The following is a 56916-nucleotide window of genomic DNA, read 5'->3' as shown; positions in this document are numbered from 1 at the left end:
CGATCTCCCCGATCTCCCCAATCTCCCCAATCTCCCCAATCTCCCCTATCTCCCCTATCTCCCCAATCTCCCCAATCTCCCCAATCTCCCCAATCTCCCCAATCTCCCCAATCTCCCCTATCTCCCCTATCTCCCCTATCCCCCCAATCTCCCGCTGTTAGGATTTTAAAACGCGGATAAATTCCAACGGGAGTCCATCCGTATCGGCAATGAAGGCGACTTCGTAGAGGCGATCGCCGATTTGTTGTTGAGTCGGTTCCAGCAAAACTTTCAAGGGGGATAACTCGGGATTGGTTTCCGTTGCTTCCAAAACCTGCTGTTGCAACTGTTCTAACCAACTGGGTAGATCTGGGGTGGAGTTGGTCAGGTCAAAGGATAGATGATAATAGCCAGTGTAATGCTCATCTCCAAAGGCATCGGCAGCGGGACGGGGTTCGGGAATTTGAATCAGTTCAATGCGTCCATTTAAACCTTCCATCCAACAGGCGAGGGTAATGCCTGCCGTAAATCGTTCGCAAACTGTAAATCCGAGGAGGGAATAAAAGGCGATCGCCCGATGAATATTAGCAGTCCGGATCGAAACGTGATGCATCTTCCCTGCCTTAGATGGAGTTACTCAAACAATCGGAAATAAGGATAGCGGATGGGAACCCCGGGTTCTTTTTCCAGCTCAAAATTAATCACTTCCCAACAGGGTTCCACCGCCGCCTCGGGACTGAATTCCACAGGTAACCCATAGAGTCGCAGTTTGGCTGAATCCGGCTGACCCCGCCAAGGAGAACTGCGTTCGAGGTAGGAACCGATTAGGTTCTGATAGCGTTGGGCAATAATCACTTGCGTTGCCCGATAACCTTGGGTATAGAGGCGATCGAGGGCTTCATGGATTTCAAAGCGAATCCCATCGGGATGGGTATGTTGCCGATACCACTCCTTATTCCACTGACGCCAATGCCGTCCAGACTGGAGGTGAATCAGTTCTCCGGTAGTGGGGTTGGCCTCAAATGCACCATGACGCTGACACAAATAAGTATCCGTCAGAGTCAGTGCGGGAATTGTCTGACGACAGTGGGGACACTGAATCTCTGGGCCGAAGATAGGATACTGCGAAGCTAAATTGATCATGCTATTGGGGGCCAACTTGCTTGGGATAGGTGCGCCAGGGATTTTGGCTTTATTATAGCGAGGGAGACCTGGGTATTGCTTACAATTTATGGCGATTCCTTAAATAAGGCAAGCTCAATTGTGACAAATTTCAATCAACCTCTCGGGGTTTCCTCGAATTATTGGCCGGTGCCGGATCTGTCTGCTGCGGCTTTTGTTGCTCCGAATGCGACGGTGATGGGCTGGGTGGAGGTGGGTCCCGGGGCGAGTATCTGGTATGGGGCGGTGGTGCGCGCTGATGTGGAAAAAATTATCATAGGTGCGAGTAGCAATATTCAAGATGGGGCGGTTTTACATGGCGACCCCGGAAAGCTGACGGTTTTAGAAGAGTTTGTGACGGTGGGCCATCGAGCGGTAGTACATGGGGCCTATATTGAACGCGGCTGTTTGGTCGGGATTGGTGCGGTGGTGATGGATGGGGTGCGAGTGGGAACCGGGAGTACAATCGGGGCTGGGGCAGTCGTGACGAAGGATGTTCCGCCTTATACCCTGGTGGTGGGCATTCCGGCTAAACCCTTGCGTACGGTTTCGGAAGCGGAAGCGGCTGAATTGATTGAACACGCAAGGCGCTATGAGAAGTTGGCGCTGGTTCATGGGGGTAAGGGGACGGACCTAGGCTTTAGCTAGGAGGCTGGTACAGTTAAGGACCAGAAACCGGGTTTCTGACGGAATGGGTGGCTATTTATCAGCATTTTGGGAAAGAAACCCGGTTTCTAACCTCTGCTGTCCCCAGAGGACCCGAAACCGGGTTTCTGACGGAATGGGTGGCTATTTATCAGCATTGTGGTAAAGAAAGCGGGTTTCTAACCTCTATGGACCCGAGCCCATCCCGGAGTTTTAAGGGGTCTGAGGGTTTCCTGGGCTAATTTGAGCAGAATCGGGGAAAAGGGCTGTTCAAGTGAGCCAATTGATTGCAAAATATCAGTAGAACTCGGAAAATAAGTTAAGAATTTAAAGAAAAGGGGAATTCACTATGGATTTTGACTGGCGCATACTTGTTGTTCTGTTCCCAATCATTGCTGCTGGAAGTTGGGCGCTGTTCAATGTTGCTAAAGTGGCGATCGCCCAGATCCAAAACTTTTTGAACAAACAAGCCTAATCCGTTGCACCTGGGGACCAGCGGTGGATTCTTCCCTCTTGCGGAGTCGTTTTTTCGCTTGAGCTTGCAGGAGTCCTTCTGGAACTTGAAGAGGGGTTCAGGGGTCATTTCGACCCAGCAGCTTGGACTGCCAATCACGCAAACGCAAACACAAAACTAATCTAAAAGCACCTGAACCCAGGCCACTGAGCTAAGGTTTGGGGGCTTTTTTCTTGGGGCGATCGCCTTAGTCATCCGTCTGAGGGGTAGGCTCGGGTAGCTGGATGGTAAATGAAAATGTACTCCCTTGACCCAGGGTACTTTCGGCCCAAATCCGCCCGCCATGCTGTTGAACAATTTTTTCACAAATGGCTAGACCTAAGCCGGTCCCTCCATGAGCGCGGGAGTCGGAACTATCAACTTGTTGAAAGCGCTCGAAAATCTTTTCTAACCGTTCCGGGGGAATGCCGCGTCCACAATCTTTGACTTGGAAGAGGATATGGGTGGATTGCCTGGATGCCGTCACCCAGACGCGGGACCCTGGAGTGGAAAATTTGATGGCATTGCTCAGGAGATTGGTAAATACCTGGATTAGGCGATCGGCATCGGCCCATAAAATGACCTCTGCTGGCTCAACTACAATGGAAACCGATGCCTCTTCAGCTAGGGCCTGTATGGAATCTGTCCCGCGTTGCATGAGCTCTCCGGCATGACAAGGCTGTTTGACGATCGCTACTTTTCCCGAAGCCATGCGTTCCATATCCAGAATGTCGTTAAGCAGACGCAAGAGGCGATCGGAGTTCTCTAAGGCAATGGTGAGCATTCGTTGGGATTTTTCGGGTTGATTCACCAGAACTCCACTGGCTAAAAGTCCCAGGGAACCCCGAATTGAGGTGAGTGGGGTGCGAAGTTCATGGCTGACGATGGAGATAAATTCATCTTTCATCCGTTCGATTTCAATCCGCTCGGTGATGTCTTTGAAGGTTAAGACAACCCCGACAATTTCCCCTTTTTGCCGCAGGGGGGCGCTGATATATTCTACGGGAAAACAGGTGCCGTCTTTCCGCCAAAAGACACCATCAGTAATAAATTTGACGCTACCTTGTTTGAGGGTCTCATCAATGGGAAATTCCCCTTCGAGATTGGAGGGGTTAGGAGTATGGGTCATTCTGAGCAGGATTTGGACCGAATTACCGATCGCCTCTGCGGGTCCATAACCCAACATTCTCTCGGCAGCGGGATTTAAGAAGGTGAGCTTCATCTGCTCATCTAATCCACAAATTCCTTCTCCGGCAGAGTTTAAGATTAATTCGTTCTGATGGCGCAACCAGGCTAGGGCTTGATCCGGGGGGGGGTAATCCGCTGGTTGGGTGCCAATAGTGGAGGCATACAAATCTGCTCTGAGTGCCATGTGCTCAAGGCGATCGCGAATGGTTTGGAGTTCGTTCCGATTGCTCACGGGCGATCGCGGTGCGGGAATGTCCTGATTCGGCCAGTTCGGCAGGTCGTTACAAGGACAGGACATGGGGGGCATTCCTCTCGTTCTTAGGGGGTGGGGCATGGAACATCGAGGGCAATCCACAATTTCCCATTCGGAACTCATGAGCTCGGCGACGGTTTCCTCAGTTCCGGCTAGATAACAATGCCCGGACTCTGGCGCTTGCACCTCGAACCATAATTGTTCAAACTCCGGACTGTAGGACTCGCCTGCAATGGTTTGTTTCGGCTTGCGGTCTAGCCCTCCGTTTCTCATCAAGACAGTTTTGCCTAATTGCAGCCAATGAGCCAGATATGCTTTTACTTTAGATGGGGACGCCATAATTCCCTATAACCTTCTATTGTGGAGCTAGATCCTCTTCAAGGCTGCTTTTTTAATCAAATCTTAAGATTGGCAGCCTTCCGCCTATCCCCAGTTTAAGAAATTTTATGAAATTAAGGAGCGATTCCTCTAGGGACTTTTGAGAGGGCCAGAACTTAGGGAATCTCTACCGTCGAACCCTAAATTTAGAAGCATCAAAAGCGAATCGCTTTTGGGTTTAGGGTGAGCTTCTTAAAAGCTGTGTAAGTCCTGCTGGGGATAACAAAACTGGGGAATTCCAGGTTCACATGGGGTAGCAAGTCTGCGGAGTTGATTCCCCAATCGGGGCTAAATTTTCCGGTTTGCTTCCCCCTCACTCTTGATGCTGGGCGCGCACTTTGTCACGGAGGCGTTGGGCGATCGCCTGAATGTAACTCATCCCTTCCTCATCGGGTTCCATATTACACCGCCGCCAGCGATTTCTAGCTATCAATAAGGCGGTGCGAAGTTCCTGGAATGATTCCGGCAGAATTTGCTTTCTTTGGTAATCTTTTGCACAGCGCTGCCCTATTTCCACACATTTTTCCACGGACTCCCAGGATTGATATCCATTGAAGGTTAAAGCAAAATGATTAAATAATTCCCACCGGGCATGGGTGGAGGGAATATCCGATGCACTGATTTGGGTATGGTCCAGCGGTTTTAACAGTAACCTAACCAGGGGCAACCATGCTTTTTCAATCCATTTTAAATCCGGGGAAGCTGTGACCCGTTCAAAAATCCAATGGGTGTCTATTAATTCCATTTCCATCCCTATTTCTGCTTCTTTATTCGAGGTATGAAAAATCAACGGACATAAGGGCGGTTGTGTGGCCAAATAATCAACTACTTCTCGCCCATTTCCGGGTTCAAAAGTGGCTTCTTGCCGGGTCCAGGCCGGACCTAAATTATAGTCTAAGCTGATTAATAAGCATTTATGTAAATGAACTTTTAGCCAAGATAGAAGCTCAGGAGCATTATCAAAAAATAACACATATTCATCGGGAAACATCTGTTCCAGGTGATGGCGCATTAGGTCAATGCGCTTTTTATTATTATCTAATATCACAATACTTTTTGCTCGACTCAGGCGGTTAAATTGGTGGGTATTGCGCGACACCCAGGCCATTAATTCTAAAGAGTTTTTGAAAAACCCGCAGGACCAACCCGGAAAGACTTCACCGAGGCGATCGCTGATTAAAGTTTGGGCTTCTGGAGTATCATCTAAGACAATAATCATCCGCGATGAAGGAACGGTTTGCGGGTCGCGTTGCTGAGGCTTCTCTTTGAGGCGGTCTTCACTACAATTGGAGCTATTTTTAGCCCTGTATTGGATTAACCGTTTCAGCGTATCGGCCCAACCTGAATCAATCCAGTCCCAAGAATCAACTGCATCTAGGGAGTGATAAGGGATGACCCTTTCACAGTGCCAATTTGCACCCTTCAACGCCATTTCCATGCCAATTTCAGCATCACTATTCGAGGTATGGAGAATCACTGGAAATTGGGGCAATTGGGTGATGAGGTAATCCACTACATCGCGACCAATTCCTGGATCAAATAGTTGGCCATTGCGTTCCCAACTCGGACCCAAATCATGGTCCAGACTCAGCAAAAGGCACTCATGCAGGTGTTTTTTTAACCAGGCAATAATATCCGGGGCATTATTAAAAAAAATGGCCGAATAGTTAGGAAATGACTCTTTTAGACGCTTTTCCATTGCCTGAATGCGCCCGGGGTCATCTTCTAAAATTGCAATAATTTCATCCATCCCAACCCTCCCCTTAATTGATTTTCCATTATAGGGAGTATTCCCCCCTAGGGGGTGGAACCTATCAGGGGCCTCACCCTCTGTTGACCAGGGCCTCTCCACTCAGACGACAGATGCGCCAGTCGGGGAGAATTTCGGCCCCTAGGCGACGATAGAAGGCGATCGCTGGTTCATTCCAATCCAATACTGACCATTCCATCCGTCCACAACCCCGATCAACGGCAAATTTTGCTAGTTCCTCAATTAGGGATTTGCCAATCCCTCTGCCGCGATAGTCGGGTAATACAAACAGATCTTCTAAATATAGCCCGGGCTTGGTTAGAAATGTAGAATAATTATAGAAAAAGAGGGCAAATCCAACAACTGTCCCAGAATATTCTGCAATCAATGCTTCAGCGTAGGGGCGATCGCCAAATAAATGGTCCTGAAGTGCTTGGGGACTGCCGGTGACGGCATCGGATAGCTTCTCATAAGCAGCGAGGGCGCAAATTAACTCAAAGAGTACCGCCACATCATCCACAGTGGCAGAACGAATTCGGATTTCAGAACAGTTTTCGGACATAATCCCGGGAGAGTATTGTGGGATTATTATATCCCCCAGGGAAACGGACTCAAAAATCCAACCCTTGACAGTCATCCAAGCGAGATGCCAAATTTGCCGCCCATCCCACTCCTAAGCCCTCCCCGGTGTAAAATGGTTTGGCTGGTAAATGTCCCGTAGGTGCGCTTAAATCAAAGATGAGTTCACCATAACTGCGCCATTCTATCCCCCCTGAGACTGCCCATCCCACAGTTTGGGCAAAGTGCGCATAATCCTGCTGTTGCTGCCAAATCTGGGACTGAATGGTGAATCCAAAGTGACCCTCGCTAGAGTCCATCCAGAGGCGATCGATTAGGCAAAGGTCGGCACAGGGAATGCTCAAACTATCGTCTTCTGTGAGATAATCCAAACGGGTTAGCCATTGAGTATCTGCTTTGGAGAGTCCCGCTACAACTCGGGAGGTTTGGGCAATTTCTAACAGAATGCGTCCGGTTTCGCGATCGCCACGTTGCCATTCCCCCGCGTTTAAAAATTCCCGCAGTTGCGTATAATTGACAGTCCCAATAATCAGAGAATCTGGCATTGTTATTCGGCAACCGGGAGATGAAACTGATACCAAAGCATCAGGCGATCGCAGGTTACAAGGATGGGTTCATTCATGATTTAAAATACAACAAAGCACAGTTCAGCGGGGGAAGGAATGGGATTTGGCAATAAACCTCGGGGTGTTTATTATCCTACAATGAAACGAAACGGCTGGGTTTCTGGATCAAGACCCGCTACAATTGGGTAGCCTAACTGGTGTGAGTCAATGATGCAATACGATATCCCCTGGGAAGATTTATCGCCGATCGCCCGCCTGGTTGCCGAACCCGGGGGCGGTTATGATGCGATCGGGGAGACACCAGGGACAAACCCGGAACTGCAAGGGCCTTGGATCGAGGTGTTGGTAGACTCTCCCGCTTCAGAGACGCCTCTGGATGAAGAACCCCTGAAATTATTTACTTATCGAGTCCCTCCGGAGTTAACGGTACAACCGGGGGATATTCTCAGTGTGCCCTTTGGATCGCAACAGTTAGGGGCGATCGCCATCCGGTTTACGGATCAATTAGCAGCACATTTATCCCTGGATCAGATTAAAGATATTGAAGATGTGGTGGTTTCTGGGTTTTTTGCCCGCAACTATTGGCAACTGCTGGAACGGGTGGCAGATTACTATTATACTCCCTTAGTGCGAGTAATTCGGGCCGCAATGCCTCCGGGATTATTTGCGCGATCGCAACACCGAATCCGCCTGAGTGAGCAAGTTCCAGCAGGGGGAAAAGAGTTTCTAAAAACCATTTCTGCCCAAAAAATCCTGGAACTGTTGCAATCTTCGGGAACTGGAGATTATACTTTGCAATATATTCGCAGTAAAGTTAAACCGGGAGCAAATTCGGGATTAAGGGAGTTAAAAAAACGGGGGTGGGTGGAAAGTTACTATGAGGCAGGCAGTCGCCCTGCGCCGAAACTGCAACAGGCGGTTACTCTGATTACCAGTTCTTTTCCCCCAGATTTGAGTAAGCGTCAGCGAGAAGTGCTACAAGTGCTAAGGCGACGGGGTGGGGAACTGTGGATGGCGGAGTTGCTGAAAATCTGTCAGACGAGTTCGGGAGTGGTGAAAAAGTTGGCGGAAAAAGGGTGCGTGGAAATCTACGATCGCGAAGCATTGCGATCGCCAGGGCAACCTACCCAAACTCCTGACTCACCTAAAGTTTTGAATTCGTATCAGCAACAGGCATTAGATGCGATTAATCAGATCGACGGATATGCCCGAGTGTTGCTGCATGGGGTGACAGGTTCGGGAAAAACTGAGGTTTATTTACAGGCGATCGCCCCGATATTAGCACAAGGGAAATCGGCGATTGTGCTGGTCCCGGAAATTGGACTGACGCCGCAACTGTGCGATCGCTTCCAAGCAAGATTTGGGGATAAAGTGGTGGTTTATCACAGTGCGCTATCCCAGGGTGAACGGTACGACACTTGGCGACAAATGCTCACAGACACCCCGCAAATTGCGATCGGAACGCGATCGGCCATTTTCGCCCCGTTACCCAATCTCGGCCTCATTATCCTCGATGAAGAATACGACGACAGTTACAAACAAGACCAACCTGCACCCACCTATCACGCCCGGACTGTCGCCCAATGGCGGGCGGAATTATCCAATTGTCCCCTAATTCTCGGTTCTGCCACCCCTTCTTTGGAAACTTGGGTAGAGATTGCGCTTAATCCCACCGAGGGCGATCGCACCCATTATCTACGCTTACCCGAACGCATCGAATCTCGACCCATGCCGCCGGTGGAAGTGGTGGATATGCGCCAGGAATTACGCAAAGGAAACCGTTCCCTGTTTAGCGAATCCCTGCAACAAGAGTTAAGTACCCTCCGAGAAACCGGACGACAAGGGATATTATTCATCCATCGCCGGGGACATAGTACCTTTGTTTCTTGTCGCAGTTGCGGGTATGTGATGGAATGTCCCCATTGCGATGTTTCTTTGTCTTATCATCAATTTCAAGAAGGCGGGACCGAATTTCTGCGCTGTCATTATTGCAGTTATACCAGTCGTCCCCCGGAACGCTGTCCTGACTGTGATTCTCCCTATTTTCGGCGCTTCGGCAGTGGCACTCAGCGGGTGATGCAGGAATTGGCGAGGGAGTTTCCTCAGTTGCGTGTGATTCGCTTTGATAGTGATACGACTCGCACGAAAGACGCACATCGGATATTATTGTCGCAGTTTGCCTCGGGGGAAGCAGATATTTTGCTGGGAACTCAAATGCTGACGAAAGGGTTGGATTTACCGCAAGTGACTTTAGTCGGGGTGGTGGCAGCGGATGGGTTATTAAATTTAGCGGATTTTAGAGCATCGGAACGCGCATTTCAAATGTTAACCCAAGTGGCGGGTCGGGCGGGTCGAGGGGATGAACCGGGACGGGCAATTTTACAAACCTATTCCCCAGAACATCCGGTGATACAGGCGGTGCGGAATCAGGAATATAACAGTTTTATCCAACAAGAGTTGGAACACCGAGAGGCGTTGAGTTATCCCCCTTATGGACGGTTGATTTTGTTAAGAATTTCCGGGAGGGATGATTGGACGGTGGAGGATACGGCAGTGGAGTTAGGGCAGGTACTGGGAGGACCGGATGCCTATCTTACCCGAGGATATGAGTTGTTAGGACCGGCACCGGCACCGATTTTACGGGTTGCCGATCGCTATCGTTGGCAAATTTTACTTAAATTTCTGCCTAATATACGGGTGGAGTTGCCGATGTTGGAGGAGTTGCGATCGCGCTGTCCCCGAGACATTAGTTTGGCGATCGATGTGGATCCCTTGAATTTGAATTAACGACTGAAGTCGTTTCCCGATGTTCGGAGTGACGACTTCAGTTGTCTGTTCTCTTCCCAGGATAAAGCGGTTATATCAAGTTCAGTTAATCGAAACTCTTGCACCTGTGGCAACACCGGGCGGGGGATTGATCCCCCCGGGTGTTGCTTATACCGAATTGGCAGTGCAGTTTAACGAGTGTGAACAGCGGGTCGGCGATTACGACGCCACGCATTTGCTAGACCCGCTAAACCGATGAGTCCAGGTAACCCGAAAAGTCCCCAATTCGTATCGCGCTCGCGGGTTTCGACCGTTTGAGTCGCCGAACGAGTTGTCGCTGGAGTCGTCGTTGTTTCTGTATCGGTACGCTCGATAATGGTGGTACTACCGGGTGTCGTCGTTGTATTCGGGGTGGTAGTACGTGGTGTCGTCGTTGTATTCGGTACAACCATCGTACCTCCGGGAGTTGTGCCAGGAGTTGTTGTACTCGGAGCGGTCATATTTGGACTGGTGGTAGTACCTGGAGTGGTGCTGGGACTGGTAGTATCCGGAGTTGTACCCGGAGACATCATCCCTGGACTGGTAGTACCCGGAGTTGTTGTACCTGGAGTCGTACCCGGGGTTGTCATACTCGGAGACATACCCGGAGTCGTACCCGGAGTTGTTGTCTCAGGAGTTGTACCTGGGGTTAGAGTGCTATCGGGTTGAATCGGAGCCGAGTCGAAAGTTCCGGGAGTTGGCGTGCTCTCCGGTTCGCTAGTATAAGGGTCTGTGGCATCAGGGGCAGTCGCATCCGGGGTGGTGGGAGCCGGGGCGGTCAGATTCGGGTCCGTGGTATAAGGGGCGGTGGAATCTGGGGTGGTGGAATCTGGGGAGTTCGTATCAAAATCCGTTGCTCCTTCTGGGTCCGTGGTTCCGGGGGGGGTGATTCCTTCCGGGTCCGTGGTATAACTAGGGTCGGTATAAGAAGGGTCGGTGTTCTCCAAATCGGTGGTTCCCTCGGGATCATCAGTCCCAGCCGGTGCAGTGGGGGAAGTTGTCCCCATGCCATCGGGTGAGGTTTGAGCAAAACCGGGGAGATTGAATAAAGGCACAGTGAGTACACTTAAGGTACAGGCACTTGCCAAAACTATTTTAGAGAGATTAACAGGTTGCATGATTATGTTTTGTTGAGATTGACTGATAACTTAGGGTTGCTTGTTAATTGGACTGAGAACCCGTTCTCATTCAGGGGGATGCACCACTGAAAACAAAAGTTAGAGACTCGGGAATCTAAGGGATGAAAACTGGGTTTGTCTTGTTTTAGAGTAAGAGATGAAATGAGGGGTTGCCAATCCTCTGTAGGCATAGTTTGCTCCAGGGGAGACTCGGGGGTGGAGGAATCAGAAGAGTCACCCGGTTTTGTTTGAGGAATCCCCCCCAGAATTCAGGTGCTAGGATTGCCGCGATCGCCTCAGCTTTCAAGTCAGTTTGGGCTAATTGGGTAAGGGGGACCGTTGACATCCTCCTGGAGATAGATTTAGCTTGAATCTTGGGGATGATAAGTGCAGTGGGGGGAATTTCACTGGGGCGATCGCCAGCGATTTAATCCCCTCCAACTCACTCCGGCGCACAGAATTCCCAGGAAAATACTCACCAACAATACTAACCCATAATTTAATCCAAGCTGAGTTGGGGTGAATTCATCTCGGGATGCCGGTGGCGATAGTTTGGAGAGCGCCTGAGTCAGAGAAATGGCCGATGCAGTGGTTGTCCCGACTCCCATTGCAGCAGCGGCGATCGCATTTTCCAAACGGCGATCGCGTTCTTTGATTTCAGCGCGCTTTAGCACTGCTGCTATTTCTTGTAAGGATTGTTCTCGCCTGAGCAATCCCATCTTAAATCCCCGCCATTGTTGTTCGAGTTCCCCTTGATATTGAGGGGCGATATAATCTCTAAATTCAACCCAAACTTTTAAGTCACTGGTGGCCATTTCTTCCTGGAGTTGCTCTTGAATCCGCTGCAATCGTTTCTCATAATCTCTTAAATGGCTACTTAAAGTATGGCGTTGGGTTTCTAAGGCTTCCAATCCTGCGCGATGTTGCGCTAAAGTTCCCAGATTTTGAGCCAATTGGGATTGGAGATTGGATAAATTTTGAAGGGAAATCGCCGGAGACGATCGCATCAGTTCGGGGAGTTCCGGTAAAATTGAGCAACTTCTGAAAATTCCTTGTTCTTCTAACGCCTTTTGGATGAGTTGGCTGGTGCGATAAGCTGACCAAATTTGATGGCGATCCAGAAATAACCACAGCCACTCAAAATATAAGTCGGCCACTCGTTTTAAAGCGGATTTCGAGGGACAAATACAAATGATGATCACTTCTAGTTCTTGGTCAGAATTCTGCCAATCTTGAGGAGATTCCCGGACCTCAAACAAGGAACAATTCAGTAATTTACTGGGATGAAAAGCGGGAACGGATTTTGATGGATAAAACCCTTGATAGGCGGCGTGAGCAGCTTGAAAATGAACGGCATCGGAGCGACTGTTGACATAGCCTAAAATTAGCCAAGTTTTGCCCAAATTGGCAGAAACATCCAGGGTATGACGAAAGCCAGATAAGAGGGTGATATCGCAGGTTTCGTCAGAATGAGGCATCAATGCAACCATCAGACTCTGGGTATCACCCACGCCATAGCGCAGGTAAAACCCTTGTCCGTCCGGGTTGCGAAACAGATAATCGCGATCGCCGGGTTGATTGGCCTCGGGATGAATTTGCAGGCGATCGCGCAAAGCATCCCAGTCCTTTCCATTTCCCCCTTCAGAACCGGGAACCTGTCGGTCATAAGCAAATAGAAATAGTTGAGGGTAAATTAAATAAGTTTGCACGATCACTCCTGTCTTGATCTCGATGAGTACCTCATGAGTCGAGTCCGTTTAGACTGAATTGGAAACCGGGGTTATTGACAAAATTTATGCTCATGAGTAAGTTTTTCTCGGGTCAGAAACCCGCTTTCTTCCCCTTGGGATCTAAATCCCTAACGGGGTCCTAGGAGGGTCGAGTGCCAAGTCTAGCCTCTGCTGTCCATGCTAAAATCATAAGTCCACACCCCAGAAAAATTTGGCCGTATTCGATTGACCTGCTCCCAAACTGGCGATTCCCCTGATGCCCTGGTTTCCATCATTCACCATTGACGAGAAAACTTGATGAAACGCCCTATCCGGATTGATACGCTTCAATGGTTTATTGGCATTTATCTTGCCATCCGGGGAACATTGATGCTGATGTTGCCACATAAGGTCGCCACCGATATTTTTGCCCCGTTTCAACCTTATGTGACGGGGTTGGGCGCGTTGCAAGTGATGGTGGGTGCTGCGTTGATTGGGGTGGCGACCCTGTTACCCCTGCGGTGGAGTATCCTCACTGCTCATTTCTTGGCGGGGGTGGTGTTGTTCCAGATTGGAATCGGATATGCCTCCGAGGGCAAGTTGATGGGGGTGGTGGGGGCGATGATATTGGGATTGGCTCTGGCGATCGCCCCGTTTCTATCTTCTGAGGATGAGGGTAGATATCGCCAGAAGGAGGGGAAGACAGGGGCGATCGACCTGTTTGCAGTGGCAATGGGATTGAGAATGGTGATAGAAGGACTGCTGTTCCTCATCCTCTTGAATCCAAAATTACAGGAATCCTGGTCCTCGGTGGTGCCTGCCTACCGGATACCCTACACCCTCCTCTATCTCGGGATTGGCGTGAGTGTTGTCGGGGTTCAGTTTTACCCTAAAGTCCCTCGCTGGCTGTTTCAATTGGTGCATTTCTTCGCGGGGGTCTTCCTTTGGACCTGGATTCTAGGGAGGGGGTTTTCTCTGTGGAATGGGGTACTCTCCTACGGAGGGTTGGGAACGGCTTTGGCATTCCTCCCTTGGATTGGCAAGCGCCTGAACCGTCTGGATCCTCATTCGTTACAAACCCGAGTTGCCGTCGCCTCGATTGGCATCGTGACTTTACCCCTACTCTCTTTAACTACCCTGGTGTCCCTCCCCCAAGAACAAGCCACGATCGAGCGCTCTCTGGCGGTCCAGCAGTCCCTGGCGGTTGCCCTCTCTCAGGATATGGCTACCTATATCAATCTTCACCGTTCTGCCCTGATTGCTCTGGCGAATCACCCCGGATTGGTGGAAATGGAGCCGGAAAAACAGGAGTCTCTCCTCAAGGTTTTTCATGGGGCTTATCCCGATATTATGCTCTTAAGTACCTTCAATGCTAAGGGTCAGGAGATTGCCCGCAGCGATAACCAACCCCTGGGTGCCCCGATTGGGGATACGGCCCCTTTTCAAGAGGTCCGCCTGATGGATGAACCTCTTCTAAATTTTCAGATGAATAGAACAATGAATCTGCCGGTGGCGTTGTTTCTGGTGCCGCTCAAAAATTCTCAGGGTGAATTTGCCGGGGTTATCGCGGGTTCGATCGCCTCGTCACGGATTATGGCGCAACTGGGTCGGATGGCGTCGGATACGAATCTAAAAGCTTATCTGGTTGATAAGAAAGGTCGGGTGATTGCTCATCCCAATATGGAGTTGGTCAATTCTTTTGCGGACTTCGCCCACGTGCCTCCGGTGGCTGCCCTTTTAAACAGTCCCATTTCCTTGGGAAAACTCAGCTACTGGAATGGATCTGTCCGAGAATTGGTGGGGTATGCCCGAGTCCCGGCTTTTGGCTGGGGTGCGATCGTGGAACGTCCGGCAGAGGAAGTGTTAGGAACTTTGAATGTTAGACGGGAGCGGGATTTTGTGGTGCTGTTGGCGGTGGCAACGGCTTCCCTGGCGATCGGGGGGTTTCTCTCTCACCGCTTGACCCATCCCCTGAGAACCCTGGCATTTGCCGCACAAGAGTTAGGACAGGGCAATTCCCAAGCGCCTCTACCGCGTAGCAATATTACGGAACTGGCGAATTTATCTTTGGTGTTTGGAACTATGCGCGATCGCCTGGTTCGACGCACCCAAGAACGCGATCGCGCTGAGGCGGAGTTACGACAAAGTGAGGCGAAATTTCGCCGCTTGGTGGAATCGAATATTATTGGGGCGATCGTGGTGGAAATTGAAGGCCCGGTACTCGAAGCTAATGATGAATTTCTTCAGATGATGGGCTATACTCGCGCTGATTTAGCCTCGGGTAAAATTCATTGGCTGGAAATTGCCCCTCCCGAATCTTTTGAGGGCGATCGCCGCCTCACTCAGGAATTGCAAGAAACTGGGGCGTTCACTCCTTTTGAAATGGAATGTATCCGCGCCGATGGGGGTCGGGTCCCGGTGTTACTTGGGGCTGCCCGGTTAGAAGAAACGGCGGATAAGGCGATCGCTTTTGTCCTGGATTTGACCGAGCGCAAACAAATGGAACGGGAGCGCGAACAACTCCTTAAGCGAGAACGTGCGGCCCGAGAAGATGCGGAATCGGCTAACCGGATTAAGGATGAATTTTTGGCGGTGCTCTCTCATGAATTGCGATCGCCCCTCAATCCGATTTTAGGCTGGGCTAAGTTGCTCCGTTCCCGGACCTTTGACCAAAAAACCATTGATAAAGCTTTAGAAACTATCGAGCGCAATGCCCTGTTACAAACTCAATTAATTGAGGATTTACTTGATGTTTCTCGGATTCTGCGCGGCAAATTAACCCTGAATGTCCAACCTGTTAATTTAATCTCGGCCATCACCGGAGCCTTAGAAACCGTTAGCTTGGCAGCGGAGGCGAAATCTATTCACCTCGAAACTCGATTTGATAAGGTCGCTAGTCCAGTGGCAGGTGATGTGATTCGCCTTCAACAAGTGTTCTGGAATCTGCTCTCTAATGCGGTGAAGTTTACCCCGGCTAATGGGAAAATTGAGGTGATTTTAGGTCAGGTGGATTCAATGGCTCAGATTCAGGTGAAGGATACGGGAAAAGGTATTGCTCCCCAGTTTCTGCCTTATGTGTTTGAATATTTTCGCCAGGAAGATGGCGGGACGACTCGCTCTTTTGGGGGTCTGGGATTGGGATTGGCGATCGTCCGCTATATTGTGGAACAGCATGGGGGTTCGGTGATGGCAGAAAGTCCCGGGGAGGGCTTAGGCTCAAGCTTTACGGTCCATTTACCCCTGATGTCTGTGGAGGCAAATCCGGATACGGGCGATCGCCCTCCCCTGGGTCGGATGGAGAATTTACAGGGCCTGCGCGTGCTGCTGGTGGATGATGAACCGGATCTGCGGGAGTTGGGAGCTTTTACCTTGGAGCAAGCTCACGCACAGGTGACTTCCTGCGCCACTGCTGCTGAGGCACTCATTGCCTTGCATCAAAACCTCTATGATCTGCTGGTTTGTGATATCGGAATGCCCGATGTTGATGGATATATGTTTATCCGTCAGGTGCGCTCCTTTCCTCCCGAACTGGGGGGCAAAATTCCGGCGATCGCTCTTACTGCCTATGCCAGTGAACTGGATCGTCAACAAGCTCTTTTAGCGGGGTTTCAGTTACATCTGTCTAAACCCATTGAGCCGGATCTGTTCATTCAGGCGATCGCTCAACTTCTCCAAACTTCTCCAGGGGTTGACTCAAAGTAGAAAGTTCGGGCAGTATATCACTTCCCCTAACTTGGGATAGGGGTCATCCTGAACATCTCGGATTAATGTCATCAATCCAGTTTCTTACCGCTTGTTTGTAAAAATGGAAGTTTTTGATGAGTCACGATTGGCTTGTTTTTATCGGCTGTATGGGGGCGTTAATTCTCTATTTAGTCTTTTCTGCTCTTACGGAAATGGGGACAAAATGGCCGGGGAAAAAATAGCAACATCCCCAATTATAGGTTAGCCTAAATTATTTTAACATAATTCTAACATCAAGAAAGCAAGCCAGATATTTGGGCAAAGGCACAGGCTACGCGAACCAACTCCAGTGCAACTGAGTTAGACTTGTTATATTAACGTAGAATTGCACCCCTGTCAATCGATGGATTAGGATTTACCCGGGGGACAAATCATATCTTCCACCCCATCTTCCTCAAAGGAAACTCTCGTCCCATTACCTTGGACTAGAATGCGATCGCCGCAGTTGTAGGGTTCCCCAGGTCTATCTACCCTGTCACGGTAAAGCACAAACCGATATTCTCAATGATATTTAGCGCCGAATGCATACCGAGTTGCTTCTTTGAATGGCAACTCTCAGGGCATTGAATCCCTGATTTTACGGTCTTCTACAGGGCTGGTAGAGGGATTCACCCCGGGACAAGAAACCGGCTTTCACCGCCCTGATTTACGGCGGATTGCTCGGAATTTTCTGCCCCCAAGCCGGTTTTTCGTCTCGTGACTCTACCAATGCTGGATGGGGGTGAAACATTGTGCTAGGGGGTTTTTCCTGCTGCCTCAAGGGATGGCGTACGAGTCGGATACGGCTGCTTGGTGGGAATTTCCAGGATGAATTCTGCCCCTTGGGACAGTTCGGAAATACAGCGAATCTCACCTTGATGTTTCTCTACCACAACTTCCTTGGCGATCGCTAACCCAACCCCGAGGGATTTTTTCGGCGATTTGGTAGTATAAAAGGGCTCAAAGATTTGCTCCTGAAAGGTTGGGTTAATCCCCACCCCGTTATCGGCAATACTAATTAAGACGCGATCGCCTCCCAGGGCTTCTGTGCGAATCAGAATGGTTTTTTGTCCCGGGTGATTGGGGTGGGACTCTAACGCATCGATCGCATTAGAGAGCAGATTCATAAACACTTGATTCAGTTGGCTAGGATAGCACTCCACCTCGGGCAGGTTTCCATAAGCTTTGACAATTTGAATTCCTCGGGAATCCCCTTTCCCTTTGAATCGATGTTGTAAAATCAATAACGTGCTATTAATTCCCTCATGAATGTCTACCGCCTTCAATTCAGATTCATTCAATCGCATGAAATTTCGCAACGCATTAACTAAATCTCGAATTCGTTCCGCCCCTCCTTTCATCGACTCGATCAGGTTGGAAAAATCTTGGGAAGTGAATTCTAGATCAATTGATTCTATCGTTTCTAAAATCTCTGGGACAGGTTCAGGATAGTGCTGTTGATAAAGATACAATAGATTTAATAAATCCTCCGCATACTCCTGAGCATGAGACAAATTTCCCGTGATGAAGTTAATCGGATTCGTAATTTCAGCAGCTATACTGGCAATCAAATCCCCCAGGTCCGACATCTTTCCTTGTTCGATTAACTGGGTTTGGGTCCGCTGGAGTTCTTGCAGGGCTTGGGCAAGCTGATTGGCGTTTTCTGTGGTTTTCGCTTCGGATTCCTGCAAGGCTGCATTTAATTTTGCCAGTTCATCCGCCTGCCGCAGAACGATGGTCACGATCGCATTTTTGAGGTCTAATGCGGCATCAATTTCACAGGGTTTCCAAGGTAAAGATTTTAATTTGACAATTTCTTGCCACACTTCAAAGGATTTGCGAGGATGCAGTCGCGGATTTCTTCCCGGTAACAGTTCAAAGGGAGTATTCGGGTCTCCTGCCCAAGTGACCTGATGAATCATCTCGGATCTAAACCATAACACATAATGCTTTGGTTCTTTGGAAATCGCCACTGCCAGCAAGCCGCTGGCGATATCTTTATAAGTTTCGGCTTCGCGATAAACACTGGGAAGGGTATCAGTATGGTAAATGCTGGGAAAGTTTTGTTTTTCCAACCACTGAATCAGACGCTCAATGCGATCGCTGCTGGGAGTATTGCCCAGGGACCAACAAGTTCCTTTATAATAAATCACCGCCCCATCAGCCCTGACCAGTTCTAGTAAGTTCGGTTTAAAGTTTACTAATCCGTCAATAAAATTAGTCTCCCCGGACATATATTCTACTAATTTTGCGGTAGTCGCTTGCAATTGCAGGCGATATTCATAGTAGCTATCATCTTCTTTAGACCGGAGTTCCAATGCCATCACCTTTCCAAAGAATTCGCAGGCTTTTCTCACTTCATAAGACACATATTTAGGAGAGTTATGATGACAGGCAACCAGTCCCCAGAGTTTTCCCTCTTTGACGATGGAGATCGACATAGATGCACTGACCTTCATATTTTGAAGATACTCGATATGACATGGGGACACGCTGCGAAGAACCGAATGGCTCAAGTCAAGGGGCCTTTTGTCTAGGGGATTAAGTGTTGGAACAATCGCCACAGGCTTGTAGTTGACATCGGCAATTAATCGCAGAAAATTAATTGAATAAAGTTGTCTCGCCTGGGGGGGAATATCCTCGGCGGGATAATTTAAGTTTAACCAAGAGTCCATAGAATCCAGTTTTTCCTCGGCCAAAACGGTCCCATGCCCTGCGGTATCAAATCGATAGAGCATTACTCTATCAAATCCCGTAATATTTCTAACTTCTTTTACTACGAATTCGCAGAGTTCTTGAAAATTTTTGGAATTTTGAATCGTAGATGCAGCCGCTTCCACCAACTTATAAAAGCTTAAAAATCCCACAGTTTTTGGAGAAAGGGCGGGTTCTAGCTCTAAAATAAGACAATCGGGATGAGAGTGATGAATGATGCCATCAAAATAGAGGGTTTTCCAGTCAGTATGAATGGTTATATTGATAGGATTCACACTTCCCAAGTTATGATAATTGATAGATTCCTTGATAACATTGATTTGAGTGGCATCCAGTAACATCTCTAAGGGCTGGTCCAGAAAAGTTTCTGGTGGGCGTCCAAAAAACTTAGCGGTATTGTTGCTAACTTGTAATATATTGAGTTCCTGGGACATGACGAACAGGACCCCATGAGGTTGGATTAAACCGGGACTTTGGATCGGTTCTCGTTCGTAGTTTGCCCAACTTAGTGTTTCTGGCTGCATCATGTGAAGTCTCCGACTGTCTGGGTGAATTAAGGACCGGGTTTGAGGACAACTGGGTTTAGAGAGGGAGGAAATTTGACCGTTGGGGTTATGGAATTGGAGGGTGTATTTTAGCCTGTTCTTTTCCTTAATATTTTCTTAAAATTTTATCATAACCGTTGACCCATACTTTACTTTTTAGCCAAAAAATTTTTTTCTTAACAATTCTTAATTTGGTGATTTTTTAAGTCCCAATTGCGAAATAAACCCTCGGAAGTCAGGAGGGTTCAGGGTTCATAAAAGCCCAGAACTATCGCCCCTCCACTACTGCCCAAATCTCCGCTTTGTGAGAGAGGGCAACCGGATCGGCAGCGATCGCCCTTTTGCAGCCCCGGGACCGTGAGTTTCCCCTGTGAGCACTGCCCCCAATCTCAAATCATCCTTGTCCCCTGGGGGCTATACATAGACACAATGGCCGAATCAAGCGCCATCATCGAGCCAAATCCGGGTTTCCCCAGGGGAATTAATGGGTATCTTTAAAAAACTGGAATTGGCGATCGTTAATGCGACCTGCATCATAAAGGGTTTCGGCTATTTCCGAAAGGGTCAAGACAGAATGAGCTTGATACCCATTGACTTTTAATCGCTGTTTCACCCCTTTTTCATGGTCAATAAAGACCACAATATCCTCCACCTTCAACCCGGTGGATTGCAGCTTTTGCGCCCCTTCCATCGCACTTTTTCCACTAATCAGAATATCATCCACGACTACAACGGTTTCCCCGGGATTAAAATGACCTTCCACTAACCGCCGCGTTCCATGTGCTTTCACTTCTTTCCGTGGAAAAATCATCGGATAATTTAAACGCAAAGAGAGACCCGTGGCCGTGGGTAAGGCCCCGTAGGGAATTCCGGCAATACGGTCAAATTTTAGGGTTTGTAAAACCTCCGCATAAGCACCAATAATTTTATCAAAAATTTGCGGATTTGAGATAATTGTTCGCAAATCCACATAATAGGGAAAGGTTTCTCCAGATGCTTGGACATATTCTCCAAACATGATGCAACCCAAATCATAGAGTTGCAAAATTAAATCCGTATGCGGATGAGCATTGGTGGTGGGAATATCGGGAAACCACACCGGGCACGCTTGTGCCTCTGATGGAATGCGAACTCTGACTTGATTAATCGTTTCTCGCAATCCTAAAATTAGAGAACCGGCATTTTCACTACTTAAATAATCTTGGGGAACCGGGAGGATTAATCCATCCCCTTGACTATTTAAACCGGCCTTGAGGATGTTAGCTAAAACCGTTCCTTCCGACCAGATACTGCGGGCGAGAATCAGCCGTTCTGGGGCAACGGACCTGACTCGCGCCAAGACTTCCGGCGTATTGGTTCCCACCTCGACTGCTACCTGTTCCGGAGTCCCCCAAGTCCGGATCTCTTTAACAATTTGTAGGTACAGGGGTGCATCATTTTTAGGATAATGCTGCAAGACTTGCGCCGCCGGATTGGAGGTGTGACACAGGACAAAGACTGCTTTATCGGGATACAGTAAAAATGGGGCCGCCAAATCTTGGCCGGGATACGGACTCAGGGTCACCGCATCCACCTGCCAACGGTCAAAAATCGTCTGGGCAAATACGGTACTACTGTTGAGATCCGAGTGTTTGACATCTAAAATCACCGGCAGGCAAGGGGGAATGGCTTGTAAAATTTGCTGCAATAAATTTAGGCCATCCGCACCCAATGCGGTGTAAAATCCGAGGGTTGGTTTGTAGGCACAAACCAGTTCAGCAGTTTGGGCAATGATAAAATGCAGCCAATCCGTCAACTGCGCGATGGCAGTGTCCGGGTTGTCCGGGGTTCCGAACCGGGAGGGCAGCGCCTCTGGATCCGGGTCGAGTCCCACACACAGAAGGCTGTTATTGCGGTCGATCGCACTTTGCAATTTATCGCTAAAATTAATCATAGTGGGTGGAGATTATATCGATTTTGCACGAATTTTGCTCACCTCCCCCGGTTTTACTCACCGGGGAAATGACCCACGGCGATCGGCGTCCAACCCGGTCTAAAATTAGCAATTGGCCATTCACGAATGCTGTGAATTATTGTTAAAACCGGAGATTGACGATATCAATGGAGTATAACTTAGGGAATGAACGCAGGAGGTGGGAACAGAGTAATCTGTTGTGGCCCTGATTCTGGCTTATTTTACCATTAATGAGCGATCGCAACGATGAATGGAGAAAAAATTGGCAAATACCTCACCCTAGAAGAATTTTGTACCTGTACGCAAACTTATCGGACCTATAAGGATCAGATTCATCCCTTTCCTGAAAACCTCCAGGAAACGATTCCGGCAATTTCGGCGTTAATCGAGGCCATCCTTGATCCAGTTATCGACGAGTTTGGACGCGATCGGTTCCGCTTGACTTATGGATTTTGTTCTAAAGACTTAAAGCGATATCTGGAGAAAAAAGACCCGGTAACGGGACAAAAAAATGGTCGAGTAGCCCCGGAACTTGACCAACATTTGGCCCATGAGGTGAATCAAAGGGGGAAATATTATTGTAACCGCCTCGGGGCTTCCTGTGATTTTCTGATTCTCGATTTATCCAGTGCAGATTTAGTCGAGTGGATATTGGCGCGTCCATTACCCTTTGATTCGCTTTATTTTTATGGGGAAAATCGGCCCATTCATATTAGTTACGGTCCCCAACACAAGCGGGATATTTGGACTTTTACTCAAGGAAGACAGCCGACTAAGAAAGGGATTGAGAAGTGGGTGGAGTTGGCAAGAAGTATTAAATAATTAAATAAACCCACACCCTCAAGGGTGGGGCTATAGGGACAAAGCCCGCCTGCGCGGGCTAATATATTAAAACTGATTTAATGAGGGAACCCAACAGTTTTATTACTCAAATACCGGCGGCCATAAATCAGCAATTGGCATTTCCCAACCGGGAAATAATTCAGGAATTGTTAAAGTATCTTCAGTATTTAGTACGGTAGTTTCTCCGGTGGGACGATAGACAGTTACGGTTTCTTTATCCGGGTCAACTAATATCCCGACGGTAGTTCCTAATGCTAAAAAAAGTTTTATTTTATCGGCGAGGGGATTAATGCGATCGCTTTTTGATTTAATTTCTACCATCAAATCGGGAACTAGGCGCACAAAATCCCGATTGCTGCGCTTAATTCGGTCCGCCCGAACAAAGGATACATCCGGTGCACGCAAGTCGGTATTGGGGAGGATAAATCCCCCACTAGAATCATAAACTCGCCCTAATCGACGGGGATCAACCCAGTTGCCTAAAAATCGGCAAAACCGCGCACCAATTTCGCTAGAGGTGTCGTCAGATGGACCCATTGCCTTAATCCCTCCGTCAATTAATTCCAGGTTCCACTCGGGATGTTCCCGTTGGACTTGTTCCAAGTCGGTAATTGTTAAACTCATGATTGAACCTCTCGGTTGCTTTATTTTAGTTTAGCTTAAATTTGGGTCAGGTTGCACTGGCTTTTTCTGACGCGATCGCATTGCCGCTTTGAGGATTTTCAGGCGATAGGGGTCAGCATCTTTGCGCCAATATACTATATTTCCCCGAATCTCCGCACAGTTTTCTTCTAACCGTTTTTGCCAATTTTTGAGGGTTTTAATCTCCCAGGGTCGGTCTAGCAATCCCCGATTTTCTTCCTGATGGGTTAGTTTCACCAGTTTATCATACTGGGGATAGTCCGGAGTCACGCAGGCATCTTTACGATGAAGAATGGGCGGATTATCGTCGTTATCATAATCTCGATAAATTACCCGTAAATCGATTAAGTCAATATCCATCTGGGTATGTAATATGGGATGAGTTTCTTGGTCGAAATGGGGGTAAAATAAATAAGATATTTTTGGCTTTTTCAGGCTAAACTTAATTAAGGTTGCCTCATCCATCCGGCCAATTGCTCGACTAACGACCCCTTCATAAATTCTCAGTAAGGGTTCGAGGGTTTCTAAGGCAGAAATGTGAATTGTAAAACTGTTGGATTTGAGCAAACCCACGGAACTATTTTGACAACTTCGGGCCACTAATTCAATATCATTTAAACTGTAAACCAGTTGTTCGGCCATAATGCAGGCGGTCCGATAGGAGGGAAATAGTGCTTTAATATCATTTTGAATTTCTAAGGGTAAATGAGATAGTTGGACTCGTTTTAACAAGTTGGTGACAGCAATATAAGTGAGGAGGTCTTTGCGTCGTTTTTCGGTGATTGCCTCCCATTCTTCGGGGTGAGTGAACTCCATAATCACTTTAAAGGCGCGGCGCAAATTGCCAAATTCGGCGATAATTTGGGGTTCTTGGGGGAGTTCGCCGGGAACGGGTAGTCTGCCGCGATCGCTGGCAAATTCCATGAGTGGCGTCAGGATTTCCCGATATTCATCAAAACTTTTCAGCAGTTTAGGAACGGTGGTCCGACTGCGGAACCGATAGGATTGAATCAATTGTGCGAGTTGTTGGTCCCGAAAGACGAAATAAATCCCCAATGCCACAGGAACTGCTTCCACTTGCAAAACGCTTTCGATATACTGTTTTAGTTCTTCTTGTTCATAATATTTCTGAAAGGTATTGCGGCGCGTAATTACCCCATCTCCATAGGCAACTTGACCCGAATTCCGGTCATCCACTAAGACTAAAGACGCAACAATTAACACTTTTTGGGTCAATTCCCAGGATTGAATTAGCGCTTGTCGGCGTTCTTCTAAATCTTCAATGACATTAATTATATAACCCAAATTCACCACATCGGCGGGAGTTAAAGGAGTATCTGGGGAATAATACGGGTCCCAACCACTACTCGAAAATCCTTGTTCCGCAATCCGTTTAATATCACCCCCATGACCACATCCATAATCAAAAAAGGTCGTTCCTTCGGTAAAAAATCCCGCTTCTAATCCTAATCGCATCGGACGGGAGATGGCATTACGGACAATTGCAGCGCGATGGCGTTCGATTTTGGGGGTGGTTTTTAGGGGTTTATAAGTGGTCTTGGGTTCGGAGGTGACAATGACAGTATGTCCCTGAATTTCAACTCCAGCATCGGCCAAACATTCTAACCATCCATTGCGAGTTCCAATCCCCCGTGACTTGTTTAAAAGTCCTAATTTTTCTTCTTCTCGGGTGAGGTTTTCAAAGAGTTTATATAGCGGATAATCCGGGGTGACAAAGGTTTCTTTGCGGTGGAGAATGGGGGGATTATCTGCTGGGCGATAATCTCTATAGCGAATTCGACCCTGGGGGAAATGAATCTGTAGACTGGCCTGTAATGCCGGATGGGGGTCTGTATCAAATTCGGGGTAAAATAGGTAAGAAATAATCGGTTTATCCAGGTTAAATTTGATTAAAGTTGCCCCATCGACTCGTCCTATATGACGACGGTTAATGGCCTCATATAAACGCAGAATGGGGTCTAAGGATTCGATCGCCCAAACATGAATATACAATGCACCAGGTAGCTTTTTCCCCAGGGGACTATTTTGGCAAGCGGTGGCGACTGCCTCCGGGTTTTCTAATTGGGATAACAAGTTTTGGGATAATTGTTTTGCTGTCGTCCAATTTCCAAATAAGGGGCGAAAATTAGAGGCAATTTTAGGGGAAAATTGGGATAAGGAGGGAACGCGCTTGTTTTCCCCAATTAGACTTGCTAGATAAATTAAGGCATCTTGGCGGCATTGTTCCTGGATTTGGTCCCAAATTTCACTCTGGGTTGCTTCTTTAATTTGATTAAATGCCTGTTCTAAACTGCCAAATACGGTGACAATTTTTTTGCCGGTAGATAACTCATTTACTTGGGGTAACCGTCCCCAATCCGCGACAAACTCCATCAACGGGGTGAGGATTTCTTCCTGGGAAATTAACGTTGTATCATCGGGATTTAAGGGAGGAACTACGGAACGCGATCGGCCTAAATTGAAGCGATAAATTTGAGCATCTGCCGCATCTCGAAAGATAAAATAAACTCCCAATCCTGCCGGGGTTGCCTCTACGGATAAAATCCGTTCTAGTTCGGTTTTTAGTTCTACTTGTTCATAATAATAATGAACGGAATTCATGGGAATAACGCCTTCTTTCCCGTAGGCGATTTTTCCCTGATTGACCTCAGAAATAGTGACCGATGCAGCGACAATTAACAGGTTTTGGGTCAATTTCCAGGCATCCTGCAAGACCTCCTGACGTTCTTCCGGGGACTGAATTATATTGAGGATATCGGCAAGATAAACAACATCTGCCGGATTGTGATTGGGATCTCCCCCATAGTCCAAAAAAGTGGTTTCAGCAGTCAGGATTCCCGCTTCTCCGGCGAGACGCAGGGGACGGGGTAGATGGCGGTGAACCGATGCCAAACGGTTTAGTTTGGTTTGGGGTAGCGGCAAACTGGATTTGTCCATAAGATTGGAGGTGTAACACAGCAGCGATCGTGACCCACCTTTTTCATACCACAAAATGGCTGCCGCCAGTCCAAAAATTTATTGCCGCTACCCCGTCAACCCAGAAACCGATGGAGGACTAGACGCTAAATTTACTGCGAATGTCTTCGATTCGTTTGCGGTTTACCCCTAAATCCGACTGTCCTAACCGCGATGCCGATCGCACTTGAATCACGTTAGACTTGCGATCGAGAAAAAATTCCACATCATCCACATATCCCATTAAAGAACTGGTAAATTCAGCATACAAATAATGGGCGTCGGATTTAATCACCTTGGCATTTTCCATTTCTTCGAGAATCTCCTTGAGATGAGCAAATGCTCTTTTGGCCGAAGACTCATATTTTAACGGTTCAATTTTATGCTTTTTATCCGTTTCTTCTGCTTGAGAAGAGACACAATTGGGAGAATTCGGACAAGGGGCTAATTTTCCCATACTTACGCCTAAATTATCAGGACGTTCCCCGGAAAAGGAGAACAGACTGGCGATCATCGCATTCGGTGAAATCTCCGCAGCGAATGCCGCAGGAGTTGCACCAAAATAACACAAGATTGCCAAGGTGACCGAAAAACATAGCGTGAGAACTTTGACAGGAGATAAGTTGTACATAAATCACCGTTTGATGTAAAATACTCTTTCCATTCTAGCGGCAAATTTGACGACTGGTTCACTGTTTCCCTTTTGATTCTTTCTCCCCTGTCTGACTCGCCACTGCCACCTCGATTAAATGCTCAATTTTCTTAATATTCGGGTCTCCTGCCAGATACCCAATCCCGCGATGCAGATGCAAGCGAAACTGATTCGCCAATGTCTCTTTATCCGTCCCCAATCCATCTTGGTGACAGCGTTGTTTCAATGCCAAAATTAAAATATCTGACATTTCTCCGCCAAAGACTCGCCAACTCATTTCCACGTTACTATCGGCGGGAATGGGAACGGGAGAAGGGGTAGAAGTTTCTGACAAGGATTTACAAAAGGCCCAGCGGCATAAAATATTCCATTGGTCAATTTTCGTATAACGTTTGAGTTTACTGAGTTGTTCTTTAGCAGTTTGAGAGAGTTTAATTCGGTCGAGGGGTGGTTCCATTGATGATGTAAAATAAAGGGGGAGAGTCCCGCACCCTGTTCGCGCAGCGTTCCGTAAGGAAAGGGTGGGGCTATAGGGACGAAGCCCGCCTGCGCGGGCTAAGAAGTTGGTTTAATAGTTTACCAGAAATAGCCTTTTTGTACAACAGTTTTTCGGGTTTCTGGTTGATATTTGAGGAGGTAGCTGTTGGCGATCGCCTCTTGTTCTAAAAGATGTTCATACTCATTTTTGCTAATTTCTGTATCCGTAGATAACAAAATCACTTGATGGGATGCTGAGGGAAAATAGCGTTCAATCAGATTATTCCGATGGGACGAATCCAAGCGTCCTAATGGCGTATCGATCGCCACCGGCAGATGCCGTCCCGAGACTCGCGCTAATCCCCACAAAAAGGCGATCGCTAACAACTGTTTTTCCCCCGCCGAGAGGCGATGTTTGGGGACAGGTTGACCCTCGGGGTTGTACAGAGACAATCCAAAACTTTGAGTATCAATGGCAATCCGATGGACTAAATCCACTTTATGTAACAGATAGCGGAAACAGTCCGTTACCTCCACCTCTAACTTATTTAACTTCCGCAGGGTTAACCGTTCCTTAAACAATTTCAGAGTTTCCTGAACCTTCTTCGATGATTCAATAATATGCTCATCATTTTGGCGTTCAATACTCGTTTCACTGTACACCGCCAGTTCTTTCTTGAACCCCTCAATATCTTTGCCTAACTTATCGCATCGCTGCTGACCATTATTATAGTCCCCTTGTGCTTTTACCACTGCCGCTTGTGCCGCCTTCAATGCCGCATCCAATTGCTCATAAATCTCCGGAGAAGGGGCCGATGCCAGTTGTCGTTCATTGAAAGTAATTTCCACCTCCAATGCTTCCACAGATTGCAACTTTTCCTCCGCTAATTTTACCTGACTCGGCAGTTCATGACGCAAAACATTCGCTAACAAAGACAGGGTTTCCTCATCCGCCGACAACCACAAATCCTCCTCAGAACCTATTTCGCGATCGAGTGCCTCATCCTCCTGATCCAGAAAAAACTTAATCTTATCTAATTGCTGTGGTTTCAGCTTCAATTTGTCCAGATATTCTACTAGACGACTACTGCGTTCCTTCACCACATCCCGCGCAATTTTTGCCTGAAGAGACTTCGCCTCGGTTTCCCCTTGAACCTGCACCTGATTCAGCAATGGTTGAATCAAAGCTAAGGGTAAACTCCCCCCAGCTAATTCCCCCAAAGACTCGCGCATCTGTTCCAAATTTCCTTCTAAATTGCGCTTTTGCTTTTCTAACTGAGTCCGTTGTGCTGCAATTTTCCCCCCTTCTGAAATAAACTTATCCCATGCTTCCCGCTGCCGTTCATGGGCCTTTTCTAAATTATTTTGTAACCCGCCTAACTCTTGCTTTGCCTCCTCTAGTTCCCCCGTAGATTTGGACAACTTTTGTTCAATTTCTTCCAAACTTGCCAACTGCTTTGCACTTGCCAACTTCTTCTGTTTCCGCCGGACCAAAATATCCAAATCTATGGATAACCGTTCCGCCAACTCCAACCCCAACAGCGATTGAATCGCATCTACCACCACCGGAGGCGGCGTTTCTTGTTCCGCCAATTCCTTCACCTGTTCCCCATCAAATAGAAACAGATTAGAAATTCCCAAGGGCAACAAATTTTCGATATATTCATCCCAAATATTCGTCAAATCTGTTCGGGGCCAATCTCCTTCTAAAATCCCTAACGTATCCTTACCATCCCTGGGATTTGCTTCCCAATAGCGCACAATCCGCAACTCCACTGCCGCATCATTTTCAAAATGCTCAAACACCAACTCAATCCGAGTTTTTTCCACCGGATCCGAATCCCGAGTCACACATTGAGTCAGGAAATCACTATAATTCAAATTGCCTCGGGTCGAACATTGAGCACGAGGACCATAAAGCGCTAACCGAATGGCATCCATCAGGGTGGTTTTCCCTCCACCATTCATCCCCCCAAACAGGATAATCGGACGAGTTTCCCCCTGAATTTGGGGACGTAAATCAATCACCTGTCGTCCCATATAAGGACCAAAATTTTGCAGAACCAGTTCAATAAAAATCACGATACAGTCAAGGTAATAAAGTCAACAGTAGGCAACATTTCAATTCCCCCCCTTAGCAACGCCATCGGGTTAGGGGGGGTTCTTCGATTAATTCTCTCCATCCTCATCATCAGGAGTGATAGTTGGATATTTCATCATCCCCCAACTTAACTGTTTAGTCCCAGCAACATCCCCATCAGTCACAGACGGTTTCATTTCGCGATTTTTGAGCTGTTTAATCGCATAAACATCCCCGTCCTTAGCAGCAGTTTTTAGGTCCCGCTTGTAATGAGCATTTTCAATTGCTTCTTCCTGCGATCGCGAACTACTCTCAAAGCATTTCTCTAACGCATCATACACCCCAATCCGCCGAGACTTCGTATGATACTGATACTCCGTTCCAATCAATTTAGACATCAATTCCAAGTGCATCGCATCCGGTTCGCAGATTTCATGCAAAACCTCCCACTCATCACTTCCCCACAACTGATTGCCAGCGCCAGGACGAGGATCCTTAAATACTTCCCCAGTCGCTTCTTCATAAATCTTGGGCAAGCTATCATCAAATTCATGCTTCTCTTCCAGCCAAATTCTACGAATTTCACTGAGTTCGTCTAAACTAATTAGGGTAATATCTCCCATGTTTGCCGGGGCAGTCTTACGGACCAAAGTTTGAGCTTCTAAAATTCTTTTCAGTAAATATTCTCTCCATTCCTTAGTATAAGGTCCGGGGATTGGCTCCACTGAGGTTTGTCCTTCAATATTTCGCTCAAATAATTGGACATCTCCCCATATTCGGCGAAAGTCTCTATGCTGGCGATCATTTTCAATATCCAATTCAAGACGGATATCTACTAGAGGTTGCAACCACTCTTTTTCTTCATCATTTTGAATCATTGCAGTCAGAGATTTGTCACTATCAACTAGAGTACAAACCCAGCATCCAAAACGAGAACTTCCACAACTAGGAGTAGAGGTGTCAACGACTAGAGGACATTCATTATCGGCGGTAGATTCACGATACATGACAAAAAGGTCTTTGTTACTTTGTCCCCAAGGATTAGACCATTGATTCAAATAAATCCAGACTTCATCATTGCGCCAGTCTTCAATAGGACTATAAACAAGAGAATTGGGTAAATGAGCATTAGGACTTAGGCGATCACGCACTCGTTTTTCTTCTAGTTTTTTCATTGTGGCAGCACGTTTAGAACTTTCGGCTTTACGAGTTCCTAAGATAAGAATCGCTTCACCATTGGTTCTAACTACATTGCGAATGAAACGGTTAGATGGTTCTATTTTTAAGCGCCCAGTACACCATCGGAATTTAATTCTAGGTGCTGGGTATCCTTTTCCAATTAAACCTACCCAGTATGTATGCTTAATATCGGGTTGCAGCAAATGCGGTTCAAAAGGCATTTTTTGTTCCATAGCTGCTACTTTCATATTATCGATAGATTTGCGAACCCAACCCGCAACAATTGGATTTTCTACCAGGGTATCTGTTGTAATAACGTAAATTGTTTTGGTTCGTTTTGAGGGAGGAAGTTGCGCGATCGCATTCCAGACTAACTGCAATGTTGCTGTGCTATCTTTACCGCCTGAATACCCCAAAATCCAGGGAATTTCATCTAAACAGTAGAGCGCTTGAATCTCTTTCGTTAATTTTTCGATGTCTTCTACTAATTCTTCCACAGTCCGAGGTGGAAAAAGCGACATTTGGCCTTGTTGTGGCATAATCTCCAAACTCCTTGATATTTTCTAAATGGCAATGGCTATGTTATAATTTTACAGCTTTTTACTACAATTACGACTTAATATGACAGATGACTTGTTGCCCCAGTCAGAAACGCCTACCCGCCTCGATCCGGTGCTTGAACCCTATTTCGCAAAGCATCATCGCGAAAAGTGTTATCCCGGGTTAATTTTTCGCCAGGGGAAGCGCCAGATGGTGCAAATCAATGTCCCTGCCGATGATTTGCCGACGCTTCTACAAGCAAAACCCTCTAGTGACAACGACCCCGATTCGGGTAAAAATCGCCCAGAAGTTAAGGGTCATGCCGAGGAAATCAAAGAGTATATTCTCAAACGCGCCACCAAAGGCAAACCCTGGATTTTAGGAACCCTAACGGCAAATGTCGATCCCAGCAAGATTGAGCTCATTGAATTGGGGAGAGGGATTTGTTTAGTCGTCATTCCTCGGGGGGTCAAGTTAGATATTACAGATGGACAACATCGCAAAAGTGCAATCCAAGATTTGATTATCGGTGAATTTGGCGAGGTAATTGGCGATAATGATTTCCCCATTACTCTTGTGTTAGAACCTGACTTTAACCAGTGCCAGAGTGATTTTAGAGATATGGCACAAACCAAGCAACTTGATAAATCACTGCTGTTGTCGTTTGGGGAATTTGAAGGTCGGGTCGGCATCACTAAGCGAGTTCTTGATGAAGTTGTCATGTTTCGAGGGAAGACTGAAAAAATCAAAAGTTCTCCTCCTTCTAAAAAGAAATTAATTTATACCACAAATTATATCGCCAAGCTCGTAGGGGCCGCTTTCTCTGGGGACTCTAATAGCGAGTTAAAAGAGCGTGATGTAGATAAAGCATCCGACGCATTAATTCATGCCCTGAATCAATTTTTTAGTGAATGCAGTCAGAGTCGTCATATTGTTAATACCCATGTTGATGATTTGAGCATTGATGAAATAGAGAATTTTAAAAATGAAAACTTGCTGGGTAGAAGTGTTGGCATGGAAATATTAGGCCACTTGCTCTATTGTATTTATGACAAAAATGTTCATTTGTTTGACCCTAATAAAATTTCTACATTAGCTCAACTCAATTGGTCCAGAGAAGGGCATTTATGGAGAGACAATGTTGTATTATTGGATCCTAACCCTAAAAATCCAGCAAAACCTTACAAGATAACAGCAGGAGTTAATGCTATAAGAATTGCTGTAAATCGGGTCAAAACCCATCTAGGATGGATGTAAGTTGTGACATTTAGCAAGGAGGAGGGAGTCGATCGCCCTAAATTGCTCTCTAATTCCTCCCTCCTGAATTCCTACTCATGTTCCAAACGCTTCTCTTCCTCCGTTAGTGGCAAATTTAAGCGCTGTTTCAGATAAGCAGTCATCCGGATCACGCTGGTTGACCCTGGGGACAGTTGACCCTTGAAAATCACCCTCCCTTCCCAGTCTAAATTCGATCGCGACCAATCGACTTGCCGCAAGGGGTCCAAATGGTCTCGCCAGGTGTCTGGATAGGTCCGGAGTAACGTTGCACCCACTGCGCCTAGTCCGATTAAGAAGATCGCCTGGGTATGCAGGTAATCTCGCCGCATCTCAAAAGCGCTGACTTTGCGGTCTAATACAAGTTGCCAATCTGGTATTTGCCGACTGACGGCATTCCAGTAATCCACTGCCTGTTGGATTTGTGCCTCTAGGGGTTCCCCTTCCCGGTCTGCCAATAATGTCACGGTTGCCTGACAAATATGGGGGAGTATAAAGAGTTTACCAGACCGGGTGCTTAAATGACTGCGTTCGGTTTCCGTGAGGGTGCGGAATACCTCCACTTGCTGATATACACCTCTCCCTAATGCGGCGGCGCGATCGCGATGGTCATACAGCAGATTTAAGGCAGGGTCCGATCGCACTGGGTAGCGGTTGAGGTCACTAAAAATTTGCTGCGATCGCTTCAAACCCACATCCAGAAACAAGATTAGGGGAATGGTTTCATATCCTAACTCTGGATTCTCCTTCAATGCCGACTCAAATGCCACCCGCCGATGTTGGCCGTCATTGATGGTAAATCGCGCATCCATTGGCACTCGCAAGCGTCCGATTTTTCGCCCTTCCGCCTCTGTTCCCAGGGGTTCAAAGGTGATATCTGCATCAATAGAGGCCGTAATCGCCGAGAGGGTATAACTCTGGGGATTATCCAAAATATACTGGGTAATTTGTGGCACTCGGGTCCGATTCAGCGATCGCCGTGCCCGCTTTTCTGGCGGCGTTTCCCCCTGTTCCAAAGGGAACAGTTTCGGCAGCAGTCGCAGAGGACACATGGATACATAGTATTCCCGTCCCGCCTGGATTCCCCGGATGACAGGTAAGACATATTCAAAGGCCGTATTTAGCACGATCGCCCTCCCGGTATGTGCGGTAGACAGGATCCAACCGCACCGCCTCCCCTTTTTGTTGTAATAATCTTTGACAAATTTGCATAAATATGATATAGCAACCCTGGATTGAATGGCTTTGTTTCAGTATTGCACAAAAAGTTTTTAAAAACTAGCTTTTTAGCAAAAAAGTTCAAAACCCTTGTAGAACGAGGGTTTGAGCCGATATAAGTCAGGCGGGGAACTTTCCTGCTATGTTTAAGGATGTGCCTATCGAGATGAAAGTCCCCATGAACCCTCCCCGGAATCCAGCAACAGACCTTGCCAGTAAAATCCTGGAACAGGAAAATAGCGATCGCGAAGCATTGGCGCTATTGCTGGATCGCCACCTCTCCCGCAGCGATCGCCTTCTGGTCCAAAAAACCCAGATGGGGAATACTGAGGCATTTATCGGGTCCGTGACCTTAGAATGGTTAAGCAGTCGGGTTCGTTTCGCCTCCCAACTGCCACTATTTCAGAAAAAATATGACCCTCAAACGGATAATGTGGTCCGGGACCGGGAAACCATTGACGAACTGCTACAACGTCCCCTAGATTGGTCCCGACAAGCAGCTTTGACCCTGTATTTAGTCGCCCGAAAAAACCATAAATTTCCCGCTTTGTTGGTAGTGCAAAGTCCGCCGTGGGTGGATAATCCAGATGCGTCCGAGTGGGATGAAAATGGGCGATCGCGTCAGTCTACCTGTGATTTCGTTGCCTTAGACAAAGACAACACTATCGGACTTTTAGATGTATCTGAAAAAGTGGCAATTTTTGCTCTCGATGGTCAACATCGACTGATGGGAGTCCAGGGGTTAATGGAACTGATTAAAACCGGACGACTCCAACGATTTAATAAAAATAAAAAGGCCGTGGGTGCGGCGATTACTGTTGATGATTTAAAACAGCAATATCACGTCGAATCGGCACATTTGCAAAATTTAGCCTCGGAACGAATCGGCATCGAATTTATTCCCGCAGTCCTGGAAGGAGAAACCCGAGACGAAGCAAGGCGCAGGGTCCGGTCAATTTTTGTTCATGTTAACCTGATGGCGGTCAACCTGAGTAAAGGACAACTGGCTGTTTTAAATGAAGATGATGGATTTTCGATTATCGCGCGGAAAGTTGCGGTTACTCATCCCTTATTGAAAGAGAAAAAGAAACGGAATCCTCGGGTGAATTGGGATAGTGCAACGGTTGCGGCAAAATCAACGGTTTTAACCACCCTTCAGGCGCTTAAAGATATGTCGGAACGCTACTTAGGCCCGAAATTTCCCCAGTGGCGATCGGCCAATAACAAAGGGTTAGTTCCGATTCGTCCGGAAGATGATGAACTAGAGGAAGGGTTAGAGGAATTTAAAGCATTATTTGATGGATTATCCAGCTTAGTTAGCTATCAGCAACTTGACTCAGGAACAGAAACCCCAGAAATGCGCCGTTTTAGTCATGAAAAAGGCGGCGGTGATGGCAATTTACTGTTTCGTCCCATTGGACAAATTGCCTTAGCGCAAGCAATGGGAATTTTAGTGTTTGAGAAAGGGTTTTCCTTGAAAGAGTTGATTGAGAAATTGCAGGAATTTGATGTAGATGGGGGATTTAGTGGGATGGAATATCCCCAGTCCCTATGGTATGGGGTATTGTATGACCCGAGTAAACGGCGGGTATTAGTTTCGGGTCGGGATTTGGCGGCGAAGTTGTTGGTTTATATTTTAGGGGGAATTGAGGATGATTATGAGCGAGCAAATCTACGCAAAGCGTTAGCGGATGCGCGTACTTTTGAAGGGAAAGCAGTTAGTTTTGATGGGAAGTTTGTGAAACCGAAGGAGGTGGGTTTGCCGGAGGTTTTGTGAGGGGAACGACTGAAGTCGGGACGTTGAACATGAAGAATACTATCCTCAACTCCGGCGGGGGATAAATCCCCCGCCGGGTGTTGTTACGAACAATTACAAAAATCGACTGAGGTCAAAATCATCGGGTTCTGAGGTGGTTTTTTTGAAGCGTTCAGAGAGGAGGATGAGGAGGATTCTTTCAGTATAGTCTACCGCACCTCGTAACTCTTCGCGGAGGATTTCTAGGCCGCCGTTGGCATATTCTTCAAAGATATGAGCGCGGATTTCTTCGGAATCGGGGTCGTTGGGTGCAATAATTTTGGAGTCTTTGGTTTCGGCGATCGCCAGTAATTTAATCACCAAGTCATATCCTTTTGTGACAAAGGTATCGATGTCAATTGGACCCGGTTCGGTTTTGGAAATTGCGCCGAGGGGAACTCGTTTTTTGCGTTTGGCACCCAAGGCAGCAGCAAAAACGAGAACATCGGTAAAGTGACGAAATACGCCGGTTTTGTTGTCCGATGAAGTTAAGGATGTGACTAAATCTGCTTTATCTTTGGCCACCTTAATTCGATATGCACCCATTGCGATCGCCCTGTATTGTGTTGAACAGTGAACAGGATTCCGGAAGCAACGCCCCCATCCTGCTAATCTAGCATAGATGGAGGTTTTTTCATAGTCGGCGACTCACCTTTTTAGGGTTCCACTCGATACACCCCCACATCATCAATGATAAATTCTGTGGAATTTTGACCATCTGTATTCCCCGTAGAAAAGAACAAATAGTCCAGATTATCAAACTTAAATCCATAAGGGGTATAAGTCGCCGCAGCAGACTGAGAACCGGCGCGGAAGGTGAGTAAATCTCTCGGAGTTAAATCATCAACTCCCGGACTGGCGTAGTAACTAATAGACCCATCTGAATTGAATGCCATGCCAAGAGTCCACCATCCTGTATTCGTGAATTTTTGTTCGCTGGCATTGACATCTACCCCTTCGTTATTGGCGCGAACCACCCAGCGAAAAGAGCGACGACCACTACTTTCTTTGTCCATCCACATCCAAATTCCCGGCCAATAATCTGCAAGTTGACCATCGGGTTTTCGTCCCGTGGCACCGACGCGAAACCCGATATGATATCCACTCATATCTTGCCATTGGTTTAAGGGTGGTAGATAAATTCGCGTCACCACACTTAACCCTGAACCCAGAGGAATATCCCCGTTTATTTTTCCTGGAATAATATTCAGTAAATCGTCTTGTTGAATCGTCCCTTGAGTAATATTAGGAGTGCCAGAATTTGTAGTTCTTAGACGCAAGGAATATTGACTTCCAGGTATGCCTCCCGGTGGGGTTGTGACTTGTTCCACAATATCCGGATGTCCCCGAGTCGGTCCCTCCATCCACCTGCCATTGGCAGAGACACCAGTGGGAGCATTCCCCGCATGGATCACTTCAACCCAACCCGAACCGGGATTGTGATATTGATTGTGGAGTTTAGGGTTATTGAAGTTATAACTCCACCCAACTTCCTCGAAGGTATCCCCCAACTCGGTGAGGGGGGTTTCTCTCCCCGGTGGTACCAATTCGGCGCTATTGGGTAGGGTGAAGACGACTAAAACGCCTGCTAAGACTTGCAATGCTTTCATTGAGTTATCAATTTTTACGCTTTCATACGAGGGATTTGTAGCCTAAATTGCGCCGGTTTGCAGCAGGATTGTGCCAGTTTCCTCTTCTAGCGCGATCGGCAGTTATTTGTTACGGGTCATTAGTCATGGGTCATTTGTTTAAGATTAGAAACCGGGTTTCTTAACAAAGTTTATGGTAAATTGCAGCAACTTTGACGAGAAACCCGGTTCCTGGTCCGGGGGTTGGTCAAACAGTTTTTGCTCAAAAAATCAAAGATTTAGTCCCTTTCAGAAAATCTCCCTAATAATTCTTCGCGAGATAGAGTAGCTAATTGTAGCATGAGGGCGCTCAATTCTTTGGGAGGTAATGCTAATAAGAGGTCAATCAATGCAGAAAGTTCCTCATCTAATTCCCCAAAGCGTCCCCGCAAGAAATTGTCTATCAATTGGCGCTGTCCCTCCTGAATTCCTCGCTGTTCTCCTTCACGGATTGCCTGTTCTCGGTCTTGTTGATAAAGTGGTGCTAATCGCATAATTAACTCCCGTTCTTCTGCATCGTTACTTTGATTAACTTGTAAGTTTTGTCGCAGGTTGTAAAGCATTTCTAAGGCAACTGCCCGCAATGGGTTATCCTGTGGAAGTGCTTCGAGTTCATCGATCGCCCGTTTTTGGACGCTTCCCCTTCCCAGAAGTCTCAACCAGAGGGTTTCTGAGGTTTGGGGTAGTTGGTGAATCACCACGATCGCCGTTCTCAGAGAGTCCCCCATCAAGTACACCCCAGGCAACCAATTTGGTTCTAGTATAGCTCTAAATCCCTTTAAAAGGTTAGCCGATGCCGTCGGGGTGAGTATCCATAATTTGGGTAAGTTTGACTCTTGAATCAGGGTATTATTCCGATTCGCTTCTCGTTGGTAATCTCCTCGGACTTCTAGTAATTTTAAAAGGCAATTACAGATGTCGTCGGGGTTGGCGGGGTTGCGAAAGGGTTCAAAGATTGCCGGGGTCCTGGCGAATCGTCCTAATAATCCTAATCCGGCAAGATTGGCAGCGGCGATGGGGGAAGGTGCAAACCAAACATCGATTTCTCGGACTTCTCCGGCAACTCGCCGGGATGGTTTGACTTCGCCATAAGGGGACAGCAATTCTTCTAAGTAATCTTTGGCAAATTGGTCATGAATAAAGCGAGTCATTGGTCATTGGTCATTTGTTTAAGGTTAGAAACTGGGTTTCTTAACCAAGTTTATGCTAAATTGCAGCAATTTTGGTGAGAAACCCGGTTTTTGGGTCCTTGGATTAAAATGCTTCGTCTACCTCCACAACTTCGGTATATTCAAATTCATTCGGACTCAACTTAACTAAGGGGTAGCGCATTCCTTTTAATTCTATCCAGTCTTCTTCGCAATCGGGTTTGGGAGAATTGTAGACAAGGACATATTCTTTGCCGATATAAGGACTCATTTCTTGGGCGACTTCTCCTCGCCATTGGGTTTTGGTGACTAAGACAACGAGTTGATTAGCAAGTTGGGGGAGAATTTTGGCAATTTGGCGGCGATAAATTTCGTCTAAACTGCCAAAGGGGGAGTCCATGACGATGGGGAAGGTACTGCTATCCGGTCCCATTAAGGTGTTCTTTTTACTCCACTCGCGAACGCCGTCGATAATACCCCCAATAAAGGATAAGCTAAGAATTTGATTCTCTCCAGTGGAGGCAGCAACGGGGAGTTCAAATCCGCTGGTATTTTCGATTAAGGTGAGTTCATATTTGTCGCTGAGTTTTGGGAGATATGGAGTAAAGGAAATTTCACTAAATATTTCCTGAACTCGTTGTTCGAGTTGGGTTCTAAATTGGTTTTCTAGGCGCGATCGCACCTCGGTTAAGCGGTCGATCGCATCCTGGGTGGCGAAAACTCTTTTTTTGGCTAACTCTTGTTTCTCTTCGTTGGTTTTCTGCTTTTCCAGTTGCTTGTTTAACCGTTCTATCGCCCCTTGCAAGCTGTCGATTTGGGTTTGATTGGAACCAGATTCTCGGTCGAGTTCGCTCATTTTGCGTTCGATTTCGTCTAGGCGCTTTTGCAACTCTTGGATGTTTTCATCGGGATAGCTTCTTAGTTTATCTTTGATTTCATCAAGCTGATTTTCTATGGCAGAAAGTTCGGTTCTAAATCCTTCGATCGCCTTTTGTTGGCGGTCCATTTCTTGCCAAAAGTCCGGTACTTGTTTGTCGATCGCTTCCACTTGGGTACTCATACGAATGGCGGTTTCTTCAATGTCTGCCATGCCTGCTTTGTCCATCCACGATCGCACCAGTTGTCTGGCGGGATTGCCTTCGCTAAGTTCGGATCCACAGATACAGCGTTGGCGATCGAGCAATTGTTGGACAAAGGGTTGTTTAATCCCTGCTGGTAATTCCCCTCGGTTCCGTAAATCATTAACTAAAGTTCTAAATTCGCTGGTAAATTCTCCCAGTAAAGTGATATAACCTTGAGTAGAAATGGCCCGTTTTAGCGCTTCTTTAGCTTGTTTTAATTGGTTGCGAATGGAGGTGTTTTGTTCCTCTAGGTTTTTGCGCCGCTTTTGCAATTCTTCGGCCCCACCTAGTTCCAGGAGGCGATCGCTAATGGTTTTCTTCAGTTGCGCTTGTGCTTCTAACTCTTTGGTAATCTCAGTTTGTCGTTTCTGGAGGCGAGTGCCATCTTTTTCCCGGGTTGCCTTTTCTTTTAATAATTGTTTGGTTTGCGGGTCGCCAATCGCTTTTAATTCCGTTTCTAAGTTTTTGCGGGTTTCCCCGAGATGCCGAATTGACCGATTTAAGACTTCTAATCCCAGTAATTTTTTAGTTGCTTCGGCAATTTCAGCTTTTTTCTCGGACCGGACGATATACTCGATTCGTTCTCCATCAAAAAAGAAATATTGATGTAAACTTTCGGGTAAAATCCGGCCAATGATATCATCGGGATGTTGTTGCGGTGGAGGCGGTGACCATCTGCCATCATCTCCGGCGATCGTCATAAATAATTCACTCGAACCATGCGTAATTCCCGTCTGGGTATTGTAAGCACGAATTAGGCGTTTTGCTTGATAGCGTTTGCTGTCATGTTCAAATACTAATTGCACCCAGCAGGCAACGGGTTCACCGGGTTTTGCTTCGGTGATTGCGCGTTTATTCACCAGGCGATCGGGTCCGGCAAAAGCAGCGGAAAATTGTTCATAAAGTACCCAAGTAAAGGCATTCATTAGGGTAGTTTTACCGGACCCGTTATTGCCATGAATGATGGTCGTATTATGCGACCCTCGGGATAAGAAAATTTCGGGGGTTCTGCCATAAAATTGGCGAAAATTACAAAGAGTGAGAGAAATCAGTTTCATTGAATTACTTCCTTGACAATTTTGAGGATATCATCGTTAATATTCCGGGGCATTTTCATATAGAGTTTATCTTTTTCCGCTTGCAAAACCCGCTCAATAATGGCGCGGACTTCTGGGGAGGCACTGAGGATTGGTTCTTCGATATCGCGCAGTTCCTCTTGGGGTCGGTTGCTGGGGTGATAGGCGGGCTGATTTTCTGCGAAAATAAGGTGCTTTTTGACCGGAACTGTCCCGGAAGGATAGGCGACTCCCAAAGTTGTATCTGATTCTGGCGGGTGACTGGCGTACATTTGATGATTTCCTCCCCGATTGAAGTGTTACCCAATTGTCATTAATTTTACCGGGGTTTCCCCCAACTGTCAAAGACTTAATAATCCGTAAGATTTCTGAAGTTGAAGTAATTGCATTCGCGCTTCCCCTGCATTGTCTGCTAAATCCGCAAATTCTATGAAGCGGCGCAATTCTTTTTTTAAGATATTTCGCTCGATTTCTAATGCTTCTCGGTCGAGTTTCGGAGGCATAACAATGGTATCAAAGAGAGTGGCTCTATCCTTGTTGGGATGGGGGCGCAAAATCCGGCCCCGACGTTGGATAAACTGGCGGGGATTGCCACTAGAGGCGAGAATCACAGCGGTTTTAATCGCAGGGATATCCACCCCTTCATCTAAACAGCGAATTGCGACTAATCCTTGTAATTCTCCGCTTTCAAATTGCCGTCGCAATTCTTCTCGTTCCTCGATCGCCGTGTCAGCGGTGTAGGTATTCACCCGATAGCCAAGTTCAGACCCCAGCAGGTGGGAAACCGCTTCCAGTTGGCGATCGCTGCCCCGAGAACCGGACTGTTCAACGGTCCCATCCCCACAATAAAATAACGTATGACTGGTATGCAGGCGAGTTTTCATTAACTCTCGCAAAGCATTTAATTTATTACTGGCTGATCCAACTAACCGGGCGCGTTGCATCACTAATCCTCTTAAATCATCATGCTCAAGATCCAGGTTTTCTTGATGACTTAATATCCAGCCAATGCGCTTTGTTAATTTTATATAAGCATAGCCTTCAGATTCAGTTAAATTCACCAGAATCGGATAATAGAGATACCGCACTAATGCCCCTGCTCGAATTGCATCAGCAAGGGTCAGCTCCGGGGGAATAACCGGGCCGAAATACTCTAGTAAACCCGCTGTTCCAGTCTCATCAAAATAGCGTTCTGGGGTAGCAGAAAGGGCTAATCGTAAGCCAATTTGACGGGGTAAACTTTCTTCAAGACGCGGGGCACCCAGGTTATGGGCTTCATCCCCTATAATCAAGGTTTTTTCGGGGAAAAACCGCAATTGAGACTGTAATCCCTCACTAATCAGGGTGGCATTAGTCGTAATAATTGTGAGAAAAGGCTGGAGGTTAGCCCGGACGTTGTAAAGTTGGGTGGAAAGCTGACTGTGCCAGGTGTAAACATTTTCAAAGGCTAAAATCGGGGCCAATCCAAATGTCTCACATTCTCGCGCCCACTGATTGACGAGGTGGCGGTAGGGACAGAGGATAAGCAACACTTGTAATCCAATGCGGTGATACAGTTCCGTGGCGATCGCTAAAGCAGCGATGGTTTTGCCGCTTCCCGTTGCCATTTTCAGGGTTCCTCGTCCCTGATTGCCAAACCAACTGGCGATCGCCTGTTTTTGATACGATCGCAGATGCAAATTAGGCGGTAGAGTCGGAACCCCCGGTCCCGATCTTTGAGCAGGATTCGATGCACTCATCTGTCAAATTTGGGATTAAAAAATATTTTTTATTTTATCTTAAAATCCTGGAATTTTCAGTTAAACCCTGCTAAAATAGAGAGAGCCATCACCCCAGGAATTAACCCAATCCGCTACAGTCTAGTCAAATGTCAGAATCTGTTCTACAGTAGATCCGGTAATCCTATCCGTCACATTGCCATCATGATAGAGGACAAACCGAGGATGCAAAGCAGCCTTACCCTAGAACCGGATACGTTATGGTTTAAGGTGAAACACTGTACAAAACAGGGAATAGAATCCGGTGCACTCCAATCGATTCCCACTGACTCAGAGTTTTTAGAAACCCAGGGAATGCGCTTTTTAGTGCGGATTTTGTCGAATCTCGTTCGTAAGCAGAAAGCCAAGCAATCGGAAGCCCAGAAAACTCAAAAATCGGGTCAAGAATTTAATCCTTTTTTACCCTACGAACGCGATTTATTTGTTACTGATATTTCCCCCACTCATGTTTGTTTGCTAAATAAATTTAATGTCGTAGACTATCATTTGCTATTAGTGACCCGGGAGTTGGAGGACCAGGAAATGTTACTCACTCTAGCCGATTTTGAGGCGATGTGGGGCTGTTTACAGCAGTTTGATGGGTTAGGGTTTTATAATGGTGGAAAGGAAGCCGGGGCGAGTCAGAGACACAAACATTTGCAATTAGTCCCCCTGCCGATCGCCGCCGAGGGACCGAGGATTCCCTTGGAAGCGGCAATCATGTCGGCAACGGTAATAGATGGGGTCGGAAAGATCGCCGCCTTTCCCTTTGATTGTGCCGTCAGCTTTTTTGACCCCGACTTATTTAATCATCCAGTGGAAGCGGCGCAAATCACCCTCAAATCCTATTTCCAACTGTTAGCAACCGTAGGTTTAAAAGCGGAGGAAACGAGTCCCAAACAAGCCGGTCCTTACAATCTTTTGATGACCAGAAACTGGATGCTAATTGTCCCGCGATCGCAGGAAAATTTTGAATCCATTTCGATTAATTCCCTCGCCTTTGCCGGTTCCCTCTTTGTCCGGAATGCTCAGGAAATGGAGCTTCTGCAATCAGCAGGTCCTCTGAAAATCCTAGAAACCGTCGGGCGATCGCCTCGGTTCTAATTCAGATTAAACCGGACGGTTTTCAGGGTGAATCGGAATTTCAATCGTAAACTCTGTGCCTTCCCCAGGTTGGGAGGTACAGAGGAGTTGTCCCTGATGACGATCCACAATAATTTGGTGACTAATCGATAACCCCAGTCCCGTCCCTTTCCCTTCCGGTTTCGTGGTAAAGAAAGTACGAAATAGTTGTTTTTGCACCTCCTCGCTCATCCCCGCACCATTGTCAGCAATGTGAATGGCGACGCAATTTTCTTTCACTTCTGTCCGAATGCGAAGGGTTTTAGATTCCGGTTCTTTAGGTAAAAGTGCAGAATTATTCTCTTCAGAAGAACCATTGGTAACGCCGGACCAATGGCTCGAAACTCCTGATTCTAAGGCATCGATCGCATTAGCAATCAAGTTCATAAATACCTGATTCAGTTGGCCCGGATAACATTGCACTAAGGGGAGCTTTCCATACTCTTTAATCACCGTAACTGCTGATTTAGAACCTGTGGCTTTCAAGCGATTAGATAAAATCAGCAGCGTGCTATCTAGTCCCGCATGAATATCCGCTTTTTGAAAAACCCCGGCATCTTTGCGGGAAAAATTCTTTAGGGATTTAACAATTTCCTTGATGCGATCGGTTCCGAGATTCATGGATCGCAGCAGTTGCGGGAAATCTTCTTGCAAGTATTCTAAATCGATCGCAATGGCATGATTTTGGATATCTGCAACAGGTTCGGGATAGGATTGCCGATAGAGTTGCAAATGGGTGAGCAAATCTTCTGCATATTCTAGGGCCAAATTCAGATTGCCGTGAACGAAGCTGAGGGGATTGTTGATTTCGTGGGCGACTCCCGCGACTAACTGTCCCAAAGTAGACATTTTTTCCGTCTGAACCAGTTGCAATTGGGCTTCTTTTAAGTCCTGAATCGACTGTTCTAAATTATGGTATAGTCGGGCATTTTCTAAAGAAATAGCAGCCTGAGACGAAAGTAACTTTAAAACTTCGAGGCGATCGCGGGTAAACACGCCGGTACTCAAGTTATTTTCTAAGTATAAAATTGCTACGGTTTGCCCTTGGTAGGCGATCGGGAAGCACAGAATTGATTTCGGTTTCTTCGCGGTAATATACGGGTCCGTGGTAAAGACCGACTCTACCGCCGCATTATTCAAAACCAGAACTTCCCCGGTTCGATGCACATAATTAATAATACTCAAGGGCAAACATGAGAAATCTTCCAGAGGAATTCCCGCACAACTAATTTCAATGGACGGTATGGTAGTCGTCACCGTCTCATCCTCAATATTTCCAGCCGCTTGAATGACTTGTTTTCCCTCTTGTTCTAAAATTAAAAACCCAGTCTGTGCCCCGGCATTTTCCAGGATAACTCGCATTAATTTATTGAGAAATTTATCCAAAACCAGTTCTTCAGAAAGCGCTAATGCAGCTTTCATCACCGTGGTCATATCTAAGGCGGAAGAACCTTGGGTGATGCTGGTACTGGTGGTGGCAAAAGAGGAAATGGTTTCCTGAATGCTGAAGGGCCGAATCACTGAGCGTTGGGTGACTCGGGCCAACACTAAGGGATATTTTTGTTCTAAAAATTTTACCTTAGCACTCGCTGACCACCGCACATATCCATAGTAGGCTTCAGTTAAATAAAACTGGGCTATTTGTTGACTCCCCCGCTGGAGATGAAATTCACCGGCGAGTTCATTAGCCAGGGCTTCTTCTTGGATATATAGGCTTTCCCGGGCGTGGAGAATGGCCCGGTCATAACCGGCGATCGCCTCAGCCAGGTCCCCCCTAACTCGGGCTTTTTCTGCTTCCACCAGTTCATATTTATGCAGAAAATTATCGGGGGCAAATTCTGCCCATTTTTTCATCTTCCCTTGATTTTCCTCGACCTTATTCCAAAGCACTTCTTGTTCAGATTCAGACCGCTTCGGATAAACCCCTAATGCAGCCAGAGAGTCATAAAAATAAAACAAAGGTAAGGGGTAAACCGCAGTCAAACCATCTAAATAATTCGCCCCTATCCCGGCATTTTCAAAGGCCGATTCGTTTTCTCTGAAGAGATAGCTGAGAATGAGTTTGTGCAGGTATAAACAACATAAGGCGTAGCGATCGCTAGTTTGTTCATGCAGGGGTAACATTGTGAACTCATTATAGAGTTCCCCCACCAGAAAATCAGGATGATCTGCCCCTCGAATTAAGTGGGACACCACCTGCCAATACATTTTTTGATAGTTGAGGGTATTCGTCTGCTTGAGTTTCTCCATCAGCAAGCTGTAGGAAGACATTTCCGCTTCCAACTGACCCAATTCCTTCCCGGCAAAATAGGAATTACCACAGTAATTATAAGCACATAACCCGGCATATTCTACGTCTCCAGTTTCCAATCCACTCTCATAAGCGAGGAGTAAAGGTGCAATGGTACGCTGGAGGGGTTCCTTCCAGAACCGGACATTATTATTCACCACCATAACCGTCCGGGCTTTGAGTTTCTGATTCTCGAATTGGGCCAAAACCTTTAAGGCTAATTGGCCAAATCGATGGCCGGTGTCGATATCTCCCACAAGGCCACATAAAATTAATCCATAACAGCCGTAGGCATAAGTCGATTCCTCTGTATTGCCATATTCCAAAGACAGATTAACTTCTTCAAAAACCAGCAAAGGTAACAATAAAGGCGCAGCTTGATAAGCGGGTGCAATGGCACTATTCAGAATCCGCATCGCCGCTTTTATGTTAGAATTGCTCATTTTGGGCAATTCGCTTAAGGCTTCGACCCGGTGTTCCTTTAAGCGGGAAAACAGTTCTCCTAGTCCGTGCTGAATGTGATCAAATGTGGGTTGTTCCGGTAAGTTAATTCCCAATAAAGCGAGGGCTTCTCGGGCGGTAGCCAGGGCCTCAAGTTGTTTATTTTGGGCGGTGTAGGCTTGGATTTTGACCTCATAAACTTGAATTTTGTCCAGGAGTGTATCGGCTTTTTCCAGGACAAGTTGGGCGAGGCACTCCATGCGTTCAAACGCGGTACTCAAATAGGCAGATTCGGCGGCTGCCAGATGAAGCTGGAGGGTTAAATCATAGCGATCGCCCCAACTGGTGGGATTCAATAAGGCTAAACCTGCATCCAAATACCGTAAGGCGGGTTCGTAAGCCGTGGCAGCTTTGGCTTTATGTCCGGCTTGTAGATTCAAGGCCGCTAATTGATATTTCTCCCCTGAATTTTCGATTAAATCTGCCCCCATATTTAATTGATTGACTAAATCAAAAACTTTTTCTTCAACAGCTTCTCCGGGGGTATTTTGTAACAGTAACCGTCCGATTTTGAGGTGAGTGGCTTGTTTTTCCGGGTCGGGAATGAGAGAATAAGCGGCTTGCTGGACGCGATCGTGTAAAAATTTATACTGCACTGAAGGGACTTCAGCGTTAATCTCTTCTCCCTCAGACCCCGAATCCCCTTGGAAGAATTTATACAATTCGCTCACCGGAATCACCACACCGGATTGCAAAGCTTCCCATAACTGGGCTGAGGTTTCCCCGAGGGAATGCTGATAGACTAACCCTAAGGTGGCGAGATCGAATTGATGTCCGATACAAGCGGCTAAGGTTAAAACGGTTTGGGTGGGGGCCGGTAACCGTTGCAACTGAGTCGCCATAAAGTCTACAATGTTCTCGGAAATCGCTAAGGATCTAACTTGGGTGAGATCACACTGCCAATACCCGCGATCGCCATCGTACTCTAATAAATGATCCTCATAAAGGGACTTTAAAAACTGGGTAACAAAGAAGGGATTTCCTTCGGTTTTTTGAAACACCAGTTCGGAAACGGGTTGCGATCGCGTTTCGGGACAGGTTAAGGCATCGGCAACTAAGTGATTCAAATCCTGGCGCTTCAGGGGTGGAACTTCAATCCGGTTGAACCCCACCCCCTGAGTTTGTTGGAGGCGATTAACCATCAACATCAAGGGGTGAACCGGACTCACTTCGTTATCCCGATAAGCCCCAATCACCAGCACATGGTGTAAATCTGCGTCGCTTAAGAGTAACTCTAGTAACTTTAAGGACGCGATGTCCGCCCATTGTAAATCATCTAAAAACAACACCAACGGATGCTGTTCATCAGCAAATACGCGAATAAAGTTGGGAAAAATCCGATTAAATCGATTTTGGGATTCAGCCGCCGGTAGTTCCGGGAGGGCCGGTTGTTTTCCTAACAGTAATTCCAGTTCAGGAATTACATCAATGATAACCTGCCCTTGTTTTTCTAAGGCGGCAGTGAGTTGTTTTTTCCAAGTGGCGATCGCCTTGGGACTTTCCGTGAGGATGTGGTAGCGAATTAAATCTTGAAACGCTTGAATCAGGGGTGCAAACGGGATATTTCGCTTAAACTGGTCAAATTTTCCTGAGATAAAATAACCCCGTTTTGCCAGAATCGGTTTGTGGACTTCCTGAACTAAAGCGGATTTACCAATCCCTGAATATCCCGCCACTAACATCAGTTGAGCACCCCCTGCGGCAACCGCCTCAAATGCCCCCATTAAGCGGTGGATTTCCTCCTCTCGTCCGTACAGTTTTTCCGGAATCTGGAATCGCGCTGCAATATCTTTCTGGGCGATGGCAAAGGGTTGAATAGTCCCCGTGGTTTGTAGCTGCATCAAACAGGTTTCTAAATCTGCTTTTAACCCCCGCGCCGTTTGATATCTTTCTTCGGCATTTTTCGCCATCAGTTTCATCACCATATCCGCGATCGCCTGGGGAAGATCCGAAACCACTCGGTTCGGTGGGACCGGCTGTTTGGCAATGTGATAATGGACTAATTCCATCGCATCCGTCGAGACAAAGGGTAAAGTTCCCGTTAACAGTTCATAAAACGTTACGCCCAACGAATAAAAATCCGTGCGATAATCAATAAAGCGGTTCATGCGCCCGGTTTGTTCCGGAGAAATATAAGCCAAAGTCCCCTCTAAGGCATTGGGATTCACCAAAGTCAGGGATTCTTTAGGCAACCGAGAAGAAATACTAAAATCCGTCACCTTAACCTGCTTGGTCAGGGGGTGAATTAAAATATTATCCGGCTTGATATCTTTATGAATGATGCGATTTTGATACAAGGCTTCTAACGCATCTGCAATCTGGATGCCGATGTAGAGAAAGTCAGCAATAGAAAGCGGATGAGAGGTGATATAATCTTTTAAAGATATGCCGCCAAAATCTTCCAGAATCAGAGCCAACCCATTGCGATCGCGTTCTAGGCTTAAGGCTTTGACAATTCCCGGGACATTGAGATTTTTGGCGATCGCATATTGATTCCGCAACCGAACCAGTTCCGCCACCGTCGGATATTCAGCATTGGGAATTTTAATCATCACAGAAGCGTCATCCCCTGGCCGATATCCACGGTACACCAGGGTGTGAACACTTTCATGAATTTTTTCGGTGATCAAATAGTCAGCGATCGCGTGCATTATATCGTCTCTCCAGTCCCAGGCACTTTTTTTAAGTGTTCTACTTTCATTCTATTGTACCGCGCTTGCTCTGCGAGTTAACGAGGATTGCAATTTTTTTGAGGACAGATGGGGAGGAGGAGGATAGGGGAGATGGGGTGGACCGCCATCGAGATGGGGGAACTCTCTAATATTTATCCCTCCTTTTTATCTTTTTTCATCTTTGTGAAATTGGTCCTGGTGAATAGGCAGTTCAATGATGAATTCACTCCCTATCCCTGGAGTCGAGGTACATTGGAGTCCCCCTTTGTGGCGATCCACTGCAATTTGATAGCTCGTAGCCAATCCTAACCCCGTCCCTTTCCCAATGGGTTTTGTAGTAAAAAAGGGGTCAAAGAGGCGCGCGAGGGAATCTTCGGAAATGCCACAGCCATTATCTTTAATCTGGATAGCAATGCGATCGCCCGGTAGTACCTGAGTCTGAATCCAGATTTTACCCGGTTCCTGACGATTGCTCTGGCGAGAATACGCTTCATCAATAGCATCGATCGCATTAGTCAGAATATTGATAAATACCTGATTCAGTTCGCTGGCAAAACACTCCACCATCGGAAGGGTTCCATAGTTTCTAATCAGTTCAATTTCCGGACGATTCCCTTGAGAGTCTAACCGATTTTTCAGAATCATTAAGCTACTCTCGATTCCAGAATGGATGTCTACATCTTTGAGCGCCGCTTCATCATACCGCGAAAAAGTCCGCAAAGACGTCACAATTTCTCGGATGCGAATCGCCCCCTGTTCCATCGAGTCCAAAAGTTTAGAAAAGTCTTCCTTCAAAAACTCTAAATCCACCTCATTTGCTTTATCGAGAATCTCGGGTCCTGGATTGGGATAGTGTTGGTCATAGAGCTCCACCACTGCTAGCAAATCGGACAGATAATCTCTAGCATGAATAATATTTCCAAAAATAAAGCTGACTGGATTATTAATTTCGTGAGCAATTCCCGCCACCAGTTGGCCCAGGCCCGCCATTTTCTCACTTTGAATCAGTTGAGTTTGAGTTTTTTGGAGTTTTTTGAGGGTTTGTTCGAGTTCTTGCGATCGCGCCGTAGCTTCTTTATACAATTCTGCCTGAAAAATGGCAATTTCCATGCAGTCGCGGACCGCCTCCAACAAGTGAATTTCCGACAGTTTCCAGGGACGGGTTTCCCCCGAATTAGCACAACAAATCACCCCCAACTTGCCATTACTTTTTCGCAGGGGAACTAACAAAATCGCCCTGAAGCCATATTCTAAATAAACAGTATGCCAGTCCAGATCCGGCGATTGGGCCAAATCATCGCACCACACTATCTCCCCTTCGATCAGTCTGCGATACAAAAAGCTATTTTCTGGAATCGGGTATTCCCCCAAAAACCTGTCTAAAGTGGGTCGTTTAGCCTCTTGAATGCAAGACCAAACCGAAATAGGCTCTGTTTGATGCCACAAAAAATAACAGCGATCCAGATTCAAAACTCGCTGGAGTTCACTCACCACAGTTTCCAGAATCCGGTCCAGATCCAGGGAATTGCGGATTTGGGAAGTCAGGCGATTAAGCAGTTCCTCTCGTTCCACTTTTTCTCGCAGTTGGGCCTCACTTTGAAGTCTTGCCGCTTCAGCTTTCTTGCGATCGCTGATATCTTCCACCACCGAGATCCAGTAACTCCCGTCTTGCTCCATCGCCACAGTTAAATTCACCCAAATCCAGGTGTTATCTTTGCGAATGTAGCGCTTTTCAATCGAGTAATGAGTAATTTGCTCTCGCTTCACCTGCTGCGCCAATTCCCAATCTAAATCTAAATCTTCCGAATGCGTAATCTCCTGAAAAGTCAGAGTCAGCATTTCCGCTTTGGAATACCCCACAATGTCACAAAAGCGTTGATTGATGCGAATAAATCGACCCTGAAAATCCACATGAGCCACCCCCACTGCCGCTTGCTCAAAGGTCGTCCGAAAGCGAGCTTCACTGTTTTTTAAAGCCAGTTCTGCTTGTTTGCGATCGCTGATATCCGTATTGATTTCTAAAATAGCCCGAGGATGATTCTGTTCATCCCGTTGCAAACTCCACCGACTATCGACCACAACTTGAGTGCCATCTCGCTTGGTATGGACCAACTCTCCGCGCCAATGTCCATCCCGTAAAAAACTTGTCATAATTTTTGGCAACGGTTCAGGAAAGCTCGTCTGCAAAAACTCATGAATATATTGTCCTTTGACCTCGGTTAGACTCCATCCATATAATCGTTCAGCACCTTGATTCCAATATTGGATGTAGTCGTTTAAGTCGCGAATTAGAATCGAGTCATTCGCTTGATCCAACATCTCGATCTGTTGACGCATGGAATCATCAACTAACTTGCGATCGGTAATATCCAAAACCATCCCATCCCATAACATCGCGCCATCGGGTTGAGGGGACATTTTAGCAGCCCCTTGCAGCCATTTCAGTTGTCCCGAAGCGGTGATGATCCGCCACTGATAACGCCATTCTTTCCCCGTTTGGGCTGCACAGATGAATGAGTGAGCAAATCCCGGACTATCCTCCGGATGAATGGTTTGCCACATCAACTGGCAATTGTTGAGGACCGCTTCAGGTTCAAGTTCATAAATCTCTCGACAGGCAGGGGAAATATAAGTAAAAATATCATAGGTTGGGTTCAGATACTGACGGTATTGATAAACCATTCCCGGTAAAGTTTTCGCTAACCGTTCAAAGCGGGCTTCATATTCATGCAAAGCAGCTTCAGCGCGTTCCCGTTCCGCTTTTTCCTGTCTGACCTCATCTTTGATCGGGTCAATTCTACCTTGAGCATGGGTGATTTCTGTGATAAAACCCATGACTGAATGCGCCAGTCCCTTCCCATCCCGGACCAAATCCACCCGCAGGGAAACTCGGGCGATCGCACCGTCCTTTCTCAAATATCGTTTTTGTAGGGAATAGGTATCAATTTCAGCATTAACTAATTTTCGGGCCCAGACTAATTCTACATTCAAGTCTTCCGGGTGGGTCAGGTCCTCAAAACTTCGCGATCGCAACTCCTCCCCGGTGTATCCCACGATCTCGCAGAACTTCTGATTCGCCTTCCAAATTTGACCGTCTAATCCACACTGTACCATTCCCACCGGGGCTTGACTAAAGCTAATCTGAAACAGGGTTTCACTCTCCTGAAGCCTGTTTTGGAGTTCAGCATATTCTTTTTGCAGCGCGACCAGTTGGGACCGTGTGACCATTGGAGCCTACCTCACTCACTAAATTTTTGCGCTCAACTCGGAGGTTTCAACCGCTTTTGGAACCGCTACTCTCTGGAGTAGTCGGACTGATTTGATATCCCACAAGCTATACCCTCCGCACTTTATTTCTTGAGAGACTTGACAAATTTTTAAAAAAATGATTTCCTGCCAGTCTTTTCAAAAGTCTTTATATTTTCTGTAGGTTAATAATACCCCGTTCTAAGGGAAGTGACCTACAGGGCTGGGCGCAATTCTCTGAGGCGATCGCCATATTAAACCCAGAACCCTAAATTTTGGGGTCGCCACTTCAGTCGTTCTAGAAGGACAATCCCCCCCCTTAAAAGCTGCCTAGATTAAGCCCCAATTTTCCACAGAGGCAGGAACCCGACCCGCCGGGGAAATTAAAGGGGGATTATCATGTTCCTGTTCCGGCGCGATCGCCTCCATCTCTCCATTTTCTTCAAAATGCTGCCACAGTTGGTCTATCTGACCCGGAGTTCCCATCCGCCCAAAACCGACCCTCGTCATGTCCACAGATTGAAAGAGTTGTGTGGTGATTAACTCTTCCCCGGACCTATTTATCACCTATTCTGCCATTGCTGCGACAACTGTATAGCCCTGATTTGAATAGTGGTATTTCCCAAGGGCAACATGGGGCGGTTGTTGCCCTTGTATTGACCCCCACAAGTCCTAGATTCCCACAGATTAATTTGGGTCAGCTTGCGCATGGGGCAGACACTCCCGGGAAGGGAGTGATTTTGTTAGGGTTTGTTAAAATCAAGTCCAGAATTTTTCCCTAGGATTTCTGAAGGGAGGACCCGGACTGCCCGAACTACATTAAGCATTATTACTTACTCGGGTAAGGCTTTATAAGTAGCAATCACAGCCATTAATAAGACAACGGTCCAGGACCAACTGGGAATGGCTGCAAGCGCTAACCATACATCCCCAAAGATGACGGCAAATAGCTGCAGGAAGTAAGCGATCGCTATGGTGCCCAGTGCAAAGAGGATAACCGGGAATATTTCAGACATAACATTTCCTCGTCTAGTTCTCCTACCCAGCAAGGCGATCCCCAGCTGGTTTTTCCGATTCGTTTCTGTAACAGATTATAAAGCAAAAGTTACAAAAGTCCAACAAATAAGTTAAGAATTATTAAAATAAGGGGCTGATTAACCACAATGGGTTAAAATTAAAAGCTGAGAAGAACCCCGCCACCGAATTACCTAGATTTTGTGGATTCTCTCTGAATTCAGCGCGAGGGGCGGCTGCCTTGAGCCATCGCTTCTGATAGCTACAGCCTAAGTTCTTTGGAGCCGATGATGGATAAGATTAGGCCAGTTTGAGATGTGGCTGTAAGCGCTTATTTTCCCTAGAGACGCGATCGCCCTCAATCCTGTTTCTTTCCTTTTAGTTTACACAGCAAAATAACCGGATTAACTCGGTGATAATACTTATTTACCAAGGGAACCCCATCATGGGTTCCCCTTCAGCTCCCCGGATAAAATCCGATGAAAAGTGCCCATCCCAGGGACAGTGCGGTGAGGGGTTGGGGTCAACTCATCAGCGCCCTAAACAGTCTCAGATGTGGCTAAATTAATTCCTTTAACGGATTCAGACCCCGGGGTAAGCGTCGCTTCTTTGACCCGTTCCCGAGAAAGGGTGCAGCGGGCGATCGCCTGTAACAGAGGATTTTCCGTAGCGAGTTTTCGGGAAGCGATAAACTCAAAAATTTGTTCGGTCCCGATTCCATACACACTGCGGCACTGATATACCCGCCATAAAGCAATCAGAGGCAGAATGTCCTGGGCTTTCAAATCCACCCACTGTCCCCCCCGTTCTCCCATGAACTGTTGCAGATAACGGGATGCTTGCCAATGAGAGGGAATCCCATGCTCATAAGCGCGAACTAAACAAGCACAGGTGAGATCAAAGGTTTCATATTGAACCAACCGTTTTAAAGCCGCTTCCACTTTTTTGCTCTGCATCTCTTGCAGGATCGCCACGCCTAGGGTGGATAGACGGCCATTCTCACGAGTGGTCAAGGTCAATTGAATATAACCGCGATTTTGGCGATCGCGCTGAATGCCATCGCTCACAGACTCCACTTCCACCCCAGCGATCGTCTGTCCCAGAACCCGTTGGAGACCAAAATAAATCGCCTGAGCCACTGTCCCATTATCGAGTAGAGACTCCAGATTCTGGGGAAAAATCTGTTCCCCCTCAAACGCCGCTTCCACCTGTTCAAAAGGGTCTTCTTCCACCGGATGAAAATTTTCCGCACACCATTCCAAAATCTCCCGCACTGACAACTGTTCCCGCGCTAACGCCCTTAATTGACCCGCTTCAAAGGGATAAACGGGATTAGGTGGGGTTAAATGGTAGTGGTCATAAAACCCTTGTAACCAGAGGCGAACCAACTCCACAATGCCATCGGGACTGATTTGGTATAACTGCATCGGTTCGCCTTGTTTGCACAGGTAGTTGGCAATTCCCGGGGGAAGCGCTTGAACCTTGGTGCGCCAGGTTTCCTCCGTCATGACACTGAACAGGACCATTCCCCGTTCTAGGGAGGCGCGAGGCAAGGTATCCCAGATTCGTTTAATAATGCTGGCAACGACCCGTTCTCGTTTTAAGCCCGTATCGCTTTTATCTGCTGCCTCCAACTCGTCAAAACATATTATCAGGGGGTAATAGGAACTAATCAGGGTTAAGGTATGCATGAAGATTTCCCAGGCATCGGCATCGCGGGAGTCGCGGGACCGATTGGGTAAACCGAGTTCTGTGGCTTTAGAAGGGGCGATCGCCATTCCGGATAACCATTTAATACTGTAGGGAGCTTCCGTGCTAGATAGGGTCCAGATAATCCCCCGAACGATATCTGGATCGGCGATATCGGGTTTAAGTTTGCAGAATCCTTCCGTGAGTTGAGTCACCCAAGTTTGATTTTTAGCCCGGGTATGATGGTTGAGTTTGGCAATCAGTTCCGGCGGAGAAAAGCTGCGTGCCTTGGGGTCGATCGCCTGAATAGCATGATTAGCGATCGCCGCCGCGAGAGATTGCCACTGCATGACGCCACCTTGACCGGCATAGCGTAAACTCTCCACAACGCGCTGATGAAATTGATAGCGCAGGAGGTTTAAGTCCGTTAATTGACCGGCATTGATATAAACCAGCAGCGCACTATCGTCTTGTTGAATTTGATGGCGCAGGGTGCTGATCAGATGACTTTTGCCCATGCCTGGATTACCCGTTACCGCAATCGCACTCAGGGCAGAACGACCTTGGCGAGAGCGCTCAAGGGCTTGAAAAACCACCTGACGGATGCGATCGTTCAAGCTGTTGAGATTGGGAAGGTCATCGCGCCAAATTTCGCGATCGCTGACTGATGCAGGGTAGGGGAAAGGGTTCTGAGCGGCGATCGCCGCATTTAGGTCTTTAATCGAAGAAATAGAACAACTAGCCATAGCAAGACGTATAAAGGAGCAAACCGAATTCAGCTTCAGCTCTTACTTAAAGTGTGCCGCGAAACTCTTTTAACCTGACACAATACCCATCGGTTCTCTAGTTCAGACCCCTTTCTCGGGCGTCGGTACAGGATGAAATCCAGAGGAAGGACAAGAAAGCCGGTTTTTTGTCCAGATTTGTTACTGATGAGTAGAGATTTGGCATAGAAACCCGGTTTCTAATCGCTACTGAACCAACTCCCTAGATCTCGAAGGCGATCGCCCGTTTATGTAGAAACCTCCGATTTGTCAACCGACTTCAGTTAGCCCAAGGTGCTGCCTGACAAAATCTCGTGAGCTTGCTTGAGATGCTGGGCAACAGATTCAGCAGAAGCCTGGAAAGCCGCGCGTTCTGCCTCGTCCAGTTCAAGTTCTAACACCTGAGTAATCCCTCGGCGTCCTAACTGGCAAGGAACCCCAATGAACAGATCGCGTAACCCATATTCACCCTCCAGATAAGCCGCAGCCGGAACGATTCGCGACTGGTCAAGCAAAATTGCTTCAATCATCAAACTCACCGAAGAGGCTGGAGCAAAATAAGCACTCCCGGTCTTCATTAATTCTACGATTTCCGTGCCCCCGTTGCGGGTGCGTTCCACAATTCGCTCAATGGTTTGAGTATCCAGCAGTTCCTTTAGGGGAATCCCCTCCACCGTCGTGTAGCGTGGCAGGGGGACCATTAATTGTCCGTGATCTCCCAGGACCATTGCCTTGATATCCTGGATAGACACTCCCAGTTCCATCGAAATAAAGGTTTTAAACCGCGCCGCATCTAGCACTCCCGCCATGCCAATCACCCGACGGCAGGGGATTTGAGTCGCTTCCCAGGCAACGTAGGTCATCACATCTAGGGGATTCGTCACCACAATTAAGATGGCTTCTGGAGATCGGGCGATCGCCTCCTTTGCCGCTGTCTTAACAATCGCCGCATTAATTTCTATCAAGTCATCTCGATTCATCCCCGGCTTCCGAGGACGACCGGCAGTGATCACCACAATATCGGAGTTCGCCGTATCATCATAATCATTTGTCCCCACAATTTGCCGGTCATGACACTCCACCCCCCGCGCTTCCATCAAGTCCAGGGCAATCCCTTGGGGCATCCCTTCCAGGACATCCAACATCACCACATCGGCTAAATTTTTTTCGACCACTCGCTGGGCGAGGGTGCTGCCAACTTTGCCCGCACCAATAATGGAAACACGAGCCTGATGACAAGAAGGAGGAGAAAAGGGGGAGGAGGACATGATTAATACAACCGTTAAACAGTTTAGGGTTTACTGGAATTCTTCGAGTTGGTCGATTCGCAGCCAAACATTCGGGGCAGGCATCTGACCAAACTTGATCAGGGCATAGTCCCCATTCATGTCTACAACTTCCCCTTTAGTTTCAAAGATATAGCTGGGGAAGCGCGAATCACTAGCGCTTGCTTCTAAACTATTGTCCAACGTTTCGCGAACGGCGCGAACCATACTACCTTTTTTAACTGCCATAAGTTGCTGTGCACTGTTTAAAACGCGTTCTCTCCCTCATTTTAATCTCTTCGGGGGTCGGAGGATGGGGAGGATGGGGGAGATGGGGAGGATGGGGAGGATGGGGAGGATGGGGAGGATGGGGAGGATGGGGAGG

The 56916-nt window shown here is 47.1% G+C and carries 40 protein-coding genes; 8 read left to right on the top strand and 32 right to left on the bottom strand.

Translation table 11 applies throughout. The annotated features are described in order from the left end of the window. Positions 1–157: 157 nt before the first annotated feature. Both NG792_RS23820 and NG792_RS23815 read right to left on the bottom strand, forming a co-directional pair. Positions 158–592, bottom strand: coding sequence for a VOC family protein (locus tag NG792_RS23820; RefSeq protein ID WP_261237037.1), 435 nt, complete (start codon positions 590–592; stop codon positions 158–160). A gap of 20 nt (positions 593–612) precedes the next feature. After that, positions 613–1122, bottom strand: a complete 510-nt coding sequence (locus NG792_RS23815; protein WP_261201177.1) for a TIGR02652 family protein — start codon at positions 1120–1122, stop codon at positions 613–615. 120 nt (positions 1123–1242) lie between these two features. Here NG792_RS23815 and NG792_RS23810 point away from each other — a divergent pair, with 120 nt between their 5' ends. Together NG792_RS23810 and NG792_RS23805 are read left to right on the top strand one after the other, a co-directional pair. Beyond that, the gene (locus tag NG792_RS23810) at positions 1243–1788 is read left to right on the top strand and encodes a gamma carbonic anhydrase family protein (protein WP_261237036.1); all 546 of its coding nucleotides are present in this window, start codon (positions 1243–1245) and stop codon (positions 1786–1788) included. 346 nt (positions 1789–2134) lie between these two features. Then, positions 2135–2260, top strand: a complete 126-nt coding sequence (locus tag NG792_RS23805) for a photosystem II protein Y (protein WP_261201175.1) — start codon at positions 2135–2137, stop codon at positions 2258–2260. 226 nt (positions 2261–2486) lie between these two features. On the opposite strand, the gene NG792_RS23800 is transcribed toward NG792_RS23805, so the two are convergent. From NG792_RS23800 to NG792_RS23785, 4 genes are all read right to left on the bottom strand, one after another. Further along, the gene (locus NG792_RS23800; protein ID WP_261237035.1) at positions 2487–4058 is read right to left on the bottom strand and encodes a PAS domain-containing sensor histidine kinase; all 1572 of its coding nucleotides are present in this window, start codon (positions 4056–4058) and stop codon (positions 2487–2489) included. Positions 4059–4410: 352 nt separating this feature from the next. Continuing rightward, complete coding sequence (locus tag NG792_RS23795; RefSeq protein WP_261201173.1) at positions 4411–5847, bottom strand: cyclic-phosphate processing receiver domain-containing protein; 1437 nt, start codon at positions 5845–5847, stop codon at positions 4411–4413. Positions 5848–5920: 73 nt separating this feature from the next. Continuing rightward, the gene (locus NG792_RS23790) at positions 5921–6409 is read right to left on the bottom strand and encodes a GNAT family N-acetyltransferase (RefSeq protein ID WP_261201172.1); all 489 of its coding nucleotides are present in this window, start codon (positions 6407–6409) and stop codon (positions 5921–5923) included. A 49-nt stretch (positions 6410–6458) separates the two neighbouring features. Next, the gene (locus NG792_RS23785; protein WP_261201171.1) at positions 6459–6971 is read right to left on the bottom strand and encodes a GUN4 domain-containing protein; all 513 of its coding nucleotides are present in this window, start codon (positions 6969–6971) and stop codon (positions 6459–6461) included. A gap of 231 nt (positions 6972–7202) precedes the next feature. On the opposite strand from NG792_RS23785, the gene priA reads away from it, so the two are divergent. Further along, entirely contained in the window at positions 7203–9779 is a 2577-nt protein-coding gene (gene priA, locus NG792_RS23780) for a primosomal protein N' (RefSeq protein WP_261201180.1), read from the top strand. A 170-nt stretch (positions 9780–9949) separates the two neighbouring features. Here priA and NG792_RS23775 read toward each other — a convergent pair whose 3' ends face one another. From NG792_RS23775 to NG792_RS23765, 3 genes are all read right to left on the bottom strand, one after another. After that, positions 9950–10915 (bottom strand): hypothetical protein, encoded by a 966-nt coding sequence (locus tag NG792_RS23775; protein WP_261201170.1) that lies wholly within the window; start codon positions 10913–10915, stop codon positions 9950–9952. Positions 10916–11060: 145 nt separating this feature from the next. Next, complete coding sequence (locus NG792_RS23770) at positions 11061–11261, bottom strand: hypothetical protein (RefSeq protein ID WP_261201169.1); 201 nt, start codon at positions 11259–11261, stop codon at positions 11061–11063. Between the two features lie 58 nt (positions 11262–11319). Further along, on the bottom strand, positions 11320–12624 hold the full coding sequence (locus NG792_RS23765) for a coiled-coil domain-containing protein (protein ID WP_261201168.1): 1305 nt from the start codon (positions 12622–12624) through the stop codon (positions 11320–11322). Positions 12625–12942: 318 nt separating this feature from the next. Between NG792_RS23765 and NG792_RS23760 the strand changes: the two genes are divergently transcribed. Continuing rightward, a complete protein-coding gene (locus NG792_RS23760; RefSeq protein WP_261237034.1) occupies positions 12943–16326 on the top strand; it encodes a hybrid sensor histidine kinase/response regulator in 3384 nt (1127 codons plus the stop codon). Positions 16327–16716: 390 nt separating this feature from the next. On the opposite strand, the gene NG792_RS23755 is transcribed toward NG792_RS23760, so the two are convergent. The 3 genes from NG792_RS23755 to NG792_RS23745 all read right to left on the bottom strand — a co-directional run bounded on the left by NG792_RS23755 (position 16717) and on the right by NG792_RS23745 (position 21540). Next, positions 16717–16857 (bottom strand): hypothetical protein, encoded by a 141-nt coding sequence (locus NG792_RS23755; RefSeq protein ID WP_261237033.1) that lies wholly within the window; start codon positions 16855–16857, stop codon positions 16717–16719. Between the two features lie 245 nt (positions 16858–17102). After that, complete coding sequence (locus NG792_RS23750; protein WP_261237032.1) at positions 17103–19589, bottom strand: ATP-binding protein; 2487 nt, start codon at positions 19587–19589, stop codon at positions 17103–17105. 499 nt (positions 19590–20088) lie between these two features. Beyond that, positions 20089–21540, bottom strand: a complete 1452-nt coding sequence (locus tag NG792_RS23745; RefSeq protein ID WP_261237031.1) for a bifunctional orotidine-5'-phosphate decarboxylase/orotate phosphoribosyltransferase — start codon at positions 21538–21540, stop codon at positions 20089–20091. Between the two features lie 267 nt (positions 21541–21807). Between NG792_RS23745 and NG792_RS23740 the strand changes: the two genes are divergently transcribed. Then, positions 21808–22383 (top strand): hypothetical protein, encoded by a 576-nt coding sequence (locus NG792_RS23740; RefSeq protein ID WP_261237030.1) that lies wholly within the window; start codon positions 21808–21810, stop codon positions 22381–22383. 102 nt (positions 22384–22485) lie between these two features. Here the strand turns inward: NG792_RS23740 and NG792_RS23735 are convergent, their stop codons facing one another. From NG792_RS23735 to dndC, 6 genes are all read right to left on the bottom strand, one after another. After that, positions 22486–23028, bottom strand: coding sequence for a Uma2 family endonuclease (locus NG792_RS23735; RefSeq protein ID WP_261237029.1), 543 nt, complete (start codon positions 23026–23028; stop codon positions 22486–22488). Between the two features lie 30 nt (positions 23029–23058). After that, positions 23059–26004, bottom strand: coding sequence for a DNA phosphorothioation-associated putative methyltransferase (locus tag NG792_RS23730; protein WP_261237028.1), 2946 nt, complete (start codon positions 26002–26004; stop codon positions 23059–23061). Between the two features lie 118 nt (positions 26005–26122). Then, complete coding sequence (locus tag NG792_RS23725; protein WP_261201160.1) at positions 26123–26653, bottom strand: DUF1499 domain-containing protein; 531 nt, start codon at positions 26651–26653, stop codon at positions 26123–26125. A 58-nt stretch (positions 26654–26711) separates the two neighbouring features. After that, complete coding sequence (gene dndE, locus NG792_RS23720; protein ID WP_261201159.1) at positions 26712–27131, bottom strand: DNA sulfur modification protein DndE; 420 nt, start codon at positions 27129–27131, stop codon at positions 26712–26714. Positions 27132–27250: 119 nt separating this feature from the next. Continuing rightward, complete coding sequence (gene dndD / locus NG792_RS23715; RefSeq protein ID WP_261237027.1) at positions 27251–29233, bottom strand: DNA sulfur modification protein DndD; 1983 nt, start codon at positions 29231–29233, stop codon at positions 27251–27253. A gap of 87 nt (positions 29234–29320) precedes the next feature. Then, positions 29321–30949 (bottom strand): DNA phosphorothioation system sulfurtransferase DndC, encoded by a 1629-nt coding sequence (dndC, locus tag NG792_RS23710; protein ID WP_261237026.1) that lies wholly within the window; start codon positions 30947–30949, stop codon positions 29321–29323. 82 nt (positions 30950–31031) lie between these two features. Between dndC and NG792_RS23705 the strand changes: the two genes are divergently transcribed. Further along, on the top strand, positions 31032–32207 hold the full coding sequence (locus NG792_RS23705) for a DNA sulfur modification protein DndB (RefSeq protein WP_261237025.1): 1176 nt from the start codon (positions 31032–31034) through the stop codon (positions 32205–32207). A gap of 71 nt (positions 32208–32278) precedes the next feature. Here the strand turns inward: NG792_RS23705 and dndB are convergent, their stop codons facing one another. Further along, positions 32279–33352 (bottom strand): DNA sulfur modification protein DndB, encoded by a 1074-nt coding sequence (gene dndB / locus NG792_RS23700; RefSeq protein ID WP_261237024.1) that lies wholly within the window; start codon positions 33350–33352, stop codon positions 32279–32281. A gap of 269 nt (positions 33353–33621) precedes the next feature. Here dndB and NG792_RS23695 point away from each other — a divergent pair, with 269 nt between their 5' ends. Further along, positions 33622–35220 (top strand): DGQHR domain-containing protein, encoded by a 1599-nt coding sequence (locus NG792_RS23695; protein WP_261237023.1) that lies wholly within the window; start codon positions 33622–33624, stop codon positions 35218–35220. 93 nt (positions 35221–35313) lie between these two features. Here NG792_RS23695 and NG792_RS23690 read toward each other — a convergent pair whose 3' ends face one another. The 6 genes from NG792_RS23690 to NG792_RS23665 form a co-directional block, all read right to left on the bottom strand. Beyond that, positions 35314–35784 carry a DNA phosphorothioation-associated protein 4 gene (locus NG792_RS23690; RefSeq protein WP_261201153.1) on the bottom strand — a complete coding sequence of 157 codons (471 nt, stop codon included), beginning with the start codon at positions 35782–35784 and terminating at the stop codon, positions 35314–35316. 110 nt (positions 35785–35894) lie between these two features. Beyond that, positions 35895–36848 carry a hypothetical protein gene (locus NG792_RS23685; RefSeq protein WP_261201152.1) on the bottom strand — a complete coding sequence of 318 codons (954 nt, stop codon included), beginning with the start codon at positions 36846–36848 and terminating at the stop codon, positions 35895–35897. Between the two features lie 257 nt (positions 36849–37105). Next, positions 37106–38017 carry an RpnC/YadD family protein gene (locus NG792_RS23680; RefSeq protein WP_261237022.1) on the bottom strand — a complete coding sequence of 304 codons (912 nt, stop codon included), beginning with the start codon at positions 38015–38017 and terminating at the stop codon, positions 37106–37108. A gap of 103 nt (positions 38018–38120) precedes the next feature. Then, positions 38121–40193: an AAA family ATPase gene (locus NG792_RS23675; RefSeq protein WP_261201150.1), complete on the bottom strand. Its 2073-nt coding sequence runs from the start codon at positions 40191–40193 to the stop codon at positions 38121–38123. Further along, a complete protein-coding gene (locus NG792_RS23670; RefSeq protein ID WP_261201149.1) occupies positions 40190–40483 on the bottom strand; it encodes a hypothetical protein in 294 nt (97 codons plus the stop codon). Before NG792_RS23670 ends, NG792_RS23675 begins: the two co-directional genes overlap by 4 nt. A 69-nt stretch (positions 40484–40552) precedes the next feature. Next, positions 40553–41950, bottom strand: coding sequence for a DNA phosphorothioation system restriction enzyme (locus NG792_RS23665; RefSeq protein WP_261237021.1), 1398 nt, complete (start codon positions 41948–41950; stop codon positions 40553–40555). Between the two features lie 204 nt (positions 41951–42154). Between NG792_RS23665 and NG792_RS23660 the strand changes: the two genes are divergently transcribed. Continuing rightward, on the top strand, positions 42155–43072 hold the full coding sequence (locus tag NG792_RS23660) for an ATP adenylyltransferase family protein (protein ID WP_261237020.1): 918 nt from the start codon (positions 42155–42157) through the stop codon (positions 43070–43072). Positions 43073–43078: 6 nt separating this feature from the next. Here the strand turns inward: NG792_RS23660 and NG792_RS23655 are convergent, their stop codons facing one another. The 7 genes from NG792_RS23655 to NG792_RS23625 form a co-directional block, all read right to left on the bottom strand. Further along, positions 43079–48532 (bottom strand): trifunctional serine/threonine-protein kinase/ATP-binding protein/sensor histidine kinase, encoded by a 5454-nt coding sequence (locus NG792_RS23655; protein ID WP_261237019.1) that lies wholly within the window; start codon positions 48530–48532, stop codon positions 43079–43081. A 186-nt stretch (positions 48533–48718) separates the two neighbouring features. Next, on the bottom strand, positions 48719–51781 hold the full coding sequence (locus NG792_RS23650; protein WP_261237018.1) for a PAS domain S-box protein: 3063 nt from the start codon (positions 51779–51781) through the stop codon (positions 48719–48721). 348 nt (positions 51782–52129) lie between these two features. Then, entirely contained in the window at positions 52130–52315 is a 186-nt protein-coding gene (locus NG792_RS23645) for a hypothetical protein (RefSeq protein ID WP_261237017.1), read from the bottom strand. Between the two features lie 317 nt (positions 52316–52632). Next, complete coding sequence (locus tag NG792_RS23640; protein ID WP_261201143.1) at positions 52633–52815, bottom strand: hypothetical protein; 183 nt, start codon at positions 52813–52815, stop codon at positions 52633–52635. A 537-nt stretch (positions 52816–53352) separates the two neighbouring features. Next, positions 53353–55248, bottom strand: coding sequence for an ATP-binding protein (locus NG792_RS23635; protein WP_261237016.1), 1896 nt, complete (start codon positions 55246–55248; stop codon positions 53353–53355). A 302-nt stretch (positions 55249–55550) separates the two neighbouring features. Beyond that, positions 55551–56534 (bottom strand): malate dehydrogenase, encoded by a 984-nt coding sequence (gene mdh / locus NG792_RS23630; protein WP_261237015.1) that lies wholly within the window; start codon positions 56532–56534, stop codon positions 55551–55553. Between the two features lie 30 nt (positions 56535–56564). Continuing rightward, positions 56565–56780 (bottom strand): NAD(P)H-quinone oxidoreductase subunit O, encoded by a 216-nt coding sequence (locus tag NG792_RS23625; RefSeq protein WP_261201140.1) that lies wholly within the window; start codon positions 56778–56780, stop codon positions 56565–56567. Between the last annotated feature and the right edge of the window lie 136 nt (positions 56781–56916).

Source organism: Laspinema olomoucense D3b (assembly GCF_025370785.1).
GTDB classification, from domain to species: domain Bacteria; phylum Cyanobacteriota; class Cyanobacteriia; order Cyanobacteriales; family Laspinemataceae; genus Laspinema; species Laspinema olomoucense.
This window is presented reverse-complemented; position numbering and strand designations above follow the sequence as displayed.

Bases quoted from the DNA above. Each gene is read 5' to 3' on its own strand.
- NG792_RS23820 (WP_261237037.1), bottom strand. From the start codon at position 592: ATGCATCACGTTTCGATCCGGACTGCTAATATTCATCGGGCGATCGCC.
- NG792_RS23815 (WP_261201177.1), bottom strand. From the start codon at position 1,122: ATGATCAATTTAGCTTCGCAGTATCCTATCTTCGGCCCAGAGATTCAG.
- NG792_RS23805 (WP_261201175.1), top strand. From the start codon at position 2,135: ATGGATTTTGACTGGCGCATACTTGTTGTTCTGTTCCCAATCATTGCT.
- NG792_RS23800 (WP_261237035.1), bottom strand. From the start codon at position 4,058: ATGGCGTCCCCATCTAAAGTAAAAGCATATCTGGCTCATTGGCTGCAA.
- NG792_RS23795 (WP_261201173.1), bottom strand. From the start codon at position 5,847: ATGGATGAAATTATTGCAATTTTAGAAGATGACCCCGGGCGCATTCAG.
- NG792_RS23790 (WP_261201172.1), bottom strand. From the start codon at position 6,409: ATGTCCGAAAACTGTTCTGAAATCCGAATTCGTTCTGCCACTGTGGAT.
- NG792_RS23785 (WP_261201171.1), bottom strand. From the start codon at position 6,971: ATGCCAGATTCTCTGATTATTGGGACTGTCAATTATACGCAACTGCGG.
- priA (WP_261201180.1), top strand. From the start codon at position 7,203: ATGCAATACGATATCCCCTGGGAAGATTTATCGCCGATCGCCCGCCTG.
- NG792_RS23775 (WP_261201170.1), bottom strand. From the start codon at position 10,915: ATGCAACCTGTTAATCTCTCTAAAATAGTTTTGGCAAGTGCCTGTACC.
- NG792_RS23770 (WP_261201169.1), bottom strand. From the start codon at position 11,261: ATGTCAACGGTCCCCCTTACCCAATTAGCCCAAACTGACTTGAAAGCT.
- NG792_RS23760 (WP_261237034.1), top strand. From the start codon at position 12,943: ATGAAACGCCCTATCCGGATTGATACGCTTCAATGGTTTATTGGCATT.
- NG792_RS23750 (WP_261237032.1), bottom strand. From the start codon at position 19,589: ATGATGCAGCCAGAAACACTAAGTTGGGCAAACTACGAACGAGAACCG.
- NG792_RS23745 (WP_261237031.1), bottom strand. From the start codon at position 21,540: ATGATTAATTTTAGCGATAAATTGCAAAGTGCGATCGACCGCAATAAC.
- NG792_RS23740 (WP_261237030.1), top strand. From the start codon at position 21,808: ATGAATGGAGAAAAAATTGGCAAATACCTCACCCTAGAAGAATTTTGT.
- NG792_RS23735 (WP_261237029.1), bottom strand. From the start codon at position 23,028: ATGAGTTTAACAATTACCGACTTGGAACAAGTCCAACGGGAACATCCC.
- NG792_RS23730 (WP_261237028.1), bottom strand. From the start codon at position 26,004: ATGGACAAATCCAGTTTGCCGCTACCCCAAACCAAACTAAACCGTTTG.
- NG792_RS23725 (WP_261201160.1), bottom strand. From the start codon at position 26,653: ATGTACAACTTATCTCCTGTCAAAGTTCTCACGCTATGTTTTTCGGTC.
- dndE (WP_261201159.1), bottom strand. From the start codon at position 27,131: ATGGAACCACCCCTCGACCGAATTAAACTCTCTCAAACTGCTAAAGAA.
- dndC (WP_261237026.1), bottom strand. From the start codon at position 30,949: ATGCCACAACAAGGCCAAATGTCGCTTTTTCCACCTCGGACTGTGGAA.
- NG792_RS23705 (WP_261237025.1), top strand. From the start codon at position 31,032: ATGACAGATGACTTGTTGCCCCAGTCAGAAACGCCTACCCGCCTCGAT.
- NG792_RS23695 (WP_261237023.1), top strand. From the start codon at position 33,622: ATGAACCCTCCCCGGAATCCAGCAACAGACCTTGCCAGTAAAATCCTG.
- NG792_RS23690 (WP_261201153.1), bottom strand. From the start codon at position 35,784: ATGGGTGCATATCGAATTAAGGTGGCCAAAGATAAAGCAGATTTAGTC.
- NG792_RS23685 (WP_261201152.1), bottom strand. From the start codon at position 36,848: ATGAAAGCATTGCAAGTCTTAGCAGGCGTTTTAGTCGTCTTCACCCTA.
- NG792_RS23680 (WP_261237022.1), bottom strand. From the start codon at position 38,017: ATGACTCGCTTTATTCATGACCAATTTGCCAAAGATTACTTAGAAGAA.
- NG792_RS23675 (WP_261201150.1), bottom strand. From the start codon at position 40,193: ATGAAACTGATTTCTCTCACTCTTTGTAATTTTCGCCAATTTTATGGC.
- NG792_RS23670 (WP_261201149.1), bottom strand. From the start codon at position 40,483: ATGTACGCCAGTCACCCGCCAGAATCAGATACAACTTTGGGAGTCGCC.
- NG792_RS23665 (WP_261237021.1), bottom strand. From the start codon at position 41,950: ATGAGTGCATCGAATCCTGCTCAAAGATCGGGACCGGGGGTTCCGACT.
- NG792_RS23660 (WP_261237020.1), top strand. From the start codon at position 42,155: ATGCAAAGCAGCCTTACCCTAGAACCGGATACGTTATGGTTTAAGGTG.
- NG792_RS23655 (WP_261237019.1), bottom strand. From the start codon at position 48,532: ATGCACGCGATCGCTGACTATTTGATCACCGAAAAAATTCATGAAAGT.
- NG792_RS23650 (WP_261237018.1), bottom strand. From the start codon at position 51,781: ATGGTCACACGGTCCCAACTGGTCGCGCTGCAAAAAGAATATGCTGAA.
- NG792_RS23640 (WP_261201143.1), bottom strand. From the start codon at position 52,815: ATGTCTGAAATATTCCCGGTTATCCTCTTTGCACTGGGCACCATAGCG.
- NG792_RS23635 (WP_261237016.1), bottom strand. From the start codon at position 55,248: ATGGCTAGTTGTTCTATTTCTTCGATTAAAGACCTAAATGCGGCGATC.
- mdh (WP_261237015.1), bottom strand. From the start codon at position 56,534: ATGTCCTCCTCCCCCTTTTCTCCTCCTTCTTGTCATCAGGCTCGTGTT.
- NG792_RS23625 (WP_261201140.1), bottom strand. From the start codon at position 56,780: ATGGCAGTTAAAAAAGGTAGTATGGTTCGCGCCGTTCGCGAAACGTTG.